This is a genomic window from Prosthecobacter debontii, from assembly GCF_900167535.1.
In the GTDB taxonomy this organism is placed as follows: domain Bacteria; phylum Verrucomicrobiota; class Verrucomicrobiia; order Verrucomicrobiales; family Verrucomicrobiaceae; genus Prosthecobacter; species Prosthecobacter debontii.
On record NZ_FUYE01000004.1, the window covers coordinates 63,603 to 121,273 of the forward strand.

Genomic DNA, 57,671 nt, shown 5'->3' on the forward strand with positions numbered 1-57,671 from the left:
AGGAGGGACATGACAAGTGGCGAGTAGCGTTCGCTTCGCTCAGCATACTCGCGCTCCGGTCGGGCGACTGCGTGAGTCCTGGGTATGGAAAGGAGAGTTGAAGACCTTTTTGAGCCAACCTTGGCGGCGCGTTGGGACAACGCGCCCTACCCAAGCATGGCCTCGCGCCTTGAAGGCACGCGGCAGCGACGTGGTCCGCACACTCCGTGTGCGGGATACCGTGTCGAAGTCTGAACGAGGTGTGATTTCCTCTGGTCCTGAAGTCTCCCAGACTCGACGGCATGCATTCACCCTGACCATCCCTCTGCACGACCTCATCGGTTCACCGTCTCGTTTGGCCTGCAGGACGGCTTTCCGCACACGGAGTGTGCGGGCCACTTTGAGTGGGCAGGCCCCCAGGTGTTGGGTCATCTTGGCCTCATGATTGAGAGGCCAGGATCACAGCAGACGCGGGAAGGGTGCCCTCACGCCTTGTCCTTACATCTTGCCTAACCGTTGATGTGTAATTGGACTTGCTTGTTGCCCTGTTAATCCATCGGGTGCGGAGAAATGGATGAGGCGTGTTGGAACAGAAATAGAAACCGGGGGGTTGTGGACAAAATGAAAAAGGATTACAAAAACGGGATAGCGATGAGGAAAACGAGGGTTGAGCCAGAGGAAAGGGAGGAAGTCGGTGGAGTGCCTCGGACATAAAAGCGAGCGATGACGGCTAACGGGGGCCAGTGCCTGATCCAGCGACGTGATACGGGGGGCGGGGGAACGATGCGGTCGGCTGATGAGGGGGAAGGTGGAAGGGGACTATTTTCGCGAGACAAAACCATCCAGGGGGCTTCCGAAATGCAGCGGGGGGGTGGGAACCGTATTTATTCTTGGGGGCGAATCTCAGGTTGACGCCAGACTTTCAAGAACCATTAACTAGACAACTTTGACTCCCATGCTTTTCCCACCTCTTGCTGCGGTGTCCGGCCTCCAGTTTGGGCTGGAAAATCTGTCTCTCCCCAGCTTGGTCATCGCGGGCTTGCTGGCGGTGCTTTCCATGGCGAGCTGGACGGTGCTGATGGCCAAGTGGGCTCTGCTGCGCCGGTCGGCCCGAGAGAATGGTCTGTTCATGGGCAAATTCCGCGAGAGTCCGCATCCGCTGGCGCTGTATCTGACGCGGGAGCGCATGGTGATGTCGCCGATGTATCATGTGTATCATGAGGCCTGCCGTGAACTGGCCTTTTATCTGGTGGGGGAAGAGGAGCCAGGGCGCACGTTCAACAGTCGGCTGCAAGGGGCAGGGCGCATCACCTCCTCCCAAATGGGCGCGGTGCAGAATGCGATGGAGCGGGCGGTGGTGATGACGGCGAATAAGGCGGAGATGCGCTTGGGGGTGCTCTCCACCGTGCTGGCGGTGGCTCCGTTTCTGGGCTTGTTCGGCACGGTCTGGGGGCTGCTGGATGTCTTTGCGGTGTTGGCGCAGACGGAGGGCACGGCGGGTCTATCGGCTCTAGCTCCAGGGATCTGCTCCGCGCTGCTGACGACGCTGCTGGCCATCTTCGTGACGGTGCCGAGCCTGATGGCCTATAACTTTCTGGTGTCGCGGATTCGCAATCTCATCGTGCGGGTGGAGAACTTTGCCAATGAGCTGAGCGGGATCCTGGACCGACAGTTTGTGGATCATCGCAGCCCGGATGAGTCTCTGCCGAGTCTAGGAGAGATGGGCACGCCGATGATGCCGGGCTTCAGCAGCCCGCCTTCCCAAGCTCTGACGCCTCCGGCAAAACTGACCACGGCATGAAGCGCATCTCTCAGCGGCAACTCCCTGTGTTTGTGAGCCAGATCGGCATCGCGCCTCTGGCGGACCTGGCGTTCATGCTGATGCTGGTGCTGCTGGTGACGGTGCCTCTGCTGCGGCGGGAGCGGATGAATGTGACTGAGCCGCAACCCACTGGGGAAACGGCACCGGTGGAAGTCGCTGCAACCCTAACGGCACCGACGACACAACTGAAGCTGAAGATCTCCTCGGATCAGACGCTGTGGCTGAATGGCATCAAGATCCCTGGGGATCACCTGCTGCAATTGCTGAAGACGGAGATCGCCAAGCATCAGGATAAGGATGTGGGCGTGCTGATCGAGATGCCGGAAAACTTTGCCGCCGGACCGCTGGCGCAGCTCATGGATGAAATGCACCGGGCAGGGGTGAAAAAGACAAGCGTGGTGGTGGTGCCCGCCACGAAGAAACGCTGACACGGAATGATGCATGTCTCTATGGCGGCCCGAGCTCCAGCTTCCTCCTCACGACGTCCTCCGCTAGAGCCGCTGTCTCTGGTGGTGATGGCGGTGATGATGGTTCACCTGCTGGTGGGGCTGGTCTGCTGGACGCTGCTGCCCATGCTGCCTGTGGCCTCGCTCAAACCCGTGTGGCGGCATGTCCCGTTGTCGTGGAAAAACGACGGGCGCACGTGGTTCGATCCAGGTGAGTTCACCTTGCATCCGGATGTGAAGGTGCCTGCACCTGCCTCCGCTCCGACTCCGGCGATACCCTCGACACCTCCCCCTGCCTCCCCACCTCCCGCTCCGATGTCTGTGCCCCCAGCAGCGGCAGCCCCTCCGGCGGGTGTGGGATCTGCCCCGGTGCCCGCGCCGACCGCATCGGTGACACCGAGCGCGGAGTCATCGACGGTAACAACTCCGCCGATGGCGCTCACGCTACCCGCTGAGGCTTCGGCACCAGAGGCAGGAATTGCTCCGGCGATGGCAGGAACACATGCGCCACTGCCGCAGGACGCAAGCTTGCTGGCAGACACATCGGCTTTGAAGTCCCCGGCTGCCACCACAACCGCGGCACCTAAAATAACGAACAAGACGATCACACTCTCGCCGATGTCTGATCAAGAGGATGAGGGCGTGGCCAAGAGAATCGTGCCTGCGACGGAAACCAAGATGCGGCTGGAAGAGAAAGGGAAAGAGCCCACCGGTGGCGCGAATATGGACCCGGTGCTGAAAGCGCTGGAAGTGGCTTTGAAAAAAGAATGGAATGCACCTGCTCTCCAAGATGTGCCTGCTGCCCAACGCGCCTCGACGCTGAAGGTGACGCTTGGTCGTGACGGGCAAACGCTTGAGGTGATCATGTCCAAACCTTCAGGCTCTGCCGTGCTGGATCAGTCGGTCATCAATGCGGGGATGCGTGTGAAAAAGATTTCTGAGTCTCTTCCTTCAAGTTTCCCGAAAGACCGCTACACTGTGGAGGTAACCTTTCATATCGAGTAAATGACTTTTTCGCGCCTCCTCTTCCTGTCTCTGCTGCTGATGATGCAGCCTATGGCAGAAGCTGTGACTTTGCCCTCCTGGTTGAAGCTGCCGAGGCTGTCTAAAAAAGAGCCTCTGAAGCTGCCGCAGACGAAGGTGCTGGTGGGAGACTTCACCGGAGGCACTGGCGAGAGTGCCAAGAAGGCGCTGGTGGATGAACTGACGAGTTCCCGGGAGTTTTTGCTCACGGCGGAGTCGCCAGAGTTTACTTTATCCGGCTCGTCCATCGGTGGTCGCGTGACGGGCAAACTGACACGTGCGGATGGTAAGGTGGTCTTAGAGCGAACTTATGCTGCCCCCGGGTTGGATGAAAACCTGCGCGGTTTTTCCGATGATGTGATCTATGCCATCACTGGTAGGCCCGGCCTAGCCACCAGCCGCCTTGTTTTCGTCAGCGATCGAACTGGAACGAAGCAGATCTACATGTGTGATACCCGGGGCCGGGAGATCCAACAGATCACGCATCACACCTATGGCGCGGTTTCTCCCTCCTTGTCTCCAGATGGGACCGCGGTGGCCTACACAGCCTACAGGTCGGGTTTCCCCACGGTGCTGGTGCTGGATCTGGGCCTTGGCTGGGAGCGCACGGTGACGGATACGCCGGGGACGAGTTTTGGGGCGGCCTTTTCTCCTGAGGGCCAGCGCTTGGCTTTGGTGATGAGCTTTCTGGGCAATCCGGAGATCTTCGTGACGGATCTGAACACCAACACGGCCGGTTGCATCAGTGACACGGTGGGAGCCCCCAGCAGTCCCTCCTGGCATCCGGATGGGAAGCAGGTGATCTTTTCTGATGATCGCGGCCGTGGTCCCCGGCTCTTCATTGCCGAGGTACCTGAGAAAGGGAAGAACGAAGCGCGCCTTTATGTCTGGCACACCGGCTATCGCTTCTGCACGGACCCCGAGTTTTCCCCCGATGGCAGCAGTGTGGCCTTCACGACGCAGATCGGGGATGAGACGGCGGTGGTGGTGAAAGAGTATCCGCGCGGGACCGTCCGCGTCATCCAGGCTGAGGGCGCTCAACATCCTTCCTGGAGTCCGAATGGTCGCTATCTCTGCTACTCTCAGCATGGCACGCTGTATGTGCATGATCTGCGCACTTCGCACCGCCGGGCGGTCCTCACCCAATACGGCACCATTTCTGAACCTCGATGGATGCGATGAGACATCCCTTTTTACTTTCCAGTTTTGCTTCAGCCCTCGTCCTAGGGCTCAGCAGTTGCCAGCAGATGCCACCTCTGTTCCCTGAAGATCAGGCGGACATCGTCTTTGCTCTTGGCGCTCGCGATGGATTTGTGAGTCCTCTCACCACGTCTTTAAAGCCCGCCTGCTCGGCTTTGGAGTTTGAGGGAAACAGTTTTTCTTTGAAGGGGGCACATCGAAAGACTCTGAGTGAATTGTCCAAGGATTGGTCCAGTAGCAAACCGCGCTACCTCGTGGCCGGATATACACAGCCAGATCTCCCCGAGGACTATGCCCGGTCACTCTCGGAACGCCGTGCTCAAGCGGTGCGCCAAGCGCTGATCGAAAGCGGAGTCGAAGCGACTCATTTGCAGACCGTCGGTTTCGGTCACGACTCCGCGCCTTCCGGACCGACCACCGGCGTGGTGGTGATCTATCGGCAGTGATTGCATACCCGATAGAACGCTGGGAGGCCTCAATCAGTAAGTTAAAGGCTCCTGGGTGGAGCCTCAATCATTGATCGTTAAGTTACAGGCTGGTTAAGAAGACAGTGCTGGTAAACTCGGATTTTCAGTGTCACCACTGGTAATGGGACTGTCAGTCTCGTCGCTGTGCTCATGGTGACTTTCTTCGGCGGCGACTTCAGCCTCAAGCCTGAGCTCTTCTTGTTTACTCGGCCGTGTGTCTTCCGTGGTCATACGGACACCTACAGGCTTACTCACGCCGAATTCCTGCATGGAGACGCCATAGATCACATCTGCACGGCTCATGGTCCGTTTGTTATGCGTCACAATGATGAATTGGGAGTTGTCGATGAAGTTGTCCAGCATCTTCAAGAAGCGGGAGATGTTGGATTCATCCAGGGGGGCATCAAGCTCGTCCAGCACGCAGAAGGGGCTGGGTTTGACCTGATAGATCGAGAAGAGCAAAGCGACCGCAGTCATGCTACGCTCGCCACCCGACAGAAGAGAGATGGTTTGCAGTTTTTTGCCTGGGGGTTTGGCGATGATCTCGATGCCTGATTCCAGCGGATCGGTGTCATCGGTCAGCATCAGATCTGCTTTGGCGGTGGGACCGAAAAGCTCACGGAAGTTGTTGTGGAAGTAGCCACGCACCAACTCGAACGTTTCGGAGAACATGGCCTTGGTCGTGTCATTGATCTTGGCAATCACCTGAAGCAATTCTTCCTTAGAGTTCACCAAGTCGTTGTGCTGAGTCTCCAGGAAGTTATGCCGCTCTTCCAGTTCTTCGAATTCCTGAATGGCATCCAAGTTGACCGGTCCAATGCCCTCCAGTTTTTGGCGCAGTTCACCCACGACCTCGCTGACGAAGTCCCAATCGGGATGCCCTTCTTCGCCAGGAATCTCAACGCCTTCTAAATCGACATCATCTGCATCCACCACAGGCATTTCACTGGCTTCGATATCCGTTTCGACCGAGTCGTCCTGAGAGGCAGGTTCCGCATCATCGCTGACACTGAGGCGGGTATCGGGGCCACTCGCTGAAAGGTTGTTGCGACGTTTTTCGCCACGCCCACGGTTTTTCTTCTGCTCATTGATGCTGTACATCAAGGCGTGATAGTCGGGCTCAAAGGCGGAGATGTGGAAGGAATAACGCTCCTGAACCTGAGCGATGAGGTTTTCCAGACGTAGATCCACACGGGTGAGTTGCACCTCGATGCGGTTGCGTGAATCGCTCAAACCGTTGGCTTGTTGGCGGAACTGCATGAGCTGATTTTCGAGCTCGGTGACACGCTCGAAGGCGGCGGCACGGTCTTCCGTCTTCGTTTGAAGATGTTCTTCGATGGCATTTACCGCTTCATGCTGAGCTTCCACCTGTTCGCCTAAGCGGGCGTTCTCGCCCATGCTCTGCTCGATACGGCTGCGCCACGTATTGATCTCCACATCGAAGCGCTGGATGGCCGCTTCGAGTTCATGAAGACGAGTGGCCATGGGAGCTTTTTGCCGTTCCAAGGACTGGAGAGCGCTTTGCTCCAGGGCTAAAGCCGTGCGCAGTTCGTTCAATCGCTCGCTGGATTCCAATTCTCGGCGAAGGAAGGCTTCCATCTCCACTTCGAGCTCGGCTTCATGAATACGAGCACCTTCGAGTTGTTCTTGAGCCAGACTGGCTTCCTGCTTTTGCCACTCGATCTGGGCCTCGGCGGCCTGCATGCGGCTGGTGATCTGATTTTGATCCCATTCCACACTTTCCAGCTTGGTGGTGGCTTGTTGAAGGGCTCGCTGGACGACCGAGAGCTTTCCGGTGAGTTGGGAGAAACCTTCGCGCACACGTTGGCTTTGCTCACGCAAGGTGACTTCCTCACGCTGCATGTCTTCGACTTGGAGCTTGAGCTGATCCACGGCCTCTTCTTTTTCTAGGACTCGATACTCCAGGCCTTCCAGTTCGGTCTTCAGGCTGCGCACCTCAGCTTCGCGGCGGAGCATGGAGGCGGCTTCTTCCTTGGTGGCACCTCCATGGATGATACCGTCGGCTGCGATGAACTCACCTTTGAGCGTTGCCAAGGCTACATCTCGCAATTGTTTCTTCAGGCGGATGGCCGTGTGCAGGTCTTCGACGATCAACACATTGTTCAGCAGACGATCCGTCAACTCCTGCACACCTTGCCGAGCTTTTACCTTATCGACGGCCCAAGCGATCCCACCTTCCGGCACAAGTTGGCGATCCGGGACGGCGCGCATGGTGGCGAAGTCATGGGGAAGGATAGCGGCCTTGCCAAGCTTGTTGTTGGCCAAGCGGTCTAGCACTTGGGCCGCCAGATCACTGTCTGTGAGTAATACGGCTTGCAGATGATCCCTCAGAGCGGCCTCAATCGCGGCGATGAACTGTGGCTCCACTTCGATGGCGGAGCCAAGCAAGCCGCGGACTCCCACGGAAAAGACTTCCGGATTATCCAGTCCTTTCAGCACTTGTTGAGTGCCTTCGGCGAGCCCTTCGCCTTTCTGTAACAGCTGCTCAATGATCTCGATCCGAGAGCGGCGCTGTGTGGCAGCACGCTGAAGCTCGGTGAGTTCCTCATTGAGGGCGTCTCTCTGGGAGCGTTTTTCGATGATTTCACGGGCGCAGTTCTTGGCCTTCTCATCGAGTTCATTGCGGGTCTCTTCCAGATCCTGGATCTCTTTTTGAAGGTTGTCATATTCCAACTGGCTGGCCTCTTTGGCCTGTGCGGAGGTCAGGCGGTCATGGGCCAGGGTTTCGTGTCTCTGACGATCTGCACCGATTTGGCTGGTCAGGGATTGAGCCCGTGCTTCAGCGGCGGCGATCTGACCTTCAAACTGGCGGATGGATTCACGCACAGTTCGGCGATCACTGTCCAGGCGGCTGCGATCCGGCAGGATGGAATTGTGGACCGTCAGATGTTCATTGAGAGCTTGTTGCCTTGTCTCAATGTTCTCACGCATCACCTCCAGTTGTTCATCTGCGCTGATCATTTCCTGGCGCTGCTGCTCCAGATGAATCTGCCCTTGTTGGATCTGCTCTTCATTCTGACGAATGCGGCTTTGCAGTTCCTCATTGCGCTCGTTGTTGAATCCGATGCGGCCTTCAGCCGCTTGAAGCTGGCTGCGGAGTGCTTGTGCCTGCTGCCGTAATTGATTGATCTGGGATTCGACCGAGTGATAGGCCTCGCGGGTTTCCAGTGCTTCGGCTTCCGTGACTTGCAGACGACTTTGAATCTGGGCGAGCTGCTCCGTCATCATGCGCACATGATTTTCGGACTCGGCTTTCTCGGCACTGTACTCACTGTATTGTTTGTGCGCGAGATGAGTGTCAAACATACGCACATCATCCAGCAAGGTCTGATAACGTCGTGCTTTGGAGGCCTGGCGCTGGAGAGATCCCATTTGGCGTTTCACCTCAGCGATCACATCGGCAACGCGGAGCAAGTTGGCCTCGGTGTATTCCAGTTTACGAAGGGCCTCTTTTTTCTGTCCTTTGAACTTGGTGATGCCCGCCGCTTCCTCGAAAACCATGCGCCGATCTTCTGGCTTCGAACTCAGCAGCATGTCGATCTGGCCTTGGGCCATGATGGAGTAAGCCTGCCTTCCGATGCCTGTGCCGGAGAACAGATCATGGATGTCCTTCAAACGACAGACGGTGCCATTGAGTCGGTATTCGCTGCGGCCATCTCGAAACACTCGGCGGCAAATGGACACTTCATTGTAATCGACTCCCAGGGATTGCTCACAATCAGCCATCGTGAGCACCACCTCAGCGAGCCCGACGGGTTTGCGTTTATCGGTGCCGTTGAAAATGACGTCAGCCATTTCCTCGCCGCGGAGGGCTTTGGCGGAGGTTTCCCCAAGGACCCATCGAATGGCATCGACGACGTTGGATTTACCGCAGCCATTGGGGCCGACGATGCCCGTCACGCCTTTGTGAAACTCAAAATGGGTCTTGTCCGCAAAGGACTTGAAGCCATGAAGGGTGAGACTTTTGAGATACATGACCGTTCAGAGTGGATTGCCTCTAAGATGCCAGGGATCGCTAGATCAGGGCAAGCACGAACGGTCTTTTTTCCCATATCTTGTGGTTTATTAAGTTCACTTAAACAAGATATGGGAATCTGAGAGGTCGGGAAATTGTGAATAGGGAGTCTGCTTTGTGAATAATCACACTGGCTGACAAAAAAGGAAAGACCTGAACAGCAATGGCCCTTCCATCCTTATCAGGCTCTCTTGAGCGAGAGCACGGGGCAACGGGATCGTTATGGAATAACAAACGATGTTGTGCCGTTTTGCCTCTGTTGAAGTCCTGAAGGAACCCCAAGGAAGCCCCGATTGTCAGTTTGCGGGTGTTGGGCCTGCGGGCGGCGTGACTGGAGTCGCTGGGGGTATCTCGTTGATGCTGCCCGTTGTTTCACCAGACTTGGTGTGAGAATCCGATGCGGAAGCGTCACTCGCTGGAGAAGCTTTCGGGAGATTGGGGGTGGCTGGAGATTTTGGCTTGGGCCTCGGCGTTCCTGGCTCTGGCACCTGGGTGGGAGTGGTTTTGCCGGGGTAAGCTTTGGACAAAACAGTGCCCAGGATCCCAGCAAACTCACGGGCACTGGTGCCGCCGACACTGCTGCCCAATTCCTTGCCTTGTGGGGACAGAAATTGGATGTGCGGGATGATGTCCACGTTGTATTTCTGAGCCGCTGAAGCATTGGCTTCCTCATCGATATCCAGATAAGCCCAGACAAATTTGTCATGAAGGGGGGTGACTTCCTTGCTGGGATACACACTCTTCTTCATGGATTGGCAAGGCACACACCACTTCGCTGAGAAAACGAGGACGATGGGTTTGTTTGCCTTTTTACCAAGATCCAGGGCGGCCTGATAATTCAGTCCGAACGAGGGGCTGCCTGCTGGAAAAGTGACAGACGGTTTTACGGCCTTTTCGGGTTCATTTTTTGCATCGCAGGAAGTGGCCAAAAGTGCGAAAGGCAGAAGTAAAGCGAGGGGGTTTTTCATCACGGTACTAATACGAGGAGGCAAGTCGTCGATTATTCCAACTGAAGACGAGCTAGTGTGCCGTAGAGAGTGCCCGGTTTGCTCACGAGCTCTTCGTGTGTTCCGCGTTCGATGATGGTGCCAGCACTCAAGACTAGGATCTGATCACAACGCCGGACCGTGGAGAGGCGATGAGCCACGATGATGGATGTGCGGTTTTCCATGAGCTTATCCAGCGCGTCTTGTACGAGGCGTTCGCTTTCCGCATCCAGGCTGCTGGTCGCCTCGTCGAGAATGAGGATCGCGGGGTCAGCCAGAATGGCTCGTGCGATGGCGATTCGCTGGCGCTGTCCGCCAGAAAGCTGAGTGCCGCGCTCGCCGACAAGCGTTTCATAGCCCTCGGGGAGCTTCTCAATGAAAAGGTGGGCATTGGCCTTTTTCGCTGCTTCAACGATCTCTTCTTCGGTGGCCTCAGGTTTGCCGTAAGCGATGTTGTCGCGAATGCTGCCGCCAAAGAGAAGCACTTCTTGAGGCACGAGAGCCAGATTATGGCGGAGTGTGGGGAGGGCCATTTCTGCAATGGGCTTCCCATCGATCAAGATGCTGCCACTGGTGGGTTCATAAAAGCGATAGAGCAGGGAAATGGAGGTGGTCTTGCCGCTACCGCTCGGACCGACCAGTGCGATGCGCTGACCTGCGCTGGCTTTGAGTGAAAAATCGCGCAGCACGGGGGCTTCCGGGCGGGAGGGATAGGCAAAAGCCAAGTTTTGCATCTCGATCTCGCCGTGGAAACGGACCTTCGGTGCATCTGGAATCTCCGGCTCCGTCGGTTCGAGCAAGATCTCCCGTACACGATCGGTGGCACCGAGGGTGCGCTGGAGTTGTGTGATGAGTTCAGAAAAGGCCGCGAATGACGAGCCAATCATGCCGCTGAGAGCCGCAAAACGAGAGAGTTGTTCGGCCTGGATTTCTCCGCCGCTGAGCATCGTAAGAGCTACCCAGGCGACGATGATCAGCGCCAGACTGAAGGCGAAGATGATGAACGAGATGAAGGCCGCACGCGGGGCTGCGGCGCGAATGGCAGTCTTTAAGAAAGTGCCGAGGTGCTGATTGTAGCGGCCGATCTCGTGCGCCTCATTGGCAAAGGCCTTGACGCTGATGATGCTCTGCAGGCTTTCTTCCACGATCACTTGAGAGGTCGCCAAGTCATCCTGAGCCTTGCGAGTGAGTTTACGAATTCTCGCGCCAAAGATGGCAATCATGACAATGACCACCGGAATGGTGGCAATCATTACCAAAGCCAGTTTGACCGAAATTTGCAGCACGAGCACCAGACAGCCCAGCAGCATGACACTGTGACGGATGAGCATGGGCAGGGTCACCACCAAGGTCTCACGCATGGACTCGACATCGTTGGCCAGCCGAGATGCCAGTTCGCCCACACGTCGGGCATTGAGCGTAGACATGGGCAGGCGGATGATCCGGCTGAAAGTATCCATCCGTAAGGAAGCCAGAGCGCGCTCGCTGGCCTTAGCAAAGAGCATGATGCGCCAAAAGGCGATGAACGCCTGGGTGCTGACGATGGCGATCATGGTCAGGATCGACTGCTTCAATTCCGCCATCCATTCCGGCCCTGTGGCACCGCCAAGACCTTTGCCGGCAACTTCTGCCAGAAGGTTGATGAACAGGACCGTTAGCCCGGCGGTCAGGGCGAGGGCAATGAGGGCTGGAATGAAGACATTGAAATGCGGGCGCAGATAGCGCAGGAAAAAAGCGGCATCCTTCCAGGCGGAGCGATCCCAGAGCTTTTTGGTCGGAGGGGTTTCTGGCATGGGGCGGAGACAGTGGCAGGATGCGGCGGGATGGCAAGAAGGCAGTCGAAGAGTTGCAACAGAGCCTAGAATGGACGAAACGACAGGTTCGCCTCTCATGCTGCAAGTTTCTCAACTTAAACTCCCCGTGGATCACTCTGAAGCCGAGCTTCGACAAGCTCTGCTGGATCGCCTTCAGGTGAAAGAAGCCGCCTACACGATCAAGCAGCGAGCGATCGATGCCCGCCGTGGGAGAGTTCACTTCAGCTACACGCTCCTCGTCGAGGTGAAACATGAAGCGGACGTCTTGAAGGCCCATCAAGACGATACCCAGATCGTTCCTGCCCCAGATGAAACTTACCGTGAGTTTGACTCCTGCCGCCATGTTCATGCCGGGGAACGTCCCGTGGTGGTCGGCACTGGGCCTTGTGGCTTGTTTGCAGGGCTATTGCTGGCCCGAGCGGGTTTGAAACCCATCCTGCTCGAGCGCGGAAAGGCGGCAGGGGATCGAGCCCGCGATGTGACGGGTTTCTGGCGGCGCGGATGGGATTTTAATCCCGAATCCAATGTTCAATATGGCGAAGGGGGCGCGGGCACCTTCTCCGATGGCAAGCTCTACACCCAGATTCGAGATCGTGAGCATCGCATTCCCTGGATTCTCAAGGAGATGGTCGCTGCCGGTGCCCCAGAGGATATCTTGATTAAAGCGCGGCCGCACATTGGCACAGACCGCCTCATCAAAGTGGTGCGGCATATTCGTGAGGAAATCATCTCCTTGGGGGGAGAGGTGCGCTTTGGCAGCCGCGTGAGCGATGTGGTCATTGAAAAAGGCAGCCTGAGAGCAGTGGTGCTGGCGGATGGCAGTGTTATCGAGGGATCTCCGATCATTTTTGGCATCGGGCACAGTAGCCGGGATACCTTTGCCATGCTTCATGCCCACGGCATACCGTTTGATCCGAAGCCTTTCTCGGTCGGAGTGCGTATCGAACACCCGCAGCGGCTGGTGGATCAAATGCTCTATGGGAAATGGGCCGGTCATGAGCGTCTGGGCTCGGCGCCTTATAAATTTGTCGCTCACTGCCGCACTGGGCGCAGCGCTTACAGCTTCTGCATGTGTCCCGGTGGACTTGTCGTCGCAGCCACGTCAGAACCTGGCATGGTGGTGACCAATGGCATGAGCAGTTATGCTCGCGCTGAAGCCAATGCCAATGCAGGTTTCATGGTGGAAGTCGGCCCCCAAGATTATGGGGATGCCCATCCTTTGGCGGGCATCGAATTCCAACGGCAAATCGAGCGCCGTGCCTACGAAACGGGGGGGAGCAACTACCATGCCCCAGCCCAGCTTCTGGGGGATTTCTTGGCGGGGCGTGCCTCCTCTTCGCAGGGAAGTGTGAAGCCTTCCTATGAGCCCGGAGTGGTCTGGACCGATCTCCGTGAAGTATTGCCAGAGCGGGTCATCGCCACACTCAAAGAAGCTGTTTCGCACATCAATAAAAGCCTACCGGGTTTTGATCTCGCAGATGCGGTGCTGACTGCCGCAGAGACCCGCAGTTCAGCCCCCGTTCGCATTCCACGTGATCCCGTCACCCTGGAGTGTACTTCTCTGAAGAATTTTTACCCTGCTGGGGAAGGAGCTGGCTATGCGGGAGGCATCATTTCAGCCGCAGCGGATGGCATGCGGGTGGCAGAGGCGGTTTTGAAGGCACGTGTGGGCTAGGAAGCATGGGTGATGTCTGAGAGGCTGTCTGAAAATAGCCTGACAGCACGTCCAATTTCAAGGAGCGGCACTTGCCTAGTGCCGTGGGACGCGGTGTAAAGTAAGAACGTGACATTTCCCAAGCCGTGACTTTGGCAAGTCACGCTCCTTGCGTGGGACTTTTCAGACAGCCTCTGAGATGTCAATCCCACAGGATTAAGCTACGGGCCACCTCACCACGTTCCAATGCCGCATAGCCTTCGTTGATGTCTTCCAAGCGATAGGTGCGCGTCAATAATTCATCCAGCATGAGGCTTCCGACCTTGCTCATATCAATCAAATGAGGCAGATCAATCCGAGGTCGAGTGCTGCCATAAAGAGTACCCTTGAGGGTTTTCTCGGCATACACCAACTGATTCACATTGATGGCTGCCCGTGCATCTCCGCGGCATATTCCCGAGACGACGCAGGTGCCGCCCTTTCTGAGACTGTCATAAGCTTGTTCGATAGGTTGAGGTAGCCCGACGGCTTCAAAGGCATAGTCCACTCCGCGTCCGCCAGTAAGATCGCGGATGGCTTGCACAGGATCTTGCCGACTGGCATCGATGAAATGGGTCGCTCCCAGGGCTCGCGCATAGCCTTCTTTGATGGCCAGGGTATCCACCGCGATGATCTGAGTGCAATGCACGAGGCGTGCTCCCTGAATGATGTTCAACCCGATGCCCCCGCATCCGAAGACGGCCACTTTCGAGCCAGGAGGCACCTGAGCGGCGTGGATAACCGCCCCAACTCCGGTGATCACACCGCAGCCAATTAAAGCCGCTTTCCACAAGGGAAATTCGGGATCAATCTTGACCACCGCAGCCTCAGGCATCGTGGAGAGGCTGCTGAAGGTGGAGACTCCGGCGTAGTGACGAATGCTGTCTCCGCGATGGTTTCGAAATCGTGTTTTTCCATCGGGCATCATGCCGGTAAAGCGCATCTCGGTGCCCATGTCACAAAGCGCGGGTTTACCCGTAAGGCAGTAGTGACAACGTCCGCAGGAGGCACGCCAGATGGGGATGACATGATCACCTGGTTTTACGCTCGTTACTCCTGCACCTACTTCTTCCACAATCCCTGCGCCTTCATGACCGAGAATGATGGGGCAGGGCATGGGTAGATCACCCTTGATCACATGAAGGTCACTGTGGCAGATGCCTGCCGCTTTCATCCGCACCATGACCTCGCCTAGTTGCGGAGGAAGGACAGTGACCTCTTCGATAACCATCGGTTGGCGAGATTCATAAAGAACGGCGGCGGGAGCTGTGCGCATGAGAAGTGGATACAAGTATATTTGTCTTCCCCCGGTTTCTTCCAGCCCGAACTCTCCTGAAAGCCATCGTGAGCCTGCACGTTTCCAGCACCATCATGTGGCGTTTCTTTCTCAGCTTAGTCGTTTTGGGTTCTCTTCAGGCCGTCGAGCCGCTGACTCATGTGTATAAACATGTCGAAGGACGAGACTTAAAGCTCACGATCGTCAATCCACCCGATTGGAGAGCGGAAGCCAAGCTCCCCGCCATGGTGTTTTTCCACGGTGGCGGCTGGGTGGGTGGAACACCCACCCAATTCACACAACACAGTGATTATTTATCCACGCGAGGACTTGTCTGCATTCAGGTGGAGTATCGGCTCCTCAAAGGACAACCCTCGGAGACTCCTCCGCTGGTCTGTGTTCAGGATGCCAAGTCCGCCATGCGTTGGGTGCGGGGGCATGCTGCGGAGTTAGGGATTGATCCTCATCGCATCGGTGCTGGTGGTGGATCAGCAGGTGGTCACCTTGCGGCTTTCGTCGGTATGGTGGAGGGAAAGGATGACCCTCAAGATAATCTCGACATCTCGCCGAAGGCTAACGCATTGGTATTGTTTAACCCGGTCTTCGACAACGGTCCTGATCAAGGCTGGGGGTATGCTCGGGTGAAGTCGCAGTATCGTGAATTTTCTCCTGCACACAATATTACCGCCGATGATCCTCCCGCGATCATCTTTTTGGGCACGCAGGATAAGCTCATCCCGGTGAGTGTGGTTGAACGGTTTAAGAGCGGTATGAATAAGGTGGGAGTGCGCTGTGAAGCTCTATTTTATGAAGGGCAAGGCCACGGTTTTTTCAATGCTGGTAAAAACACTGAATTTTTTCAAAAGACTCTGTTGGCGACCGATCAGTTTTTGGTGTCACTGGGTTGGCTACAGGGCGAGCCGACTCTAAAGGTGTCGGATACTAAGGGGTAGCCTTGAGGGAAAGTGGGCAAGCAGATACGAACTCTTGTTTCTGACACGAATTAACTTCATGGCAGCACGAGGGAGGGCATGTTCCAAGAAGACTCTCCAGATCGGGGTTGGATCTTCAGGAAGAAGCAACGTTGAGCGGAGAGTTTGAGTGTGGCTGTGACATCGGAATGAGTTCCTGATTTCGGTGTCCAGACGCCAGCCGCTCCACTCTGACGTAACCAGTAAACATCATAGGTGCTCGCTCCCGGTGTTTGATCACCGGCCCACAGTTGAAGCTGATCTGAATTGGTCGTGCTGGTGCCAGCTGTGAACCCATAGGTGGCGGCAAAGTTAAGCTGTTGAGGAGTCGAGTCTACGGGCCACGGTAGCGCCAGGAGGTTGTGAGTTTGATCCAACGGACGCAGGAAAGCACCGGTGCGAACATGGCCCGTGAGCGTATAGCTGATGGGAAGTGCAGCGATTTTAACCATCACACCCGTCCCTGGTGGAATGATCTTGGTGTCCGTGGATGGTGCCTTGGCATCGCCGATCGAACGCCACTCATGCCGTGTGGCGGAGAGTTCTAACCACTGAGTCTGCCAGTCTGTCTTATCGAAGAACAGCACCTGATCCGCCTGCGGAGAGACCGTTGCTCCCTGCAAAAGTGTTTTTGGGAACACCTGATTCAGAGTCACATGAGGCCTAACAACAATGCGTGCTCCCGCCAGATCAACAGGCAAAGTGTGCAAAGTTGAAGACGATGAACTGAGATTTAAAGTGAGCGCTGATCCTATGATGCTGAGGATATCAATGCGATGTCCGGCGTGAGCACCGTCGCGCACTTCTAAATAGCAGGGGATGCCTGCAATCGGTGTGGAGACTGCACCTTGCACCTGGAGTGTATTGGCGCTTGAAACTTCATTCGCAAAGCCCGCATAAATCGGAGCATTCACCCAGCTCACGCCGATGCTTTGGCTGCCCACTGAGAGAGTGTGGCGTTGCCATGTCTGGGGGGCGCTGGCGGCGGTGATGCCGCTGCTGTGAGTCACACGCAGGCGGACAATTCCTCGCTCCAAGGATTGATTGGAGAGATGGCTGATGCCAGACCATGTAAGCTGCTCTTCATCAGCATTCAGGGGCACTGACGTTGGGGCTAAAGCCACTGGCTGCCAGGTGACCAAATCCTGACTGCTCTCCAATTTAAAACTCACATCGTTAATGAAGCGTGGATGGACCAGATGGGCATCCACACGTCCTTCAGGTGTGGCTGTCAGCCACCAGCCTGCGTCGTAACTATTGTCATTGTTGAGTGCATACTCGATCAGGTCATTGACGTCGTCCCCGTCGAAGTCACGATCCTTCGCGTTAGAAGATCCCAGAAGATCCGTTGAGCCATTCGGTGTGCTACCGCCAGTGCTGCCGGTGCTCGATTGGGTTCCGACGATTTGAACGTTATCAAAGCTTGCGGTGCCGAGTTCAAGAGCCTGGGAAGAGGTGAGCGCCAATCCGACATACAATGTGGCTGGTATGCCTTCGAGAGAGATCACGCTGACCGTCGTCCAAGAGGTTCCATTGGAGGACGCGTAAGCTGTAAACGTCTCTCCACTGCGCACGAGACGAACCCAGTTGTTCGGCGCGGGATTCAGCGCAGGGCCTCCGGCGTAGTTGGTCGTGGCATTGGTCACGGATCTCCACACGAAACCGAACCCATTGCCCGCACCTGTGGGGGTGGTAAACATCGTGGCGTGGCGGGAGCCGCCAGTGAGATTTTCTCGGAACATCACGCCAGCTTTACCCCATGGGTTTTGATTGCTTTGGGCGGTCACTCGAGCACGGATTTCACCGTCGCCGGTTAATTGAATGGCTGCGTAGTGCAGGCCATCTTCATTGAAGAAAATGTCAGAGCCACAACCTTTCAGGGTGTAGCTGCCTGTGCTGCTGCTGAACGTCGTGGAACCCGCCACCTGACCGTTGCCGATGTCGCGTCCTTGCAGGCTCACCACGACGGGTGGCGCGTAGGTCACAGTCAGGGTGTTGGAGGCCGTGCTCGCGATGGAGCTGCTATTTTGAGCAGCACCTGCGGGCATCGATATATTGACAGCACCTTCCGAGCCTGGAGTAATAGTGACGCTGTAAGAGGTTCCACTGCCCGCGAGATTTGAAGCCGTTCCATTGGTGACGGTAAAGTCCGTCAAAGCGACGCCTGTTACGCTTTGACTGAACTGTGCCTGGATCTGAAACGGTCCAGTTTCGACCGATGAGGACGAACTGAGCGTCACTGCCGGAGGGACCGCTGTTTGTGTGCCTACGATTTGAACATTGTCAAAAGTCGCCGTGCTCAACTGAGTTCGAGATCCTGAGGTTAATGCAAGACCCACATAGAGGTTGGAGGGGAGCCCCGAGAGCGTCACCGAGTTAACCGTCGTCCAAGAAGTGCCATTGGCGGAAGAGTAGGCGGTGATAAGATTGCCCGAACGAACTAGGCGAACCCAATTGTTAGGCGTTGCATTGAGCGCAGGTCCGGCTGCATAGCTGGCAGCGGAATTGGCTGTTGGGCGCCAGACCATGCCGAAGCCATTGCCAGCATTGGTGGGAGTGGTGAACATCAATGCGTGACGGGAGCCTCCTGTCAGATTTTCACGAAACATCACCCCCGCTTTCGCCCATGGGTTAAGGTTCGTCTGGCTGGTAACACGAGCTCGAATTTCGCCGTCACCATTGAGCTGCGTTAGCGCATATTGGAAGCCATCTTGGCTGAAGAAAATATCTTCTCCCGCCCCCTTGAGGGTATATACGCCGCTGGAGAACTGAGTCGAGCCAGTGACCTCTACGGTGCCGACATCTTGTCCCTGCAAGGAGACAACGACGGGAGGGGCGTAGTTAACGGTCACGGTATTGGAGGCGGTGTTGCCGAGATTCGCCACATTCACAGCGCTCGAGGCAGGTAAACTGACGGTGACGATCCCTGTGGCTGTCGGTGTGATGGTCACGCTGTAATTCGTGCCGCTGCCAGTGAGATTGGAAGCCGTGGCGTTTGTGAGCGTAAAATCGGAGGTGGTCAATCCTGTGACTGCTTGAGTAAAGCTAACCTGCACCATGAATGGGCCGGTTTCGATGGATGAAGCTGCAGTCAATGTCGCAGCAGGAGCAACCGCCACTTGATTGCCGAGGATCTGCACCTGATCAAAAACCGCCGTTGTGCTTTCCTGTGTCTGGCCGGAGGTCGTGGCTAGACCGATGTAAACCTGAGTGGGCAAGCCGCTCAGTGTTGTACTGCTCACCTGAGTCCAGTTACTACCATCGGCAGAAGCATAACCAGTGAGCACATTGCCGGAACGAGCCAGACGCACCCAGTTGTTGGGAGATGCATTTAAGGAGGGTCCTCCCGCGTAGGTGGTTGTGCCAGCAGTCGCAGTTCGCCATACCATGCCAAATCCATTGTTAGCCGCAGGTGGGGTGATGAAAGTGGTCGTGTGACGAGAACTCGCACCGAGCGTTTCGCGGATCATGACGCCGGCCTTGGCCCATGGATTGGTATTTCCAAAGCTGCGAACTCGCGCTCGGATTTCCCCATCCCCATTCAGTAGCACTTGGTCAAAATGGAAACCATCTTCATTGAAGAAAATATCATAACCGGAAGCAGTGACTGTGTAAGTGCCCGATGCGGCATCGTAAGTCGTGCTCCCAGCCATTTGCACGCTGCCGATATCTTGACCTGTCAAAGTCGGTGCAGGGCTCTGGAAGGTGCGAGTCAAGGTATTGGAGATCGCATTTCCTAACCCCGTGCTGTCTTGAGCCCCATTGGCCATTAATGTCACGCTCGCATTGGCGCTGGGGGTGAAGGTAAAGCTGTAGGTCACGCCGCTGCCGCTGAGGCCACTCACGGTCCCCCCAGTAACGGTGAGATCTTCCAAAGTGAAGCCTGTGACAGGGTGACTGAAGGTGGCACTGACCGTGAACGTTGCACTGACGGTCATGGGCGCGTTGCTGGCTAGAACGACGGTGAGCGGTAGCGGGGCACTGGTTGGAGCATCGTCGATCTGCTGGAGATAGCTGACGAGTTTTGCCAGATCGGTGTCATTGATCGAGAGTCCTTGGTGTGCCCGAACCGCGTCGGACAAGGTCGCTGCTGACCCATCGTGCAAGTAAGGTGCTGTCGCCCACACGCCTCGCAGCGTCGGCACATCCAAGCCTGTTAATGCGCCGTTCAGACGTTTGCCACTGGCTGGTTTCAGGGTGCCAATGTCGCGGAAGACATCTCGAGCACTGTTGGTAAAGCCGTTACCACTGTGACAGGAGGCACAGTTTTGTTGGCGAAAGATTTTTTCTCCTTCCAGGGCGGTGCTGGTGAGTGTCCCATCCGGGTTTCGGTGTGGGCTTTTGGGCTCGCTGGTCAGAGACTTCACATAAGCGGCCAGAGCGTCGAGATCAGCACTGATTCCGGCTTTGGGATCACCCAGCGGCTGATTGCGTGTGCCTGTATTGAATTGAGTGTCCGTCATTAGACCTGTGCCACCAGCCAGGTTGCGGATTTGACCTTCGAAATCATGAACTTCATCGAAGTTACCGGACCAATGCAGCATGCCTTGATTGCCATGACCTTTGAGGGTGATGGTGTTGCGCAAACCTTCACCAAACCCGGTGAGATCCCAGGTGCGACCATCGTGCCCTCCATCATTGTGACACGTGGCGCAGGAAATGTACTCTTGGAGAGCCAAACGCGTATCCAGCGCATCATAGAAGAGTTGTTTGCCTAACAGGATTTGCGGGGTCAGTTTTTCAACCGACACCGTGCTCAGTGTGGCCTGCGCGCTCGGAGGCTGGGTGCCGCCGCGAATGACGCTTCCCACATCACAGATGCTGAGGGTGCGATCCATGAAGTTCTGGACATAGAGTGTATTGCCATCGGGAGAAATCGCCAATCCCTGGGGGGCGCGGCCGACACTGAAGCGCATTAGTTCTTCTTTAGACCAAGCATCCACAATCGCGACAGAGCGGCTGGCTTCCAAGGCGACGAAAAGATAACCGCCCCAAGGATCAAAGACGGCCGCGCTCGGCATTCCCGCATTATCGAAATCGATTCGACCTGCGGCATCTTCGCTCTGGCTCGTCAGATTGATTCGACTGGCGATGGCTCGCAGACTTTGATCGTGGTTCAAGCCGACGCCATTGCGTAGAGATCCGCGCTTGATGTTATCCTGCTTGGAGGGAATCCATGCAGAAAGGCCGTCTGGAGACAAAGCCGGGGAGCCTAGATAATTCGGAATACCTTTGGCGGAAGTCGGTGTGTCTTCAGCCTCGCTGTGTTGCAGGACAATCAAGCGTTCAATGGCTAGCGAGCTGGCCGTTAGGACCAACACTTCACCTCCTCGTCCTGTCGTATTCGGTGTTGCGGTATTTTCGCCAGGCACCGCCGGTGAAATGAAACGACTTACATACAGCCTCGTGCCTGAGGCATCGATGGCCAGATGGCGAGCATGTTGGCCGATGGATTGGCTGCTAACGGTAGCTCCGGTACTTGGGTTGAGTTTCAGCAGTTGCCCAGTAGCTTCCAAGGCGACAAAGGCTGCTCCACCGTTCGGATCGAAGACTAGACCGAAGGGACGAGATCCACGTGGTAAAGAGATCGTTGTGGATACAGCAAAAGAGGTGTTGCTGAGGATGGAAATGGAGGCGCTTTCCGTATTCACCACCCAGACGCGACCATCGAGAGCTTGAGCGATGCTACGTGGGGCTGTGCCCACCGTTGTTTCCGCTAATTTGGTGCGCGTGACGGTGTCGAGGACAGTCACACTATCACTATCCGGGTTAACCACCCAGACACGATCGTTGCCTGTTGTGCGGTCTTCGAAAAATAGGCTCGAAGACGAAGTTGGTTTTTTAGCGGTTAGCGCTGCATAGACGATTTGGTAAGCACCGGTGCTCGTGGTTAAGCCTGTGTTGTCAGTAGCGGTGACCGTGATCAAATACCGTCCAGGGTTGGCGAAGGCATGCGTAATGCTGGTGGAACTGCTATAGGCGGTCGTTGCGGAGCCATCACCGAAGTCCCACCGATAACGTGGGCTGGCTCCGCCGGTGCTTTGAGCGGTCAAACTGATGGTGCTTGCTGCTAGGGCGGGCTGAGTGCTGAGCGGCTGGAGGACCAAGGCATTGTTGATGGTCCATGTGAAGCTGATAGGCACTGCGGCGGAGTATCCGTCGGTCACACTGACGGTCGTATTGAATGTCCCTGCGGTTGTCGGGTTTCCAGTGATGACACCGGTGTTGGTTTGAATGGTCAAACCCGTGGGTAGGCCTACAGCGCTGTAGATCAGAGCATCTTGATTGGCATCACTCGCGGAGATCGGCATATTGACAGAGACCCCGCGGACGCTGTTTTGGTTGCCAGGGTGGGTGACCACAGGCGCTGTAGGAAGAGCGAAAGCATTGCTGAAGAAGCTCCAAGCCAGCACCTCGTGAGTGTTCGTGCTACCACCGGTTGCTCCAGTAAAGCCCACCCAAGCGTTGGCTCCCACCATGGTAGGGAGGTCAATGTCGTTCAGTGTGAGAACCGCAGCCGCGGGGCGGTCGCTCACAATGCCCTGGGCGAGGTAAATGCGAAGAACGTTTGAAGGGCCGTCATATTCGATCCAAAGCGTATGAGCACTGCCATTTTCCAGATCGAACGGCGCTGTGTAAGTGCCCAGGTGCGGGGAGATAAAGCCTCGGGTTAACACACCGATGTGATTGGCATTCGGATCTGTGCCACTCGCATAAGTATCTAGTTCGATAGCTAAGCTGTTCATAAGCCCTTCGTAGCCTAAGCCTCCCCCTAGACTGCCGACGCCATTGAGACGATCATTTTGCAATACGAAAGTCATGCCGTCAGCTCCATCACCAGAGCCATTCATGCGAAAGACGAAGCGCGTGGTGAAAGAGGTGCCAGCGGAAACAGGCAGCGGATTTTTCAAGAATGCAGTGCCTGCGAGGCTGCTGCCATTAGGAGTCAGTTGCAATACGCTACCGTTGACGCTGGCACTGCCATTGATCTGAAGACTGGTGGAGCCACCTGTAAAATTGGCAAAATCTTGGCTGATATTCGCAGGGGTGATGGTCCAGGTGAAATCGGCGCTGGCACTGGTCATGCCGTCCGTAGCAGTCACGCGTGGGTTGTAGGTGCCGATCGTGGTCGGCGAGCCACTGATAATGCCCGTGCTGCTCTGCATGACCAGTCCAGGAGGCAGTGCCGTGGCGCTGTAAGTCACCGTACCACTGCCAGGAGCCACTCCATACACAGCCAGTGAGACGGCGGCATTCACAGCGCTGTTTTGCACGCCGGGATTGGCAATGGTGACGGTGGTGGCTGGGTCCACTTGGATGATGTCAGCTTCGGAATAAGCTCCGTTCGCACCGATGGCAAAAAGCATCCAGTAGCCAGGCGTCATCACATAAGGGTTTGCATGCCCGGTGATGGAGTAAATCCCCGGAGAAGTTTCACTGAAGGGGAGGTTCAGGAAACGGAGGTCCGTATTCATCGAGTGTGTCTGGGAGGACATCTTGATGAAGCTGAATTTAGTGATGCCCGGTGTGGCACGAACCGAGAAGACAGTGCCATTACCGATGTAGGCGGGTGCTTGGCTGATGACGGGCCTCACCGCATCCGAACCATCTGCGGCAAAGAGCATGGGCGGCGTGTAAAGTTGACCATCCCGATGATCTGCGCTGTTCCCTGAGAGTCCGCCGCCACCGGACCACACGCGGCCATCTGGCAACAGGAGGGCGAGTGAGTGATAGTTGCGCGGCACGCTCATATCGGTGACTTCGCGCCACTGTCCGGTAACGGGATTCCAGATTTCTGGCGAAAGAATGCTCCCCGTGTCATTAAATTTCAGTCCAGAAGTATTGCCTCCGATGACCATGACCTCGCCTGTGGGTAAAATCACCGAGTTGGCAAACTGTCGTGCATATTTCATCGAGGCCGTTTGCTTGACGACAGGCGTGCCGCTACGGATGTCGATGGTGAAAGCCAGATTGGTGCTGGTTCCGGTCGAGCTATCACTTGGATTGGAATTTGTGTTGGATGAACCCCCTGCTACAAGGATAAGGCCCTCATCATAGACAGCAAAGCAGCCTTCTTTCGGGTATTGAACCCCTGGCACGTTCACCCCACTGTAAGTTAGGCTGCCGTTGCCGGATGTGGTGACCCAGTTCATCTGCCGGGTGGGGCCGCCATGGAAGAGACGCCCGTCTGGGGCGACGACCATCAGGGGGTGCCAGCGAGTCACGTAACCCGGTTGGCTCACCACCGTCGCCCAATTGATTCCGGACAGCCGTCGCCAGCCGCCGGAGGCTGTCCACTGTTCAGCGGTATTCGTGCCGCCATCACCTGTGACGGTGAAAACACTGCCGTCTGTCAGGGCCACGCTGGTGTTATACCAGCGACCGTCATTCATGTTAGCAATGGCTGACCACTGATTAGTTCGCCAGTCAAAGATACTACTGAGGCGAGTCGTGTTGCGACCACCATTGATGATCAGGCGGCCGTCTTTAAGAAGTGCTGTGCCGCCGCAGAACATATCGTGGCGGGTGTTATTGATTTCGGTAAACACACCGGTTCCTGGGTTCCACACCGCAGCGTAGGTGAATTCAGCTCCAACAGGGAAGGTGGTTCTTTGATTGGAGGCAAAGGTCAGGAGGCGTCCATCGGGAAGCGTGGCTGCGGTGACAGGAATATGCGGTGTCCAACTGATCACGGGGCCCCAGACGCCGACCTGACTCCGCTGAGCAGCTGTTGGTGCTGGCCCGGTCTGGACAATGAAAGCGGGTGCCAGAATAGCGGCGTCAGCCGCGAGTTGATCTGAAAGACCGTGATCATCTCCAGCCTGGCTGAAGGTGGAGAGAAGGAAGCCTAACAAAATGAAGAGCTGGCGAGTCGGGAGGAACTTCGTCATGGTGTATGGACAATCTTGGGCTTGGCTGGCGGAGAGACGAACTCTTCGTCTGTGAGGGTCTTGAGGAAGGCAACCAGAGCCCGCTTTTCGTCATCGGTGAGTCGCAGCCCTTCGACGGGGTGTTTGGCTAGATTGGGATCGAGGGTTTCGCTGCGTTGTACTCCGCTGTTGTAGTGCTCCACCACTTCTTCCAACGTTTGAAAGCGCCCGTCATGCATGTAGGGAGCTGTGCGGGCGATGTTTCTCAGGCCTGGAGTTTTGAACTTGCCTTTGTCCGCTGGATTTCCTGAGACTCTCATGCGGCCGACATCGGCGGGTGTCAGATCCAAGCCATTGTTCTTGAACTGGTGATCGGTAAAAAGCGTGCCGCCATGGCAGTGAAAGCAGTCAGCCCCCCGCAGTCCGCGAGCGGGATCAAACTCTGTGACAAACAACTGCAGACCGCGCTTCTCTTCTTCGGTCATCAGTGCTACCTTACGGGCCGCTTGATCGAATCGAGAGTCTTGAGAGACTAGAGTTAACAAAAATTGCTCCAGAGCCTTGGCGATCTTCTCGGAGGTGATTTCTTCAGAGTCAAAGGCTCCAGCAAAATCATCTTTCAAATCAGCGATCTTAGCCGGGACTCGGTCCAGGCTTTCATTCATCTCATGCTTATCTTGGATAGGGAGTAGGACTTGCTCCCTCAGACTGTTCGCGCGTCCATCCCAGAAGAAGGAGCTACTCCAGGCCAGATTGAACAGGGGCATGGCTTGGCGGGTTCCTTGCTGCCCCTCAGCGCCCAAACTTACTGGGCGTGAATCGCTAAACGCTAAGCTGCGATCATGGCAGCTCGCGCAGGATTGGGTGTTGTTGATCGATAGACGTGGGTCATGAAACAACTTCTCTCCCAGTGAGACTCCCTCTTGAGTGATCGGATTATCGGACGGTAACTGCACTTGGGGTAACCGGCGGCTGATCTTGAGAGGAAGGGGATGGGTGCTAGTCGGTGCGGGCAGCGCATCATGTGCACTCATGTTTTCCGTCGGCTGATAGAGATCATAGCGCACTGACTCGAGCGAGAATGCCTTGGAAATATTGGCCCGCAGTTTGGGCACCAGGGGATCTCCGCTGCGGGAATGGGTGCTATGGCCCTCGTTCGCTAAGTCGATGCCCTGAAGGATCTGGGCAGAATCAAGCTGCAATTTGATCGTGACAGGGCCACCGCCTTGAAAGTCCACTGGGATTTCGACCGGCACCGTGTTGGGACTCTTGGCGAGATGAAAGGAGTAGCCGCTCAGTTCTTTCCCCGGCTGTCTCCAACGGCCTTCGATCGCCATGTAAACATAGCCCCCCTGCCAACCCCAATGCAGACCGCAGACGTTGGGGTGCAGTGGATGATCTGGCGGCAGAAGGTTTGGATCCGCTTTATCCTGCGGTTCAGGGACGCCCACGACGAATCGCACAGCTTTGAAGCGAGAGGCGGGGATTCCATCTGCTTGGGCCACGAAACGTTTTTGCCCCAGGCTGTAATAGGCAAACCAATCCCTCGATTCCAACCATGAGCCGTCTACGTGCTGAAGAGCTAGGCCTGAGACTAGAAAATCCAGTCTCTCCAAAGACTCCATGTGGGAATCCGCAACGCCCTGAATGAGCGGCTCAGGCTGGATTTCCAAGTGCATCACCTGGGCGTGCAAGACCCCGAGGGAGAGCCCCCCTAGAGCCAGCAGGTATCGCAAGGCTTGGAACATCATTGAATTTGATTCTCGAATTTGAAAACAATTGCAATAATGATACGGAATGCTGTGGCTTCTATAGGGAAGATGTAAAATCCCTGTAAATTTCAGACGGCAATTCGCCTGTGTTGCGGAGGTTTACCTAATGACCTCAAATCGCCGTCAGCGAGAAAATAACCCGCTGTAGGCCCGATCGTTCTTCTTCCTGTCTCTCTACCGCACAACTCAGGAGGCGTTCCATCATCTCGCATTCGATCTCTCGAATCAGCGGATAAAGCTTCATGAGTTCCAGATAGGGACAATGGTAATCAACGATTCGGAGGCCACCTGTACCGCTGACTTCCACCACGGACATATTGCCATCCCCGCTGCGGAGTCGGCTCAAGACCAAAGCCTTGTTTTCCAGTCCCTCTTCCTTTTCCAGGCGTCTGGCATAACGATCCGCTCGCGACGCAAAGAAGGCGTAGAGCAATTTTTCGGGAGCTGTGGCGCCAAACAATCGTTCTGCATGGAAAAGCATTTCCAGTAAATGCTCGGCGGTTGCTGAAGGAAACAACGGATCCAGTTTATGCGTAAGACGGTAGATCTTCTCGGGACGGCCATGCGGGACAGGATGCCTCCAGCTATCCAAGTAGCCCTTCTCTGTGAGGGCGTCACAGTGCTGCTTGACCCCCATGTAACTCATCTTCATGACGGCACAGAGCTCCTTTACCGTCATCCCGGGTGACTGCTTCAGATGGAGGATGATATCCACCACGGGACTATGCATGATGTCGCGTAGGATGGAGAAAATCATAATCTGAGAATACGATCCCAAGCAGGGAAGCTTGATGGCTGACCTATTCCACGAGAGCCTTTTACCGATCAAATCAAACTGACAAACGGCGGCGACGCAAGTTCACAAACGCCAGGGCGAGGAACATCAGCATCGCTCGGCTTGGCTCGGGGACGAGCGCCACTACGACCAAGACGCCATGACTGGCAAAAAAGCTCGTGTCCCAGACTAGTCCAGAACCCAGGCTTGGAAGGTCAAGGTCATACGCACTGTCGGCGGTCCCATCATGATAGGTATCGCCTAAGTTGCTGGAGAAGGTGTTGCCCGAGACCGCCGTCCAGTCCAGGAGGTTAAAAATCTGTCCTTCAACAGCCGTGAAACCGGCAGGAACCACTTGGATCTTGCCACCATTTTCTTGAGTGATGCTGCCGGTGAGACTGAGTTGGTCATGATTGCCCATGCCTGTCGCGTGGGAGAGCACATAGTTGATGTAGCCTGATGAGCCTGGGGCATTGCCTCCAAAAGAATCCAGGCTGGTGAAAGTGGCTCCAGTGATCTCAAGACGGGTCACAGAACTGGTCTTCAGCGTCAGACTTTGGGCGATGTTGAGTCGGGCGAGTCCACCAGCACTTGTGGGGTCACCAGGGCTCAGTGTTCCTCCTGCCGCGATTACGGTGGTTCCGCCCACGGTCCCCGTGCCCCCCAAGGTGCCGCCACTGACAGTGACGCTCCCTGTCGCGGTGGTTTGATTTCCGTTGATGTAAAGCGTGCCAGCGGTCACACTCGTCGTGCCCGTGTAAGTGTTGGTGCCACGAAACTCCACCTCGCCAGCCCCATTGAGGATGACTCCGTAGCCATTCCCTCCATCATTGATCGCGCCACTGAGGATCGTGCGTGCTGTGGTGTTTTGCTGAGTCAGAGTGCGTGTGGCACTAGTGAGGGTGACGTTTCCGGTGAAGGTGAGGGTCTTATCCGTAGAACCTGTTGGGATCGTGGTGTCGGCCTGGAATGCCACTGCGTTATGAATCGTGACACTCCCACCGCTGGATGCGCGAATGCTGCCGCCTGCGAGAATTAAGGTGCCTGTGCCAAAGGGACCCGAGGTCGGAGCGTTGGGGCTTCCCACCGAGCTGGATTGTGGCACCACAGAGGCATAGATGGCCGTGTTGCCTGCATAACTATTCTGCTGATTGATCACAAACAGGCTCGTGCCAAACAGACTCAAACCTGCTGTTCCCGTAATGGCCGAACTCAAGCTCGTGTTCCCCGAAGTGTAGCTGGTGATGATGCCCTCCTGAGAACCGAAAGCTAGCGTGCCACCGCTGATGGCGCGTCCTCCGGAGCCTGTGATCAGGATAGCGCCGCTGCTGACCGAGAGAACCTGGCCGCTCGCGATGCTAACATCCGCACTTTCTAGAATCAGGGAGTTGATGGCAGTCGTTGAGCCAACTGTGGAGGTCGAGGTGATGCGAGTATTGTGACCTGAGGTGAAGGCATTCAGCGTGAATTCATCAGTAAGATTGAGGGGACGCAAACCGGTGTCCACATTGTAGGTCACGAACGTATTGGCCGTGCCTGCCGTCCCGACTCCACCGGTGGTGCTGGTGACTGCTCCCAAGAGGAAAGGAACAATCTGTGTGTTTTTAGCCGTGCTGATTCCAGTGTTAGTGGCAGCCGTGGTGCCGACGAGAGTTGGGGCATTGGTCACCAGCAGGCGCGAGATGCTGGCGGTGCTGCTGCTATCTTTCCCCAAAGCGATACCCCGCACGAGGGCGATCCCTCCATTGGCCGCTCGTTGCAGAGTCGTGGTGGTGAGCGTCGCCGTGTTCGTGCTGCCATAGGTAAGGGTAAGAGTCGAAACCTGCTGGTCAAAGCGCACCGTTCCCAGCGTTTCGGTTGAATTTGTCGTGGTCTGGTCAGAGCCCAGAAAACTCAGGGCACCACCCTGAAGGCTGACAACGGTGGTGTTGGCGAGGCGATCCGTGGCATTGTTGCTGGCTCCTAGATTGTTCAGGGAGAGTGTGCCGCCGATCAGATTGATCTGGCTGGTGCCAGAGAGGCGGCCATTGCTACCGAGGGTGCCTGTCGAGCCGCCGATTTGAAGCGTGCCTGCTCGCACCGTCGTCTCACCGGTATAGCTGCTAGCTCCGATAAGGATTTGAGTGCCAGATCCATCTTTGGCAAAGTGGGTTACGCTAGTGCCATTCGTAATGGCTCCTGAATAGGTGTAGGTGCTGGCGGAGGAAATCGTCAGCGTCGAGGCTTGCGTGCCGTCATTGGTGACGTTCAACAAGGTGCCGTTGGTATGATTATTACTGCTGTCTAGCCCAGAGAGCGTCAGCACATGGCCGAACAAATCCAGCAGCATGGGCATGCTTGCCGCAGGACTGCTGCTGGAGAGCACCGTGAGGCGGCTGGCGGCGTTGATGGCATTGTCCACACCTACGACCAGCCGGGAGCCCACGGTTCCGCCAGAGGCAAAAAGCTGGGTGGGCCCCGTATAGGTGTTCACGGCATTGAGGACGGTGGTGGAGTCGTTGGCTCGGTTGAAAAACACGGCCCCACCCGCCGCTCCACTGATGACCCCGGAGAGGATCAGCTTACCACCGACTCCACCGCCGAGACGTGCACCGGCGCTGTTAACCACAATATTGCCAGTCCATTCAGCTTCGGCTCCTGTCGCCGTTTGGAGAGCGCCATTGCTGTTCCCGCCATCACCCGCAATGGCAAGCGCCTCGCCAGTGACCTTGATGCTATTTTGAAGCACGATCCGGCCTGAGGTGACTGAACTGCCCGTGGTGGTGCTGCCAAACGCGTTGTTGTGAGCCACTTCCAGAACTCCGCCGCTGACCACCACTTCGCCCGTGCTCGTGTTGTTGCCCGAAAGGATGAGGGTGCCTGTGCTGACAGTTAGGGTTCCGCTTTGGGTGTTGTTGCCTGATAGTGTCAGGGTGCCAGAGCCGCTCTTGGTGAAGTTGAGTGCTGCAGAGCCATCCTGAAGGATACCGCTGTAAACGGATGTGGTGCTTTGATTCACCGTCAGAGTGCTGGCCACTGAGCCACTGTTGGTGATGAAACTGCCGCCGTCACTGTTCGCAGAGCGGGTAAGTTGCCCCACCGTTTGGTTGAATCCAGCGAGGTCGAAGACCGAGGCCTCGGTCGGGCTATTGGCGGAGTCCACATCCAGCACGGTGGTTGTCGGCAGCGCATTGGAGGCTCCCAATCGGAGGATGCCTCGAATGATCTGCGTCTGTCCCGAGTAAGTGTTGGACGTGCCGCTGACCACCAACACCCCGGCATCTACTCCCGTGCCAAAGGCTGAAAGCACCAAGTTACTGCCGCTGATGGGGCCACTGACCGTCAGGTGGCCGCCGACCTCCGTGCCAAACCGGCCTCCAGACACAATGTTCACCGCACCAGCCCAGGTGGCAGAAGCATCCGCAGCGACGTTGAGAGCCCCTGTGAAGCTGATGCCACTGCCTGCGAGTGTGAGCGATTCCCCCGTGATGATGACCCCATCGGCCAGAGTTAATTGTGCTCCTGATGCAATGCTCGTCGAGCCCGTCGTATTGCCTAGAGCGGAGTTATGACTGACCAGGAGACGCCCTGCGTTGATGGTCACCGCTCCGGAGAAAGCATTGTTGCCTGAGAGTGCCAGCGTTCCATTGCCCGCCTTGGTGATGCCGCCACTGGCGATCGCTTCGCTGATCGTGGCGGTATGCGTTGAGGTGGTGACGGTGATGATGCTTGCCGGATTCAGAGTTAGCACACTGTCGTTGTTGGCATCGGCAATCGTGTAGCCATTGCTATTGAAAGTGATGTGATTGACCTGCACATCACTGGCCAGTTCCACGGTTTCTCCCGTGCCGCCAAAGATGGCATTGTTGCCATTCGTCCAGCCCACCCCAGCATCCCAATTGAGCGCACCTAGGCTCCAGTCATTGTTGAGGTTGCCTGGAATCCAATTTTGATCTGATTGCGCCGTTGCCACCTGCGCGTGTCCAACCAGCAGCGCCAGCACGGCTAAAATCGGTGCAAACCTGAAAGGCTTAAGGACAAGATTTACAGGACAACAGCTTTTCATAGGCAGGGGGAAACGGCGACATTAAGCTGTTGGATTTTACGGGCCAAGCAGAACATTCCTGCAAACCGAGGGATAAAGATTCTCCCATCCAGTTTCTTTTTTGCAGCGTTTTAAACCTAGACGTTTGACATGCCAAAAAACACGGGCGTAACGTCCCGAACTTAACGACCATTCAATGCGCACGCCGCCCCCTTTGCTTCCCGAGAAGGAATTTCGTTCTCACGCCCCGGGCTTCTGGAAAAATAAAAATGTGTCACCTGAGGACTGGAATTCCTCTGCTTGGCAGCTCCGCAACCGCATCACGACCTTAGCAGGTCTGGAAGAACACCTCACGCTGACCGATGAAGAGCGTGCGGGGGTTCTCCTCAGTGGCAGCAAGCTGGCCATGGCCATCACGCCGCATTACTTCAATCTCATCGATCCAGAAGATCCCGAGGACCCCATCCGCCGTCAGGTCGTGCCCCGCATCGAAGAGAGCTGGGAAGATCCTGATGAAATGGCCGATCCCTGTGGCGAGGACAGTCACATGCCCGTGCCGGGCCTAGTCCATCGTTATCCAGACCGTGTCCTGTTTCTCGTCACAGATCGCTGTGCCAGCTACTGCCGCTATTGCACCCGCAGTCGTGTGGTGAGTGGTGTGGGCGAGCAGGAGTTACACACCGATTATGAGGCCGCTTTCCGCTACCTCGAGCGGCACGATGAAGTGCGTGATGTGTTACTGAGCGGTGGAGATCCGCTCCTGTTTAGTGATGGTAAACTGGAGGCCATTTTAAAGCGGCTTCGCTCCATCAAGCACATTGAGTTTGTGCGTATCGGTAGCCGGGTGCCGATCTTTCTGCCCCAGCGCATCACCCCTGAGCTTTGCCAGATGCTCGCTCGCTATCACCCCTTGTGGCTGAGCATCCATACCAATCACCCCCGCGAGCTGACCACGGAAGTCAAAGCTGGCTTGGAAATGCTGGCCAATCACGGTGTGCCGCTGGGGAACCAGAGCGTCTTGCTTCGTGGGGTGAACGATGACGCGGATGTCATGAAAGCACTCGTGCAGAAGCTGCTCATGTGCCGTGTGCGCCCCTATTACCTCTATCAGTGCGATCTCATTCAGGGCAGCTCGCACCTGCGTGCCAGTGTCAGCACGGGCGTGGAGATCATCGAGCAGCTTCGCGGTCACACCACGGGTTACGCCGTGCCTCAGTTCGTCATCGATGCTCCAGGTGGGGGCGGCAAGGTGCCGGTGAACCCCGACTACGTCCTCTTGCGCGATGAGCAACGCACGCTCATTCGTAATTTTGAGGGTCGCACCTTCGAATATCCAGAACCGGCGATGGTTCGGGTCTGATGGCAGCGTTTTATGGGCTCCATCCGCTCGCATGCTCGCCCTTCGTGACATTCAATTCCGCTATCCCGCCAGTGATTTCCAACTGGCGGTGAAACATCTGGAAGTCAGGGCAGGGGAGCCGCTGGCGATTCTCGGGCCCAGTGGTGGTGGGAAAACCACCATCCTCCGCCTGATGACCGGTCTGCTGTCTCCAGATCACGGCTCGGTGTCTTGTGGCGATACTCAGTTCTCACAACTCACCGCCACGGAGCGTCGGCGTTTTCGTTTGGAAAAAATAGGTTTGGTATTTCAGGACTTCGCTTTGCTGGACTACCTCACCGTGGAGGAAAACATTCTCTTGCCATCTCAGTTTCAGCCGGATGATCCCACCCTGCGCGAACGCGCGAACGGATTGGCTGAGCAGCTCGAGATTGCTCCGCATTGGCACCGTCTGACCGGTCGGCTCTCGCAGGGGGAGCGGCAGCGCGTGGCCATTGCGCGCGCCCTCGTGCATCGTCCTGCTTTTGTCTTTGCGGATGAACCCACCGCCTCACTGGATGTCCGGCGTCGCGGAGTGGTGATGGATCTGCTTTTGAACTACGCTCGCGAGCAGCAGGCTTGTCTGGTCGTCGTTACCCATGACCCTGAACTGATGCCGCTGTTTGCTCAACAACTTCGGGTGGAGGACCTCACCGCCGCATGAGATCCGCCAGCTTGACCCTCGCTTGGCGTTACGTCGCCCGTCATCGGTTGCAGACCCTCTTATTGGCGGGGGCTTTGGGCGTTGTCCTAGCACTGCCGCTGTGCATCCGCGTTACCCTCGCCGCCGCAGAGACCGCCATGCAGGCCAGGGCAGCTGCTACCCCTCAGGTGATCGGAGCCCGTGGCAGTGCGCTAGATCTGATGCTGGCTGCGCTTTATTTTAAACAGCAGTCACTGCCCATACTGACGCAAAAGACCCTGGAAGACGTTCGGGCCGCGAAGCTCGGCCGGGCCATCCCACTGTATCTGCGCTTTCATGCCCAGTCGGCACCCATCGTCGGCACGCAGTTGGATTACTTCGCGTTTCGTCACCTCACCGTCACGCAGGGACGCCTCTTCGGTCGCTTGGGGGATTGTGTCATCGGAGCTGCCTTGGCTCGTCAGCGCGGGTTGGGGGTCGGGGACAGCCTATTCTCCTCTCAGGAGCAGGTCTTTGACATGGCCGGCATCTACCCGCTGAAGATGCGCATCACCGGCATCCTGGCGCCGCAGGGAACCGCTGACGACCACGCGGTGTTTGTCGATCTCAAGACCGCCTGGCTGATCCAAGGTCTCGCTCATGGTCACGATGACCTCGTCACGCAGGACACCATCCTGACCCAGGAAGCGGGTAACACTGTCGGCAATGCCAGCGTGCGCATGTTCAATGAAGTGACGGAGAAAAACCTGCCCAGCTTTCACTTCCATGGCGACGCCTCCGCCTATCCCCTCAGCGCCATCCTCGTGGATCCCACGGATGCCAAGGCTGAGGCCATCCTCGCTGGACGTTATGCCAAGCCTGATCGCCCCGCGCAGCTCATCCGCCCGCTGGATGAATTTCACGCACTGATGCGGACCCTCTTCCAGGCGGAAACCCTCGCCCTCATTCTGCTCAGCATTCTCGCTACCGCCGCGCTCAGCGTCGCCGCCTTGGTCTTCGCCCTCTCCTTCCGCTTGAGAAAACGCGAGTTCCTCACCTTGTCCGACCTCGGCATCTCCCATGCCGCCCTGCTCACCACCCAGGCCCTGGAGATCACCCTCGTCGGCACTCTCGCCCTTGGTATCGCCTCTGTATTGACTCTCCTCGTCTGGCTCAATGCCGACTCTGGCGTGGCCCTGCTGCTGAGGATGTAACCGTTAAATGCGATTTATAGCGCTTTGATTAAAGTGTTGGTTGGTGAAAAAGGAATTGATGGGTGTGTTTTCTTAGCGAGATGTTGGTTGATGAGTTTTTTGGAACAAGTTGGTTTTGGGCTAATATACCCCGTTGTGTTAGGAGGTGGATTGTTGGCCTTGATTCATTGGAGGCTGAATAGGCGGCCAACAAGGAATCCGCTAGGGGAGGATATTCAACTCAGGCGTCAGCCCGGAGAGCACTTGCGACTAGAGATAGCGATCCAGATGGAGCGGCTTCTGTGGGCTGTATTTGCGTTGATGCTCTTGCCTCTGGGGGGCTTTTGTGCGGTGTTGTGGATAACAACTTTTTTGAAAGTTGATGTGCTGGTGAGGCTCGTAGCAAGCGTTGCCGCGTGCTTGTTAGTTATTGCCTGTGTTTATGCTTTGATCTTGAGGTTTTTTAGTAAGCTTGCCAATTTGAGGCTGGGTTGGTTTGGTGAGCGAGTCGTGGCGGATCAACTGGACGTTCTAAAACAAAAGGGATATGAGATTTTTCATGATGTTCCCTGCAAAGGAAGTATGGGCTCGTTTAATCTCGATCACGTCGTCGTGGGAAACGGAATCGTTGTCGTGGTAGAGACGAAGACACGCCGAAAGCCCAAAGAGAAGGGCTCCCATAAAGTGAGTTATTGTGGTCAAGCTCTTCAGTGGCCTTGGGGACGAAGCACACGAGAGTTAGATCAAGTGGTTAACAATGCGCAATGGCTACGCCAAGAGTTCAAAAAGAATCTCAACCTAGATGTGACGGTATACGCTGCATTAACGATACCTGGCTGGTATGTGATCGGCGGACCTCCTCAGGCCCCAGTCCTGGTCGAGAGTTATAAGCGTTTAGCTGGTTTCATTGAGAAGCGTTTTGCTAGACGGATGACGAGTGTGGAAACCGAGCTTGCTTCTCTACACTTGCACAAGTTAAGCTCCAATGTGGGCTATGCAAATCTGGAGTGACTTTGCTTCAACGAGCGCGGTCGTGATGCGGAACCGTGCACACAATATCTTGATGGTTAGTACCCACAAGGGTGGCATGTCTTTGCCGATATTCACTGTAGAGGCCTCTATTTGGACTGACTCGTGGCTGCCAACGCCAAGTCGTTGGTGAGTTTCTCCATCGTCTTGAACTGGGTTTCACGATCTGTCCAGAAGTCCATGATCTCGCCCTCCCACGTGTAGAGTGTGGCACGATTCGCTGGGCAATAGAGATAGGCGCACCAGGAGAAATGGGTGGTTAAGCTCATCAGGGCGATAACGGTTTCCGTTTCGGTTTCGCCGTTACGAGGAACCAGAAGATGGCCTGGGGAATCGATGAGATAACGCATCTCCGAGTTTAGGGCGCGGATGCCCATGATGGCGATCATTTCGCTGGGTGTGTAAAGTCCCCAGTCCGTGATGTGGGTGAGGGTTTCGGATGCACCAACGATCTGCTCAAGATATTGCCTGAAGAAAGAGTCAATGCCCAGATGGTTCTTGGGGGACTCAAACTGAAGATGGTAACGGCTGGAAGATCCCTGAGGGCTTTGATAAGGGGCTTCCGTCGTTTGCCGTTGTCGTAGCCATTGTGAAATCTCGCTTTCCGTTAGGCAGTTCATGGTGAGCCTGTGAATGTATTCTTCAGCCTACCTCACTCGCTCTTCACCGGCCTAGCGGCAATCTCCGTCAGCTTTTTGAGTTCGCCTTCACTAAGGGCGCGATCAAAGACGGCGACACCGCCGATCCAACCGGTGAAGCCGACGCTGCGGCTGCTGTGAATGACGCGGCCAATGGTGAAGGGACCACCACTGGCGGCATCGGCAAGGCTGTAGAGGTCGTGCGGATACCACCAGGGATTCAGACGTAGGGCCACGAGGTCGCGGGAGACTTCCTGGCCATGACGCAGGGTGACTTCAATCTTGGTGTAGGGGTATTCGCGCAACTCCACACGTTCGTTAGCAGCCTCACGCAGCACTTGGATGCTGAGGGATTCGGTCTCCGGTGGATTGTAGTATTGATCAGCCGGGAAGGAGTCGTCTTCGCCTTCTTGTTTGCCGGGGAGCTTGGCATAGTGGCCCTGCATGTAGGCGTTGTAGGCGTAGGAGATGAGCTTGTCTTTCTTGGGATGGTCAAGCCAGCGATCACCTGAGACGCCATTGAGCCAGCCGATGAGTTGGTCTTTCTCATGATCAAAGGTCATGGCAAAGCACTGCCATGCGGCGTCGAGTTGTTCGGCGGGTGCGTCAGCGGGGACTGTGGGGGAGATGCCTTCAGAGTTGCTCTTGTGCAGGGCGTATTTGTTCAGGAAGGAACTGGCCCCATTTTCGGAGACGTGACCGCAAGCGCTGCCTGATTTATTCAAGCCGGCAAAGAGCGCATATTGGCGCTGACCACGCTCCACCTTGGTGATGCTGCTGGTTTCTTTTTGCTTCAAATCGGTGCCTTCATGCCAGATACCAGCCAGGGCGTGATTGCCACTTTCACGAATGGCCCACACCACGACAGTCACGGACTTTCCAGCGCCTTTGATATCCAGCGGTGTATCATGGAGGCGGCTGCGTGGTACAAAGAGAAAGGGACGAAAATCGGGATCGGTTTCATTGACGATGCGGATGGCCTGACCAAACGGACCGCGGCCTAATAAGGGAAAATCGGCATAAGTCGCCTCGCGCCCGGCACCCCAGTAGTCCTTGATATAATTGGCCGCATCGAGAGGGTAATCGGTGCTGGTTCCAGTGGGCACGTGCGCGGTGAAACGATTTGGCAAGTCAGTCTCCTTCTGCACAAAATCCCAAAAAGCTACCAAGCCTGACATCTCAGTCACCGCGGCTACACGTTGAGAGGCGTTATCGTCACCCACGGTTAAACCCGGAAGGATCATAGCCAAAAATAGAGGTGGGAGAAATTTCATGCGAGAGTGGATGGAGCAAATCTGCGTGGCCATTTTCACATGGCTAGATCCAGAGATCAAGGCTCAGCCTCAGGGGGCATACGCCTGTCGATGTCGTCAAATATGATCTCGTGATGCGTTTTTTGTTAGGCTAGGCCCTTGGCCCATGAAGCAACTCGTGGAGATGCTCAACATGGCAGTGGCATCAAGGCACAGATCCTCTGACGGGTCCAACCAGCCAGAGGATCGCATGCGATGTTCGCCGCTTTGTCTTAGGATGCCGTCAGTTCCCAAGCTTGGTTCCGGTATTGGTAGATGGCCCTGCCGCTGTCTTCGAGGACAAAGAGATACAGCCATTCATGTTCGACCAGGTGCCGAACATGGTCATGCTTTTGCAGAACCGCAAAGACGTCACTGCGGGCAGCTTCAATGATAACGCTCAACCGGAGAGGTTCATGGACCCAATCGTGGCCATTATGCACGCTTTGTAGGGGCAATCCCGTCTGGAGGTCGCCTCCGTTTCCTTGCTGCACACCGAATGTTCCCACCACATTGTGAGTCACCTTGTTGCCACTGCCCCAGATCCGGTTGTTCACGGTGCTAGCGTAGTATTGGAGATTGATCCAGTTGGCGACCACCATGGGAGCCGTCATGATGAGCTCAAGTGTGCTTTTCTGAGGATCGGCATCGGGTGAGTAATCGTGGAGGAAGACTCTTCCTTTGAGGTTCAGACGTTGAGTTCTTTCCCTCGGTGCCGCGATGAAGGCTGCGTTGCCTGCTAAGCCCCATTCAGGCCGGACCTGAGACCAATCTTGACTCCGATTGACGATCAGCCTCTTGAGCAAGTCAGCTTCCTCGTGGCCCAGACCCAGGCTGTTGGCGCGGTCTTCCCGGCACCTCTGGCTTGCCGTATCTAACCATAGTTCCGTCTGCAAGAGGTAGGTCTGATGACTCCGTGGCACTTCCATTTTATCAAAGAGGGTGATCACGTCAGTGGTGGTGTTGTGGATGGCTGCCATGAAGTGCACATCATCCGGGATGTGAATGCCATGTTCCCTCAATCCGTGTCTGACGGGAGCATGATTCAAGATCGCGGCTGCCAACCGCGCATTCGCATCCCCCGCATGGCCTCCGCACGCACCACAATTCAGACCTGCGGCGTAAGGATTGTTCGTGGTATGGCTGCCGTGACCACAGATCAAAACGAGTGGGGCAAAATTCGAGGTCAACCCCATGTTTTTCAGCGCATCATAGGCGAGCTGGATTTGATCATTCAAGGTGATGCCGGTTTGATTGCCTTTGTCTTGCTTGGAAGGCTCTGCTTCGAGCAAATTTGGCAGTAAGGTCATCTTGCAGGCGCAGGAACCGGGTTCCTCCTGCTTCATTGCGACGGCCGGGAACGTGTGCTTGGCCATTTGCCAGGCATATCCAAGGCCGACGCTTTCAACGAAGCTGAAGCAACTGACGGCCGAGTTTTTGAAAGCGCTCCAGGCATGACCTAACCGACGATTTCGTTTCAGCCGGTGGAGTTCTTGCAGCTCCTGCTCAGGGGTGGCGTCTGGCAGGTACTCCCGGACTTTATACTTGGGGCTCAGAAGCACAGGCACCTGAGAGAGACCTTTTCGATGGCCCAGAGGGACGTGTTCAATGGGCATGCCAAAGAAGCCGGCAAAGCCGAGCGTCTGAATTTCCTCCGAGACAGACTCCAGAGATCTCCGCATGACCTCAGACCGCACATCGATGCAAAAGACGGCCTGGAGGGCAGGGCGGACCACCGTGGACTCGGTCTTGAGATTTGCCGATTCCACCAAGTCTGCACACAATGTCCGCTGAAAACCGATCTCCATCGCTTTCTGCCACATTAGGAGCGGCTTGAGATCTGCATGGGTGCCAGCGTCAGCGAAAGCGTTGAGTTGTGATTGGAAGTCGTTCTTTAGCGATTCTCCTCCTTGTTTGAGACAGGCACTTTCAAATACCAGCAGAATGGTCAGAAGATCCACTAGCGACTCCTCATGATGGCCATTCCTTGTTCGCTCCCGAACCAGGTATTGCACATAGCTGCTCCAACCCGGAAGCGTCATCAGCAGGCGATGAAAGTAGTCGCAGAGGCATGCTTCAGGGACATCTAGGTCGTCAATCAACTCCGCGAGGGCATCGGCGCTGGTCACTGGGAGGGCAGCCACCATCTGCCGGAACGCTGTCAAGCCCAGTAACTCAGGATTGGCATCGATTGAGGCAGCTTGCTTCCAGGCCAGGTAGAGAGGCTGCTTTTGCCACGGCATTCTCCAGGAGGACTGGCCATGATCGAAATAGGACGCACACCATTTGGACACCTCTTCCACCACAGTCAGTCGCCAGGGAGTCGTGCTCTGTTGGCTGGCGAGATCCATGACAGAGTGAAGAAACGTCGTGTCCGCTGGTGACGGACGATTGACTGCCTCAATCAATTTCCGGACCTCGTTCATGACCTGCATTTTCGTCCAGTCAGGCTGGCTTTGCTGAACCGCACTGGCGAGATCCTGCACCGTGATCCGACCATCGGCATGCTGTTTGGCATAGTGGTCTGCAGTCATTAGCATGGAACTGTGAGTGACTTTAGAAATGAGATATGCCACCTCTTCAAAGGGCCGATCAACCAGTCCGACAAATGGATTGACTGCGACGAAACTTTGGAGAGGCCACAGGGGCGGAATCCGCAGGCAGGCTTGTTTGGCCTGGTGCAAAGCGGCTTCATGTGAGGTGGATGGGGAGTCGAGAGAAGCGATGTACATATGAAGTGGTGAATTTGGAATGTGATTGAAAAAGTCGGACGGAGTCAGAGGCCGAGTTTCTGCGTGAAGCGGTTCAGGTAGGTGCCAAAATAGAAGCCATTGGCGGCGTGCACATAGAGTCTCGAAAACCGAGGATGAGTACCCCAGGCCGGTAGCTGGGCTTGGAACACCAGGACTGCCAGGAAGAGCAGCATCACTAGGCTCATCAGGATGAAGTCCAAGGCTGTTCTCTCTGGATGATACAACGGCAGGGCTGACTGAAGAACGGAGCTGAACGCGGCGTGCAGAGTGAAGCAGGTTACTGCAGTCAGACCTGCAATCGCCAGCCCCCAGGTGAGTAACCGCCGTCTCATGGAGCTGCTCCATAGGGTCCAGAGCAGATGTGCCAGGGCCATTACAAACACGGCTGCCAGCAGGAGTTCACCGGGTGACGCCATCACATGATCGACAAGCAGAAGACACGTACCACAGCCGATCATGAGAGCAGCCAGGAGAGCGCCGATGAGGATTTTCGGATGAGCGGCAGGGCGGCTCGTAGGCACCCAGGAGACAGTGGCCTGTCTCACACTGCTTCCGCTGCTGAGGAAGGCATAGGCCTTGTAGAGCGAGTGAGCGACCACGTGCAACATGGCCAGTGCGAAGGCTCCGAGGCCACACTGGAGCATCATGAAGCCCATCTGAGAGACGGTGGACCAGGCCAGAGATTTCTTCACGCTGGACTGGGTCATCATGATCACAGATGCGAACAAGGCCGTGAAGGCTCCGATGAAGGCCAGGGTGTTCAAGGCACCGGGCACCTGGACCAACAAGGGGCTCATCCGCAGGATCAGGTATCCGCCTGCGTTGATGATCCCAGCGTGCATGAGAGCTGATACTGGGGTTGGCGTCTCTAGCGTATCAGGCAGCCAGCTGTGGAAAGGAAACTGGGCCGATTTGATGATGGCTGCTGCGACCAGTAAGCCCGCAATCCAAGGCAATAGAGGCTGCTTTGCAGCCGCCGCTGGAGCCAAGATCACACTGAAGTCCAGGCTCTTGAACTGAAGCCACACCAGGAGCGCAGCGCTGATCAAGCATGCATCACCCAGACGGCTGATCAGAAATTTTTTCTTCGCCGCCTGCTTGGCACCGGGGCGATCCGGATAGAAGGTTAGAAGCTGGTGGAGGCATAGGCTGATGGCCATCCAAGAGACGATGAAGAGCAGAAGATTGCCGGAGATCACCAACAAAACGACCGAGCCTTGCGTGGCGCACAACCATTGGATAAATCGTTGCTGGCCGGGATCACCCTCCAGGTAGTTTAAAGAAAATCGGGTGACGATATAACCCAGGAAACCGACCAGGCCTAACATGATGCAGGATAATGCATCGAGAAGAATGCTCAGTTGCCCCCAGCCCCAGTCCACCAAAACCCACTCCACCGGCCCAGCCATGGCCACGCTGAATCCGGCGAGAGCGGCTGCAATCAAAGTGAAAGTGGATAATGTGAGAGCACTGGCTTTAAATTTCCGGCGGTCTGCCAGAAAGCCGTGAAGTAGGGCCAATAGAATGACCCCGAGGGCGATAGCCAACTGTGGAGCATAGACAACTTGAGGGTGGAGTAGGGCAAGAAGGGAGTTCATAAAGCGAGCTCAGACTCGGTGAGCGCGGCATTCATCACGGATTGGTTGGATTCACTCCAATTGATGTTATGATAAAAATCGTTCACTTAAATCGAACGAAGAATCATGGCTTTTTTAAACTACCACCATCTCAGATACTTCCGAGCCATCGCCTTGAGCAGCAGTCTAACTAAAGCTGCCAAACAGCTGGGATTGTCTCAATCGGCATTGAGTGTTCAGCTACGACATCTTGAAGAAAGTCTAGGCCAAGCATTGTTTGAGCGTCAGCATAAGGCCTTGGTCTTGACCGAGGCGGGTCGCATCGCCTTGCAGTATGCGGACACGATTTTTCAAAGTGGTGAAGAGTTGATGGACGTGCTTAAAAATCAGGCTTCACGCAGCCGATCCATCTTGCGCGTGGGTGCGGTGGCCAACTTGTCTCGTAATTTTCAGCTCCGTTTTTTACAGCCCGTCATCGGTAAAGATGATGTGGAGTTGATTATCCATTCTGGCACGTTGCGCGAGCTGCTCAGTCAGTTGCAGGCTCATACACTGGATGTTGTTTTGACCAACACCGCCATCCGTCGCGATACGGAAGTGGGATGGCACTGCCATCTATTGGATGAACAGCCGGTCAGCCTTGTCGGTCAGAAAAGACGTGGAAAACGTAGCTTCCAATTCCCTCACGATCTGAGGACGGTGCCTATCGTTCTTCCAAGTCTCGAGAGCAGTATTCGCTCCGCTTTTGATCTGCGCATGGATCAATTGGGCATTCGGCCAATGATTGCCGCCGAAGTAGATGACATGGCAATGCTTCGCTTGATGGCGCGCGAATCACTCGGCGTGACATTGGTGCCCTCAGTCGTGGTCAAAGATGAACTGGAGAGGGGAGAGCTTGTCGAAAAATATCGTTTCTCAGACATCAAGGAGACCTTCTATGCTATCACCCCCAGTCGGCGTTTCCCGAACCCAATTCTTCGAATTTTGATGGCGTCACGTGGCCGGAGTGGGAAGTAGAGGGATATTTTTGGAAATAACCTCCCCATTTCTTTCCCAAACAAAGATCATTGAGCTGTATTTCCGGTGCAATAATGGTGTGCCACGCCTCGTATCACTCCGCTGCTTCGAGTCTTGAGCCATTTTTCCCCCCCTTATGAACCGCCGCCGCTTCATTCTTCGATCCATCGGTGCCTCTTTGGCGCTGCCGGGTATGCCGTCTCTCATGGCCAAGTCCGTGGGTGGAAACTCGGCGGTGCAAGCTGCCAAAGGAGCAGGAATGGGGGCCCGTCGTTTTGTGGCGATTGGGAATTTGCTGGGCTACCAGACCAAGCAGCTTTTCCCGACGACAACGGGGCGGCAGTATGAGAAGACGGCGCTGCTGGAGCCGGTCTGGGATATTCGTGAGAAGATGACCGTGCTGCGCGGTCTCGACCATGGGGTGAAAGGGGGGCATTTTGCGGTGCATTCCTTCCTGTCAGGCGTATTGAACTCGGAAGCGCAAAATCGCCCCGATGGCAATGTGACGATTGACCAATTTTTAGCCGACGAAGTAGGCTTCCAGACCCGTTTTCCTTCACTGACGGTGGGCTCTGAAGGGGGTATCCACGGCGGTTGCCAGATCGCCTGGACGAAGTCAGGCGTGCGTGTGCCCCCGGTGACGAACCCGGCCGAACTCTTTGAAAAGCTCTTCGTGAGTGATTCCAAGGAACGCCAAGCCCGGCGCCAGGAGGAAAACAAGGTTCAGGGCTCCATCCTGGATTCCGTTTTAGAGGAAGCTAACCGTCTCTCGCGGAAGGTGAATAAGGAGGACAAGGACAAGCTCGATGAATACCTGACCTCCGTCCGTGACGTGGAAAAGCGCCTGGAACTGCGTCAGCGCTGGACCAGCCTGCCCAAGCCTCACGCCCCGTTCGAGAAGCCTGCCAATCGCAACGCGGTAGAGGATCTGCCGCTGCTGTATGAGATGATTGCATTGGCTCTGCAGACGGACAGCACTCGAATTGCCACCCTGGAGATTGGGGGCGATTTCATGCCGCAGCATCTGGGCATCAAGAAGGATTGGCACGGCCTCTCTCACCACGGAAACGATCCTGAATCGATTGCGAGCCTGATCACGCTGGAGCGCTATCAGATCGAGCATTTCGGCAAGTTCGTCGCACGTCTTTCGAAAATGAACGATGGCGAGAAAACGCTGTTGGACTCCACGACCGTCCTTTTTGGCAGTGGTATGGGCGATGGAAATTCTCACAAGAACTCCGACCTCCCGATCCTCTTGGCCGGGGGCGGCTACAAGCATGGCGAATTCCGCGAGGTTCCCCGTGAAGGCATCAACAAGGTGCCGCTGTGCAACCTCTTCGTGGACATCGCACAGCGTATGGGAGTTGAGGTTGATTCCTTTGGTAGCAGCACAGGCCGCTTTTCCTGATTTCCATGCCAATTTTTGATCATGCCCGCCTCGCTGTCGGTCTGTCAGCGATGGCTCTTACCACTGTGGCTTATGCTGAGGAGCCCGCATCCGCCCCGAAAGTGGTGCAGCAGTTTCTCGGCAAATACTGCCTGGAGTGCCATGATTCCGATGTCCAGAAAGGGGATCGAGAGTTCGAAAGCTTCGCTCTCCCTTTGAAATCGGTCGCTGATCTGATTTCTGCGAAGGATATCATCGATCAGGTCACGCTGAAGGAAATGCCGCCGAAGAAGGCGGATCAGCCCAGTGATGAAGAGCGTCTCACTCTCTTGCGCGTGCTCAGGGAAGGGACGGTGGCAGCTCGCGGCAAGATTGAGAGTTCGGGCTCGCGCACGGTCATGCGTCGGCTGTCGAGCCGTGAGTATGAAAACACCCTCGCAGCTCTTTTTGGCCGACGAGTGGATACGTTGGGCCTGACGGCAGATTTCCCTAAGGAAAAGACCAGCCGTCATATCGATACCATCGGCAAGTCTTTGGTCACCTCCGGCTTCCTTGTGGATCAGTATTTCCAGGCCGCCAACCGCCTCGTGGAGACTCGTCTTGGTAAGCCGGTGATGGAACCCAAAAACTGGCACTTCAATGGGCACTTCATTCAGTATGAAGAACTGAGTGGCTCACACAAGGCGGCCTTCAACTATCGTTATCTCAATCTCTACGAGCAACCCAACACCGATACTCGACAAGGAGGCTACGGCCACATTGAGGACTTTTTGAAAGGGGTGCCTGAATCTGGTTTCTATGATCTCGAGGTGGAAGCGCAGGCTTTACACCGAAACACGCATTTCGATCATGCCATTTTTGGTATCGATTTCTCTGAACCGTTCATCATCGGGGTAGTGCCTGGTGACATTACCAAGGGGCATATTCATTACCCGCAACCCATCGAGCCTTTGCTCGCTAGCAGTGTGGTGCCTGATGAAAAACCCACGGTGCTGAAGTTCCGAGTGTGGCTGGAAGCTGGCCAGACGCCCCGCTTCATTTTCCCAAATGGGCCTTATGAATCACGAGCTTCGGTGGTCACGATCAACAAGCGCTACAAAGATGAGTTTAAAATCCCTCCAGGCACGTCGGGAGTGAGTCGCACGCATCTGCTTCGTGATGGGGATCTGCCGCATATTCGAATCAGTGATATCAAGATCCAGGGCCCCGTGAAAGAAGCTGGAGGCAGTGTGGAGGAGGTCGCGGTCTTCGGCCAAGGCGGCTTCAATCCTGAGCGTGCTCTCGATCAGCTTTACGCTTTTGCAGAAAAAGCTTACCGCCGCCCGCTAACCGACACGGATCGTGCGCCGATTCAGTCGTTCTACGACAAGCGTCTCGCAGAAAAAGCGACTCCTCGCCAAGCGGCCTTGGACGCATTGAAGCTCATCCTGTGTTCGCCGTCCTTTCTGTATCTCAGCGAGATTACCGATGATGATTCTGCCAAGGCGCTCAAGCCTTACGATCTTGCCACGCGTCTCTCCTATGCCTTATGGGCGGCTCCCCCAGATGCGGCTTTGCTCGCGACTGCTAAATCTGGCAAAATCACTGAACCTGCAGAATTAAAGAAACAGGTGCAGCGCATGATGGCGGATGAGCGGATAAGCGGCTTCATCCATGGATTCCTCGATAGTTGGTTAAACCTGCGGGATCTCGGCAGCATGCCACCTCCGCGGGAAACCAATCTCACGTATTATGCCGAGGATCTGCCAGCCTCCATGAAACAAGAGGTGAGGCTCTTTTTCAGTGATCTCCTCAAGCGCAATGGCTCGGTAGAAAACTTTCTGGATTCAGACTATTCCTTTGTGGATAAGAAGCTGGCCAAACTTTACGAACTGCCCGAGCAAAAGACGCTGCGCCTTGCGGACGGTTTTCAAAAAGTGAGTCTGAAGGGGAATGCTCATCGTGGAGGATTACTTGGGATGTCGGGCGTGCTCACTGTGAGTGCCAATGGTGTCGAAACTTCGCCCGTGACTCGCGGCGCTTGGGTCAGTGAAAACATTCTGGGCATCCCGCCACCTCCGCCGCCGGATGTTGTGCCCGCCATTGATGCGGATGTCTCGGGTGCGACGACGATCCGTGAGCGCTTGGCCAAACATCGGGCCGATCCGACCTGCGCGGAGTGTCACCGCAAAATTGATCCTCTGGGCTTTAGTCTCGAGACCTTCGATCCAATCGGTCGTTGGCGCAGTAACTACGCTAAACCTAAAGGCGGGAAAGCCCCTGCACCGAAGGTGGACGCCTCAGGGGAATTTCCTTCCGGTGAGACTTATCAAGACTTTGCAGGCTTCAAAAAGATCATTCGTGAAACACGCGAAGACCTCTTTACCCGCCATCTGATCCGGCAAGTGCTGACCTACGCCAGTGGACGCCATATGGAAGCCTCGGACGATTTTGAACTCGATGAAATCCACCAGGCGGTCAAAGCGGACAAGCGGGGGCTTCAGACTTTAATTGTGCGTTGCCTAACGAGTGAGATTTTCAGGTCACGATAAGGAGATGTGATTGCAGGGAGGCGAGGCTTCGAGAGGGTGGTTCATTGGACGATTCCTTGGACCACTCGGCAAATAGGAGGATGCGTAGCGGGTTTTTCAAAGTGGGTTCACCCTTGGCGGACCATTGCCTAACTCTGTCCGCTCCTTCCCGCTAGGGCCATGTTGATCCGTTGGTTAGGTCGAGGGAGGCTGCGATTTAATCAAGTGAGCCATTTTGAACCGTTTATTGGCAGGCATGGACACATAAGAAATCAGCCCGTAACACCAGCGACATGTGAAAATGTATCGAAAATGGGCCCAGGGAGGTGCCCAGCTCTTTCACCAGGCTGAATAGCTGTTGATACTGGGTCGCAGTAGTCTAACGAATAGGAGGTGTGCTGTCGGGAATGATTGGTTTTCAACGCATTTCCTCAACGGCGGTGGCCTGGGGGCGACCAGTATTGTCCGGTGCCTTGCTAGCCCACGTTGCCGACCGACCGTTTTGCGGATAAGAGAAATGCTGCGTTTGGCGGCAAGATTTGGCGTGGAGGTCTTGAGCTTGGAAGTCCCCAAAAGGAAGGGCAAAAATGGCCGATTTTGGAAAAAAACTTTGGAGGTCCGAAATGCGTCCAACCCTTGTAAAATCAAGGCACGGATGACTTTGTGAAATTTTTCACAAATAAGTCTTGCCTCTCTCCGCCCCCCTGCTAAAACACAAGCCGCCGACTCGGCCCGCTATTTGCTATGGACGTAAGTTTCCCTCTATCCTCATCTCCCGTTGTGCTCGCAGAAGTGAGCCGTGCGGCCGTTTCTTTGGTCGGTGAGGAGAGCTTCTGGTCTTTTGTGACAAACTCTTGCTTTGTTGCTGGGGTGGTGACGGTTTTGATCGTTTGGTTGGCCAACAAAGCTACGACTCGGATGTCGTTGATTCCTCATCCTTGGCAAAATTTCTTCGAGTCCATCATTGAGGCTGTGTACAATCAGGTTGAGGCCATTGTGGGTCCTAAGCAGGCTCCTCGTGCATTCCCTCTGCTGGCCACCTTGTTTATTTTCATTCTTGTCTCCAACTACTTTGGTCTTCTTCCCGGGGTGGGAACGATTGGCTGGGGGCATGGTCACGGCATGTTGAGTCTGGAGCATATCAGTAAACCTGTTCTTCGTCCGGCGACGGCTGACTTGAATATGACTTTGGGGATGGCCATCTGCTTTATGTTGGTGTGGCTTTATCTCACCATTCGTGAGTTGGGTGTTTGGGGATTCATTGTTCACACCTTTGGTCCTAAGGGTGGTGCTAAGGGGGTGATGGGTGTCTTCATTGCTCTCGTTTTCCTTCTCGTGGGGGCGATCGAAATTGTTTCGATCATGTTCCGTCCGGGTTCGCTGTCTCTGCGTCTTTTTGGTAACATCTATGCTGGTGAGACTCTGCTTCACACGATGATGACTCTCGGTGAGATGTTTGGCCTGGGGGCCATTGGCAAGTTCATTATCGCCACGATCGCTCCAATTCCTTTCTACTTCATGGAGTTGCTGGTGGGCTTGTTACAAGCCAGCGTCTTCACTCTTCTTTGCGCAGTTTATATCCAGCTCTCGACGACTCATGACGAAAATCATGGCGAGGAGCATGGCCACGATCACCATTGATGAACCCTTTGATCATCGGGACCATGCCAAAGAGTGTGGGCGATGATTGAAACAACCAAACATTAAAAGAAGAATAACACTATGATGATGGAACTCATGACGATGGCTCAGCCTGCCGCTGCTGCCGCTGAAGTCGCTGCTGCTGGCGTGTCCGGTAGCCTTACCTTGGGTCTTGCTGGTGCTGGTGCCGCTCTTGGCATTGGTCTGATCGGTGGCAAGGCTGTTGAAGCTGTGGGTCGTAACCCAGGCGCTGCTGGTAGCATCCAGACGCTGGCAATCATCGGCATGGCGCTGGCAGAAGCCGTCGCTATTTACGCTCTGATCATCGCTTTCCAGGGCCGTTAATCCCTCTGAGGAGGTGGCGGCACCCACCGCCACCTCCTATCTCTCACTTTTCGCTTTTTCTCATGACCACGACCTTCCTCGCCGCCTCCGACATTGCTGAACAGTTTGGCCTTGAGCTTCCCAAACTGATCGCACAAGTCATCATTTTCCTTGTCGTGTTCTACGTTCTCAAGACCAAAGCTTTTGGTCCGATCCTGGCTATGCTCGAGCAGCGTCGTCAGCGTATCGCGGACGGTGAATCCAAGCTGGAGAAGATTGCCAAAGATCTCGCTGAAGCTGAGAAGAATGCCCAAGCTATTGTCGATAAGGCCAATGCAGACGCCAATCGCCTGATCAAAGAGGCTGGTGATAGCGCCAAGTCGCTGGCTGAAAAGCGTCAGCAAGAAGCCATTCAAGAAGCTACTCAAATTCTCGCTAAAGCTCGTGAGGTAGCTCAGCTTGAGCATGAGCAGCTCATGGCCCAGCTCAAGAGCCAGTTTGGCCGCATGGTGTCCGAAGCGACTTCCCGTGTGACTGGTAAGGTGCTAAACACCGACGATCAGGCGCGCATCAACCAGGAGACTACCGCTCAGGTAAGCCTGTAATTCAATTTTCTTCCGCTTCTAACCGAACATGAAAATCAGCAAGGAAGTCCGCCGCACCGCGCGCCAGCTTTTCCGCGTTTGCCTGGTCAATGGCAAGCTGGATGAGTCACGTGTGCGCCTCGTGGTGAATCAGATCACCACCTCCAAACCTCGTGGCTATCTGGCCATGTTGGACTCCTTTGCTGGGCTTGTTCGTCATGAAGTGGAAAGTCAACGTGCTGTGGTGGAAAGCGCCACATTCCTCACGGATGACATTCAATCCAATCTGAAGGCCAGTCTGTCTGAGAAGTATGGCCGTGAACTCACGCTGGAGTTTCACATCAAACCTGAACTGCTCGGCGGTATCCGCGTGAAAGTCGGCAGTGACGTTTGGGATGGTTCTGTCAAAGCCCGTCTCGAAGCCCTCAAAGCCAGCCTGTCCTGATCAAAAACTGATCTGCCCTTTTAATAAAAGCCGCCTCGCCCCTTAATCCCGTTCACCGTTTCTAAATAAAGTCGCACCATGAGCAACATCCTCCAGGAGATCGAATCCCAAATCGCCGGACTTAAAACGGCGGTCACCAAATCCAATGTCGGCGTGGTCCGCGAGATCGGTGACGGCGCTGCGAAGATCGAAGGCTTGAGCGATGTGATGCTCAACGAAATGATCGAGTTCCCTGGCGGCCTCTATGGTCTGGCCTTGAACTTGGAAGAAACCGAAGTCGGTTGCGTGCTTCTCGGTTCCTCCGAAGGCATCAAGGCTGGTGACGAAGTCAAGACCACGGGTCGTCTTCTCTCCGTGCCTGTGGGTAAAGGGCTCCTCGGTCGTGTAGTGAATACTCTCGGTGAAGCTCTGGACGGCAAGGGACCTATCAAAGGCGACGCTCAGTATCCAGTCGAGAAGATCGCTCCAGGGATCATTACCCGTAAGTCCGTGTCTGTCCCTGTGCAGACGGGCATCATGTCCATCGACGCCATGATTCCGATCGGCCGTGGTCAGCGTGAGTTGATCATCGGTGACCGCTCCACCGGTAAGACCACCATCGCTGTGGATACCATCATCTCCCAGGCTCAGCAGAATAAAGCGGCTGAGCAGGGTAAACTTCAGGGCCACAAGCCTCTGTATTGCATCTACGTCGCCATCGGCCAGAAGCAGTCCAACGTCGCTCGCGTCGTTAAGACTCTCGAAGACGCCGGTGCCATGGAATACACCGTTATCGTGAACGCATCTGCTTCCGATAGCGCTGTGAACCAATACCTCGCTCCTTACACCGGTTGCGCCATTGGTGAGTGGTTCATGGACCAGGGCATGGACGCCTTGATCGTGTTCGATGACCTTTCCAAGCAGGCTGTGGCCTATCGTCAGGTTTCCCTCGTGCTGAAGCGCCCATCCGGTCGTGAAGCTTATCCAGGTGACGTGTTCTACCTCCACTCCCGTTTGCTTGAGCGTTCCGCTCGCGTGAATGAGAACTACGGTGGTGGTTCCTTAACCGCTCTGCCGATCATTGAAACCCAGGCTGGTGACGTTTCTGCCTACATCCCGACGAACGTGATTTCCATCACGGACGGCCAGATCTTCCTTGAAACCGACTTGTTCTATCAGGGTATCCGTCCGGCCATCTCCGTGGGTCTCTCCGTTTCCCGTGTGGGTTCTGCCGCTCAGACGAAGGCCATCAAGAAAGTTTCCGGCACCACCAAACTTGACCTCGCTCAGTTCCGTGAATTAGCTGCCTTCGCCCAGTTCGGTTCCGACCTTGATGCCGCTACTAAAGCCAAGCTTGACCGTGGTGCTCGCATCGTGGAGCTCTTCAAGCAGCAGCAGTATCAGCCGAAGAGCCTCCCAATCATGGTCATCAGCCTTTACGCCATGCAGAAGGGTTACTTCGACTCCGTGGCCGTGGATCGCGTGAAGGAATTCCAGGCCAAACTGGAAACCTACCTCACTGAGCGCAAGACCGCTCTGTTGGACAAGTTGGCCAACGAGAAAGCCTTGGACGGCGTTGAAGCCGATATCAAGACCGCCCTTGAAGACTTCAAGTCCGCTTGGAAGTAATTATTCTCGGATCTCCACATCCAAATTTGAAAGCCTAATCAGATGCCCTCGACCCGCGACATCCGCCGCCGAATCAAATCGGTCAAAAACACGGCCCAGATCACCAAGGCCATGCAGCTCGTCGCGGCTGCGAAGATGAAGAAAGCGCAGGATCAAGCCGCTAACGGCCGTGCCTACGCCGAGTTGATGAATAAGATCCTCGTCAGCCTCAAGGAGAGCGCTGCGGAAGGCATTCATCCCTACTTCGCTGACGGCGCTGGAGACAAGACTCTAGTCCTGGTGATCGCCACCGATAAAGGTCTTTGCGGTGCTTTGAATACCAATTTGCTGAAGAAATTGGTCAATACTCAGTTCGATGGCCCCGTTGAGTTTGTGACCATCGGTCGTAAGGCGACTCAAGGCCTTTCCCGCTTGCGCAAGACTCTGGTGGCTGATTTCCCAATTAAGGATCCTGCGAAGTTTGTCGAGATCCGCACGGTGGGTAATTTCATCCAGGAAAGGTTCCGCACGGGTGAATACAAGCAGGTGCTGGTTGCGTTCAACAACTTCATCAATACCGTTACTCAGGTGCCTTCCATTGAGCAGGTGCTGCCGGTGAATCCGGTGACCCTGGGTGGCAAGCGTAACTTTGATGATACCTCTAAGGAGATCAATCCTGCAGACGTCCCGGATTACACCTTCGAGCCAGATGCCAAGACCGTCTTTGAAACGGTGCTGCCGCAGTATGTAAACGGCACCATTTATCAGATGCTTCTCGAAGCCCGCGCTTCTGAGCACAGCAGCCGAATGGTGGCCATGAAAAACGCTACCGACAACGCAAAGCAGATGCTCAAAGACCTCAGCCTCGAATACAACAAGCTCCGTCAGGCAGCGATCACCAACGAACTCCTCGAGATCACCACCGCCAAGATGGCTCTGGAATAGTCCCTCACTTTCAATTCATCCTTTTCAAATCAACCCATGAGCAACATCGGCAATATCGTTCAAGTCATTGGTCCCGTGGTGGACGTGGACTTCTCCGCCACTGGCAAACTGCCAGAAATCTACAACGCGCTGGAGATCAACTATGATCTCGGCGGTAAAAGCTCACGTCTGGTCTGCGAAGTGCAGCAGCACTTGGGTGATGGCTGGGTTCGCTCCGTGGCCATGTCTTCCACTGAAGGTCTGAAGCGTGGTATGAACGTGGCCGACACGGGCGCGCCGATCACCGTTCCTGTGGGTGAAGAAGTTCTGGGCCGTATCTTCAACGTCACTGGCGACGCTATCGATGACCAGCCAAATCCGACGACCACGAAGCGCTATCCGATTCACCGTCCAGCCCCAGCTCTCGTTGATCAGAACCCTTCCGCTCAGATTCTCGAGACGGGTATCAAGGTGATCGACCTCATCTGCCCCTTCACCAAAGGTGGTAAAGTGGGTGCTTTCGGTGGTGCTGGTGTGGGTAAGACCGTGGTTATCATGGAGCTCATCAACAACATCGCCAAGGGTCACGGTGGTTATTCCGTTTTCGCTGGTGTGGGTGAACGTACTCGTGAGGGTAACGACCTTTACCATGAAATGATCGAGTCCGACGTTATCAAGGTGAAGAAGGACGGTCACAATATCCTTCGCAATGAACAAGGCGGTTACATCAGCGAGCCCGGCTCTAAGGTGGCTCTCGTTTATGGACAGATGAATGAGCCTCCAGGTGCTCGTCTTCGCGTGGCTCTGTCTGCTCTCTCCATGGCTGAATACTTCCGCGACGAGAAAAACCAGGACGTGCTTCTCTTCGTGGATAACGTGTTCCGTTTCTCCCAGGCTGGTTCTGAGGTGTCTGCTCTTCTGGGCCGCACGCCTTCCGCTGTGGGTTATCAGCCAACTCTTGCGGCTGAAATGGGTGCCATGCAGGAACGCATCACCTCCACCAAGAGTGGTTCCATCACTTCCTTCCAGGCCGTTTACGTTCCTGCGGATGACTTGACCGACCCTGCTCCTGCCAACACCTTCGCTCACCTTGACTCCACCGTCGTGCTTGAGCGTTCCTTGGCTGAGCTTGGTATCTATCCTGCCGTGGATCCTCTTGCTTCCGTGTCCAAGGCTTTGGCTCCAGAAATCGTTGGTGAAGAGCACTACCGCGTGGCTCGTGGTGTTCAGCGCGTTCTTCAGCGCTACAAAGACCTTCAGGACATCATTGCCATTCTGGGGATGGACGAACTGTCCGACGAAGATAAGCTGATCGTGTTCCGCGCTCGTAAACTTCAGCGTTTCCTCTCTCAGCCATTCCACGTGGCTGAAATCTTCACTGGCACTCCAGGCCAATATGTGTCCGTCAAGGACACCGTTAAAGGATTTGCCGAAATTTTGGACGGCAAGCACGACGATGTGCCAGAAGCCAACTTCTACATGAAGGGTGGTATCGACACTGTGCCGAAGGCGTAAGCCTGCCTGGTCAAGGATTGAGGTGGTTCAACATCCCCGTGGGGCCACCTTGCTCAGCTTGACCTTTTGATCTCTTGACTCTCTGACCTTTTCCCATGCCTCTCAAACTCGAAATCGTTACTCCCGAAGCACGCATCTTTTCGGATGAAGTGGACACGGTTGTGCTCCCGGGGTTCGAAGGTGAAATGGGCGTCTTGCCCTCTCACGCTCCTCTGGTAACGACCCTCCAAGTCGGTGAACTCCGCTACACCAAGGGCGGTAAAACCACGGAATTGGCTGTTGGTGAAGGTTTGGTCGAAGTGACAGGCTCCACCACTCGTGTCCTTACAGACATGGCTATCGGCAGCGATGACATTGACGAGAAAGCCGTGGAAGAAGCCCTGGAGCGTGCCAAGCGTGCGCTTGAAGACCTCAAGCAAGGCGAGCAGCAAAGCGAAGTGGCCGCTGTCATGGCCATGATCCAACGCAGCACAGCTCAGCTTCATCTGAAGCGTAAGCGCAAGACCGTTTAACGAAATTTAGACTCTTTGTTCAGCCCCTATTCGCCGTGCGGATAGGGGCTTTTTTGTGACGTCGTTGGCTGATTTGGCGGAGGTGACTAGTCCACGCCTGATAAAAGCGCGGTGATGCTGTTTTGCTGCCCTGCAGTTACTCCACAATATTTAAACCTCGAGTGAAGCGCTTGGTTTGATACTAATAATGCTTCGCCAAACTTGGCACTTTTTGATCTTGGATTGGCCCGCTTTGACTCAGGAGCGCCCCTGGGGAAGGAATGCGGCAGAATGCCGTAATTAACTTCATTCCACTTTTCATTCCTCACGATTCTGAGTTTCCGCATGTCTTTTCCTCGTCTTCACATCATCCTCAGTCTCCTGGGGAGTTCCGGCGCGCTCTGGGGTGCTGGTCAAGGTCCGGTGGCCTTCAATCAGGACATTCGGCCGATTTTGGCGGATGCGTGTTTCCACTGTCATGGTCCAGATCCAGGGACACGGAAAGCGGGGCTCCGTTTGGATACCGAAGCGGGTTTCTTCACGGCGAAGGAAGGTGAAAGCCCCACCGTCCTCAAGGGGAAACCTGAGGCGAGTCCGCTCTATCAACGTCTGATCACGGAGGACGAAGATGACGTGATGCCGCCGCTGGAGTCCCACAAGGAACTCAAGCCGGAACAGATCGCTAAAATTCGTACGTGGATTGAAGAAGGCGCTCCTTGGCAACCTCACTGGTCGCTGATCAAACCGGAGCGTGCACCTCAACCGGAGGTAAAAGACAAAGCATGGCCCAAAACTCCAGTGGATCGTTTCATTTTGGCGAGTTTGGAAAGAGCTGGACTCACTCCTGCACCTGAGGCGGAAGCACATGCCCTCATCCGCCGGGTCACTCTGGATCTTACGGGTCTGCCACCCAGCCAGGAGCTTCTCCAGCGCTATCAGAGCAAGGCAGAGGGAGGACGTCTCCCGGACCTTGTTTACTCGGAGTTGGTGGATGAGCTGCTGAAGCTCCCCGTCTATGGTGAGCATCGTGCGCGCTATTGGTTGGATGCCGCTCGTTATGGAGATACTCACGGGCTGCATTTCGATAAACCGAGGGAGATGTGGCCCTATCGTGATTGGGTCGTCAGCGCCTTCAATCAAAACATGCCTTTTGATCGTTTCACGATTGAACAAATCGCCGGTGATCTACTGCCCAAGCCTACTGACGAGCAGTTGATCGCGACAGGATTTCAACGCTGTAACATCACCACGAATGAAGGCGGCACCATTGATGAAGAAAACTTGGCCAACTACGCGGCGGATCGCGTGCAGACGTTAGGCTGGGTTTACATGGGCCTAACCACCAATTGCGCGCAATGTCACGATCATAAATTTGATCCCATTTCGGCACGAGATTACTACTCACTGGCGGCTTTCTTTCGGAACACCACCCAGAAGCCGAAAGATGGCAACGTGAAGGATGGCAATGGCCCCATTCTCGTTTTGCCCACGGAAAAAGATCGCCCGCGGTGGGATGCCTTGCCGACAGAGATCGCTCAGGCGAAGACCGAGATGCAGGAAAATCGCAAGTTGGCGGCTCCTGAGTTTGATCAGTGGCTGACTTCAGCGAAGCCCGAGGATCTGGATCAAGATGTCCCTGCCAAAGGCATGCTCGCGCATGTGCCCTTGAACGAAGGTGTCGGTAGCGAGGTCATCGGCACCTGTGGAGTCTCGCAGAAGTTTCAGGCCCTGGGGCCGATCGTGTGGAAGCCGGATGGTAAAATTGGCCCTGCGCCTGTGATGGGGACCAATAGCACGTTTGACATCGGCGACGTGGGCGACTTTGAAAAAGATCAGGCCTTCAGTTATGGCGCTTGGGTGAGAGCAGGGAAGGTCGGCATGAGCGGGGGCATCCTGGCTCGTATGGATGAAAAGGGAGGTTATCGAGGCTGGGATCTTTACCAGAATGACCGCAGCTATTCCGTTCACATCATCAACAACTGGCCTGATGATGCGCTGAAGGTCAGCACTCGCCGCCCCTCGGTTCGCCCGGGTGTCTGGCAGCATGTTTTTGTGACCTACAATGGCAGTGGTAAAGCCGAAGGCGTGAAGATCTACATTGATGGAGTCGCTCAGGAACTGAAGATCGACACCAATGCCTTGAAAAACACCATCCGCACGAAAACGCACACCCGCATCGGGCAGCGTAGCCATGTGCAAGTGTTCCATGAAGGCTCAGTGCAAGATGTGCGCATCTATGATCGCCAGCTGAGCGCGGCGGAAATCACCACCATTTCAAAGGTGGGACCGCTTCGACTCATGCTGGCAGCTAGTAAGCGTGGTCCAAAGCAGAAAGAAGCGTTGTTTGAGCACTATCTGGTGACTCGCCATGCAGGTTATCAAAGCGCCAACAATCGTTCCACGAAGCTCGAAGGTGAGCAGGCTGCTATCAAGGCGCGGAGCCCTATCACTCACATTCAGGAAGAGAAGATGGATACTCAGCCCATGGCGAACATCCTGATGCGTGGCCAATACGATCAGGTGGGTGAGGCTGTGGAGGCGGCTGTGCCGGTGGCTCTGGGAAAATTGCCTGCAGAGTCACCCAAAAATCGGTTAGGCCTGGCACGTTGGCTGGTGAGCTCTGAGAATACTTTGACGGCGCGGGTCACAGTCAATCGCATGTGGCAGGAGTTGTTTGGTCGCGGCCTCGTCGTGACCAGCGAAGACTTCGGTATCATGGGCGCTGCCCCCACCCACCCCGAATTGCTGGACTGGTTGGCGGTGGAGTTCCGTGAAAGCGGTTGGGATGTGAAGCGCTTCTACAAAATGCTGGTCACGTCCTCTGCTTATCGTCAGGCGGCCACAATCACGCAAGCCAAGTTGGATAAAGATCGGGACAATGCCTTACTCAGTCGCGGTCCTCGCTTCCGCATGGATGCTGAGATGATCCGCGACTACGTTCTGGCGGCTAGCGGCACTCTGTCTCCTCGCATGGGCGGCCCTGGCACCCTGCCGTATCAACCAGAAAACATCTGGGAGGTGGTCGGGATGGGGACGGAGAAGTATGTGCAGGACCAAGGCGAAAACCTGTATCGCCGCACCGTGTATAACTTCTGGAAACGCATGGCTCCGCCAGCAAACATGGATGTCTTCAATGCTCCAAGTCGTGAAGTGAGCTGCGTGCGGCGTGATCGCACCAATACCCCGCTGCAGGCTCTGGTCGTGATGAATGACCCGCAGTTTATTGAGGCCTCACGCAGCTTGGCTCAGCGTGTCATGAAAGCGGGCGGTGATGACACGGTTAAGCTCAATGCCGTGGCCGAGCGACTGCTCTGCCGTCCTCTTAAAGAGGCCGAGTTGGCCATTCTCCAAGCGGGACTCAAAGATCTGCAAGCGCATTATCAAGCTCACGAGGAGGATGCCAAAGCCCTCATTGCTGTGGGTGAAGCTAAACCCGATGAAAAGCTGCCCGCTGCTGATTTGGCGGCTTGGACGATGGTGACCAGTCAGGTCATGAATCTGGATGAAGTCTTGAACAAGTAACCTTTTGATCGCCATGAGCCTTTTTAACGAATGGAATACCTTTGAAACCCGGCGGCAGTTCTTCGCCAAGGGCAAGAACGCCTTGGGT

36 protein-coding genes (1 of these 36 only partly in view) are annotated in these 57,671 nt (G+C 55.5%); 24 read left to right on the top strand and 12 right to left on the bottom strand.

Annotated elements, in window-relative coordinates; all coding sequences use genetic code 11:
* Window positions 1–934 precede the first annotated feature (934 nt).
* From B5D61_RS07020 to B5D61_RS07045, 5 genes are all read left to right on the top strand, one after another.
* Window positions 935–1,780 (top strand): MotA/TolQ/ExbB proton channel family protein, encoded by an 846-nt coding sequence (locus B5D61_RS07020; RefSeq protein ID WP_078812627.1) that lies wholly within the window; start codon window positions 935–937, stop codon window positions 1,778–1,780.
* The gene (locus tag B5D61_RS07025) at window positions 1,777–2,229 is read left to right on the top strand and encodes a biopolymer transporter ExbD (protein WP_078812628.1); all 453 of its coding nucleotides are present in this window, start codon (window positions 1,777–1,779) and stop codon (window positions 2,227–2,229) included. The genes B5D61_RS07020 and B5D61_RS07025 overlap by 4 nt, the downstream gene beginning before the upstream one ends.
* Before the next feature lie 6 nt (window positions 2,230–2,235).
* Entirely contained in the window at window positions 2,236–3,252 is a 1,017-nt protein-coding gene (locus B5D61_RS25615; RefSeq protein ID WP_139373116.1) for a hypothetical protein, read from the top strand.
* A complete protein-coding gene (locus B5D61_RS07040; protein ID WP_078812631.1) occupies window positions 3,253–4,452 on the top strand; it encodes a PD40 domain-containing protein in 1,200 nt (399 codons plus the stop codon). It abuts the gene before it with no gap.
* A gap of 65 nt (window positions 4,453–4,517) precedes the next feature.
* On the top strand, window positions 4,518–4,916 hold the full coding sequence (locus B5D61_RS07045; RefSeq protein ID WP_217698934.1) for an OmpA family protein: 399 nt from the start codon (window positions 4,518–4,520) through the stop codon (window positions 4,914–4,916).
* 93 nt (window positions 4,917–5,009) lie between these two features.
* On the opposite strand, the gene smc is transcribed toward B5D61_RS07045, so the two are convergent.
* From smc to B5D61_RS07060, 3 genes are all read right to left on the bottom strand, one after another.
* Window positions 5,010–8,933, bottom strand: coding sequence for a chromosome segregation protein SMC (gene smc / locus B5D61_RS07050; RefSeq protein ID WP_078812633.1), 3,924 nt, complete (start codon window positions 8,931–8,933; stop codon window positions 5,010–5,012).
* Between the two features lie 336 nt (window positions 8,934–9,269).
* On the bottom strand, window positions 9,270–9,941 hold the full coding sequence (locus B5D61_RS07055; protein ID WP_078812634.1) for a thioredoxin family protein: 672 nt from the start codon (window positions 9,939–9,941) through the stop codon (window positions 9,270–9,272).
* Window positions 9,942–9,973: 32 nt separating this feature from the next.
* Window positions 9,974–11,752, bottom strand: coding sequence for an ABC transporter ATP-binding protein (locus B5D61_RS07060; protein WP_176159269.1), 1,779 nt, complete (start codon window positions 11,750–11,752; stop codon window positions 9,974–9,976).
* Window positions 11,753–11,849: 97 nt separating this feature from the next.
* Between B5D61_RS07060 and B5D61_RS07065 the strand changes: the two genes are divergently transcribed.
* A complete protein-coding gene (locus B5D61_RS07065) occupies window positions 11,850–13,448 on the top strand; it encodes an NAD(P)/FAD-dependent oxidoreductase (RefSeq protein WP_078812636.1) in 1,599 nt (532 codons plus the stop codon).
* Between the two features lie 181 nt (window positions 13,449–13,629).
* On the opposite strand, the gene B5D61_RS07070 is transcribed toward B5D61_RS07065, so the two are convergent.
* Window positions 13,630–14,742, bottom strand: coding sequence for a zinc-binding dehydrogenase (locus B5D61_RS07070; RefSeq protein WP_078812637.1), 1,113 nt, complete (start codon window positions 14,740–14,742; stop codon window positions 13,630–13,632).
* Between the two features lie 95 nt (window positions 14,743–14,837).
* Between B5D61_RS07070 and B5D61_RS07075 the strand changes: the two genes are divergently transcribed.
* Complete coding sequence (locus tag B5D61_RS07075) at window positions 14,838–15,695, top strand: alpha/beta hydrolase (RefSeq protein WP_078812638.1); 858 nt, start codon at window positions 14,838–14,840, stop codon at window positions 15,693–15,695.
* A gap of 56 nt (window positions 15,696–15,751) precedes the next feature.
* Here the strand turns inward: B5D61_RS07075 and B5D61_RS07080 are convergent, their stop codons facing one another.
* The 4 genes from B5D61_RS07080 to B5D61_RS07095 form a co-directional block, all read right to left on the bottom strand.
* Window positions 15,752–24,604, bottom strand: coding sequence for an Ig-like domain-containing protein (locus B5D61_RS07080; RefSeq protein ID WP_078812639.1), 8,853 nt, complete (start codon window positions 24,602–24,604; stop codon window positions 15,752–15,754).
* A complete protein-coding gene (locus B5D61_RS07085) occupies window positions 24,601–26,334 on the bottom strand; it encodes an MbnP family protein (RefSeq protein WP_078812640.1) in 1,734 nt (577 codons plus the stop codon). The genes B5D61_RS07080 and B5D61_RS07085 overlap by 4 nt, the downstream gene beginning before the upstream one ends.
* A gap of 133 nt (window positions 26,335–26,467) precedes the next feature.
* Window positions 26,468–27,112, bottom strand: a complete 645-nt coding sequence (locus B5D61_RS07090; RefSeq protein WP_078812641.1) for a helix-turn-helix transcriptional regulator — start codon at window positions 27,110–27,112, stop codon at window positions 26,468–26,470.
* Window positions 27,113–27,185: 73 nt separating this feature from the next.
* Entirely contained in the window at window positions 27,186–31,175 is a 3,990-nt protein-coding gene (locus tag B5D61_RS07095) for an autotransporter-associated beta strand repeat-containing protein (RefSeq protein ID WP_078812642.1), read from the bottom strand.
* 175 nt (window positions 31,176–31,350) lie between these two features.
* Between B5D61_RS07095 and B5D61_RS07100 the strand changes: the two genes are divergently transcribed.
* The 4 genes from B5D61_RS07100 (at window position 31,351) to B5D61_RS07115 (ending at window position 35,358) form a co-directional block, all read left to right on the top strand.
* On the top strand, window positions 31,351–32,514 hold the full coding sequence (locus B5D61_RS07100) for a KamA family radical SAM protein (protein WP_078812643.1): 1,164 nt from the start codon (window positions 31,351–31,353) through the stop codon (window positions 32,512–32,514).
* 31 nt (window positions 32,515–32,545) lie between these two features.
* Entirely contained in the window at window positions 32,546–33,196 is a 651-nt protein-coding gene (locus B5D61_RS07105) for an ABC transporter ATP-binding protein (RefSeq protein ID WP_176159270.1), read from the top strand.
* The gene (locus B5D61_RS07110) at window positions 33,193–34,368 is read left to right on the top strand and encodes an ABC transporter permease (protein ID WP_078812645.1); all 1,176 of its coding nucleotides are present in this window, start codon (window positions 33,193–33,195) and stop codon (window positions 34,366–34,368) included. The genes B5D61_RS07105 and B5D61_RS07110 overlap by 4 nt, the downstream gene beginning before the upstream one ends.
* A 267-nt stretch (window positions 34,369–34,635) precedes the next feature.
* Window positions 34,636–35,358: a nuclease-related domain-containing protein gene (locus B5D61_RS07115; protein WP_176159271.1), complete on the top strand. Its 723-nt coding sequence runs from the start codon at window positions 34,636–34,638 to the stop codon at window positions 35,356–35,358.
* 107 nt (window positions 35,359–35,465) lie between these two features.
* On the opposite strand, the gene B5D61_RS07120 is transcribed toward B5D61_RS07115, so the two are convergent.
* The 4 genes from B5D61_RS07120 to B5D61_RS07135 all read right to left on the bottom strand — a co-directional run bounded on the left by B5D61_RS07120 (window position 35,466) and on the right by B5D61_RS07135 (window position 41,657).
* Window positions 35,466–35,996 carry a hypothetical protein gene (locus tag B5D61_RS07120; protein WP_078812647.1) on the bottom strand — a complete coding sequence of 177 codons (531 nt, stop codon included), beginning with the start codon at window positions 35,994–35,996 and terminating at the stop codon, window positions 35,466–35,468.
* 32 nt (window positions 35,997–36,028) lie between these two features.
* Window positions 36,029–37,258 (bottom strand): LamG domain-containing protein, encoded by a 1,230-nt coding sequence (locus B5D61_RS07125; RefSeq protein WP_425440069.1) that lies wholly within the window; start codon window positions 37,256–37,258, stop codon window positions 36,029–36,031.
* 281 nt (window positions 37,259–37,539) lie between these two features.
* On the bottom strand, window positions 37,540–40,038 hold the full coding sequence (locus B5D61_RS07130) for a YbcC family protein (protein WP_139373120.1): 2,499 nt from the start codon (window positions 40,036–40,038) through the stop codon (window positions 37,540–37,542).
* Window positions 40,039–40,082: 44 nt separating this feature from the next.
* Window positions 40,083–41,657 carry an NADH-quinone oxidoreductase subunit L gene (locus B5D61_RS07135; RefSeq protein ID WP_078812649.1) on the bottom strand — a complete coding sequence of 525 codons (1,575 nt, stop codon included), beginning with the start codon at window positions 41,655–41,657 and terminating at the stop codon, window positions 40,083–40,085.
* A 105-nt stretch (window positions 41,658–41,762) separates the two neighbouring features.
* On the opposite strand from B5D61_RS07135, the gene B5D61_RS07140 reads away from it, so the two are divergent.
* The 13 genes from B5D61_RS07140 to B5D61_RS07200 all read left to right on the top strand — a co-directional run.
* Complete coding sequence (locus B5D61_RS07140; RefSeq protein WP_078812650.1) at window positions 41,763–42,653, top strand: LysR family transcriptional regulator; 891 nt, start codon at window positions 41,763–41,765, stop codon at window positions 42,651–42,653.
* A gap of 136 nt (window positions 42,654–42,789) precedes the next feature.
* The gene (locus tag B5D61_RS07145; RefSeq protein ID WP_078812651.1) at window positions 42,790–44,061 is read left to right on the top strand and encodes a DUF1552 domain-containing protein; all 1,272 of its coding nucleotides are present in this window, start codon (window positions 42,790–42,792) and stop codon (window positions 44,059–44,061) included.
* 50 nt (window positions 44,062–44,111) lie between these two features.
* Window positions 44,112–46,571, top strand: coding sequence for a DUF1592 domain-containing protein (locus B5D61_RS07150; protein WP_342753359.1), 2,460 nt, complete (start codon window positions 44,112–44,114; stop codon window positions 46,569–46,571).
* A 759-nt stretch (window positions 46,572–47,330) separates the two neighbouring features.
* Window positions 47,331–48,191 (top strand): F0F1 ATP synthase subunit A, encoded by an 861-nt coding sequence (gene atpB, locus B5D61_RS07155; protein WP_217698935.1) that lies wholly within the window; start codon window positions 47,331–47,333, stop codon window positions 48,189–48,191.
* Window positions 48,192–48,272: 81 nt separating this feature from the next.
* Window positions 48,273–48,536 (top strand): ATP synthase F0 subunit C, encoded by a 264-nt coding sequence (gene atpE, locus B5D61_RS07160; protein ID WP_245846499.1) that lies wholly within the window; start codon window positions 48,273–48,275, stop codon window positions 48,534–48,536.
* Window positions 48,537–48,598: 62 nt separating this feature from the next.
* Window positions 48,599–49,120: a F0F1 ATP synthase subunit B gene (locus tag B5D61_RS07165; protein ID WP_078812654.1), complete on the top strand. Its 522-nt coding sequence runs from the start codon at window positions 48,599–48,601 to the stop codon at window positions 49,118–49,120.
* 28 nt (window positions 49,121–49,148) lie between these two features.
* Window positions 49,149–49,544, top strand: coding sequence for a F0F1 ATP synthase subunit delta (locus B5D61_RS07170; RefSeq protein ID WP_078812655.1), 396 nt, complete (start codon window positions 49,149–49,151; stop codon window positions 49,542–49,544).
* A 78-nt stretch (window positions 49,545–49,622) separates the two neighbouring features.
* The gene (gene atpA, locus B5D61_RS07175) at window positions 49,623–51,152 is read left to right on the top strand and encodes a F0F1 ATP synthase subunit alpha (RefSeq protein ID WP_078812656.1); all 1,530 of its coding nucleotides are present in this window, start codon (window positions 49,623–49,625) and stop codon (window positions 51,150–51,152) included.
* A gap of 42 nt (window positions 51,153–51,194) precedes the next feature.
* Window positions 51,195–52,076, top strand: coding sequence for an ATP synthase F1 subunit gamma (gene atpG / locus B5D61_RS07180; protein ID WP_078812657.1), 882 nt, complete (start codon window positions 51,195–51,197; stop codon window positions 52,074–52,076).
* A gap of 36 nt (window positions 52,077–52,112) precedes the next feature.
* A complete protein-coding gene (atpD, locus tag B5D61_RS07185; protein WP_078812658.1) occupies window positions 52,113–53,570 on the top strand; it encodes a F0F1 ATP synthase subunit beta in 1,458 nt (485 codons plus the stop codon).
* A 95-nt stretch (window positions 53,571–53,665) separates the two neighbouring features.
* Entirely contained in the window at window positions 53,666–54,082 is a 417-nt protein-coding gene (gene atpC / locus B5D61_RS07190) for an ATP synthase F1 subunit epsilon (protein WP_078812659.1), read from the top strand.
* A gap of 324 nt (window positions 54,083–54,406) precedes the next feature.
* The gene (locus B5D61_RS07195) at window positions 54,407–57,583 is read left to right on the top strand and encodes a DUF1553 domain-containing protein (protein WP_078812660.1); all 3,177 of its coding nucleotides are present in this window, start codon (window positions 54,407–54,409) and stop codon (window positions 57,581–57,583) included.
* 13 nt (window positions 57,584–57,596) lie between these two features.
* Window positions 57,597–57,671, top strand: partial view of a DUF1501 domain-containing protein gene (locus tag B5D61_RS07200; RefSeq protein ID WP_078812661.1) — the start only. 1,380 nt of this gene lie beyond the right edge of the window; only the first 75 of its 1,455 coding nucleotides appear in the window; it begins with the start codon at window positions 57,597–57,599; the stop codon falls past the right edge of the window.

Coding starts and splice junctions, on each gene's coding strand:
- B5D61_RS07020 (WP_078812627.1), top strand. CDS start 935: ATGCTTTTCCCACCTCTTGCTGCGGTGTCCGGCCTCCAGTTTGGGCTG.
- B5D61_RS07025 (WP_078812628.1), top strand. CDS start 1,777: ATGAAGCGCATCTCTCAGCGGCAACTCCCTGTGTTTGTGAGCCAGATC.
- B5D61_RS25615 (WP_139373116.1), top strand. CDS start 2,236: ATGATGCATGTCTCTATGGCGGCCCGAGCTCCAGCTTCCTCCTCACGA.
- B5D61_RS07040 (WP_078812631.1), top strand. CDS start 3,253: ATGACTTTTTCGCGCCTCCTCTTCCTGTCTCTGCTGCTGATGATGCAG.
- B5D61_RS07045 (WP_217698934.1), top strand. CDS start 4,518: ATGCCACCTCTGTTCCCTGAAGATCAGGCGGACATCGTCTTTGCTCTT.
- smc (WP_078812633.1), bottom strand. CDS start 8,933: ATGTATCTCAAAAGTCTCACCCTTCATGGCTTCAAGTCCTTTGCGGAC.
- B5D61_RS07055 (WP_078812634.1), bottom strand. CDS start 9,941: ATGAAAAACCCCCTCGCTTTACTTCTGCCTTTCGCACTTTTGGCCACT.
- B5D61_RS07060 (WP_176159269.1), bottom strand. CDS start 11,752: ATGCCAGAAACCCCTCCGACCAAAAAGCTCTGGGATCGCTCCGCCTGG.
- B5D61_RS07065 (WP_078812636.1), top strand. CDS start 11,850: ATGCTGCAAGTTTCTCAACTTAAACTCCCCGTGGATCACTCTGAAGCC.
- B5D61_RS07070 (WP_078812637.1), bottom strand. CDS start 14,742: ATGCGCACAGCTCCCGCCGCCGTTCTTTATGAATCTCGCCAACCGATG.
- B5D61_RS07075 (WP_078812638.1), top strand. CDS start 14,838: ATGTGGCGTTTCTTTCTCAGCTTAGTCGTTTTGGGTTCTCTTCAGGCC.
- B5D61_RS07080 (WP_078812639.1), bottom strand. CDS start 24,604: ATGACGAAGTTCCTCCCGACTCGCCAGCTCTTCATTTTGTTAGGCTTC.
- B5D61_RS07085 (WP_078812640.1), bottom strand. CDS start 26,334: ATGATGTTCCAAGCCTTGCGATACCTGCTGGCTCTAGGGGGGCTCTCC.
- B5D61_RS07090 (WP_078812641.1), bottom strand. CDS start 27,112: ATGATTTTCTCCATCCTACGCGACATCATGCATAGTCCCGTGGTGGAT.
- B5D61_RS07095 (WP_078812642.1), bottom strand. CDS start 31,175: ATGAAAAGCTGTTGTCCTGTAAATCTTGTCCTTAAGCCTTTCAGGTTT.
- B5D61_RS07100 (WP_078812643.1), top strand. CDS start 31,351: ATGCGCACGCCGCCCCCTTTGCTTCCCGAGAAGGAATTTCGTTCTCAC.
- B5D61_RS07105 (WP_176159270.1), top strand. CDS start 32,546: ATGCTCGCCCTTCGTGACATTCAATTCCGCTATCCCGCCAGTGATTTC.
- B5D61_RS07110 (WP_078812645.1), top strand. CDS start 33,193: ATGAGATCCGCCAGCTTGACCCTCGCTTGGCGTTACGTCGCCCGTCAT.
- B5D61_RS07115 (WP_176159271.1), top strand. CDS start 34,636: ATGGAGCGGCTTCTGTGGGCTGTATTTGCGTTGATGCTCTTGCCTCTG.
- B5D61_RS07120 (WP_078812647.1), bottom strand. CDS start 35,996: ATGAACTGCCTAACGGAAAGCGAGATTTCACAATGGCTACGACAACGG.
- B5D61_RS07125 (WP_425440069.1), bottom strand. CDS start 37,258: ATGATCCTTCCGGGTTTAACCGTGGGTGACGATAACGCCTCTCAACGT.
- B5D61_RS07130 (WP_139373120.1), bottom strand. CDS start 40,038: ATGTACATCGCTTCTCTCGACTCCCCATCCACCTCACATGAAGCCGCT.
- B5D61_RS07135 (WP_078812649.1), bottom strand. CDS start 41,657: ATGAACTCCCTTCTTGCCCTACTCCACCCTCAAGTTGTCTATGCTCCA.
- B5D61_RS07140 (WP_078812650.1), top strand. CDS start 41,763: ATGGCTTTTTTAAACTACCACCATCTCAGATACTTCCGAGCCATCGCC.
- B5D61_RS07145 (WP_078812651.1), top strand. CDS start 42,790: ATGAACCGCCGCCGCTTCATTCTTCGATCCATCGGTGCCTCTTTGGCG.
- B5D61_RS07150 (WP_342753359.1), top strand. CDS start 44,112: ATGGCTCTTACCACTGTGGCTTATGCTGAGGAGCCCGCATCCGCCCCG.
- atpE (WP_245846499.1), top strand. CDS start 48,273: ATGATGATGGAACTCATGACGATGGCTCAGCCTGCCGCTGCTGCCGCT.
- B5D61_RS07165 (WP_078812654.1), top strand. CDS start 48,599: ATGACCACGACCTTCCTCGCCGCCTCCGACATTGCTGAACAGTTTGGC.
- B5D61_RS07170 (WP_078812655.1), top strand. CDS start 49,149: ATGAAAATCAGCAAGGAAGTCCGCCGCACCGCGCGCCAGCTTTTCCGC.
- atpA (WP_078812656.1), top strand. CDS start 49,623: ATGAGCAACATCCTCCAGGAGATCGAATCCCAAATCGCCGGACTTAAA.
- atpG (WP_078812657.1), top strand. CDS start 51,195: ATGCCCTCGACCCGCGACATCCGCCGCCGAATCAAATCGGTCAAAAAC.
- atpD (WP_078812658.1), top strand. CDS start 52,113: ATGAGCAACATCGGCAATATCGTTCAAGTCATTGGTCCCGTGGTGGAC.
- atpC (WP_078812659.1), top strand. CDS start 53,666: ATGCCTCTCAAACTCGAAATCGTTACTCCCGAAGCACGCATCTTTTCG.
- B5D61_RS07195 (WP_078812660.1), top strand. CDS start 54,407: ATGTCTTTTCCTCGTCTTCACATCATCCTCAGTCTCCTGGGGAGTTCC.